At 64.0% G+C, this 56,790-nt stretch carries 46 protein-coding genes and 2 pseudogenes (2 of these 48 cut by a window edge); 20 read left to right on the top strand and 28 right to left on the bottom strand.

Annotated elements, in window-relative coordinates; translation table 11 throughout:
- The 3 genes in view from BMZ43_RS11415 to BMZ43_RS11405 are tightly spaced (at most 20 nt apart) and all read right to left on the bottom strand, a layout consistent with a single transcriptional unit that may run on beyond the window.
- Positions 1-1,126, bottom strand: partial view of an integrating conjugative element protein gene (locus BMZ43_RS11415; protein WP_371913871.1) — the 5' portion only. Its footprint begins 263 nt before the window's first position; 1,126 of the gene's 1,389 nt are visible here — the first part of the coding sequence; the start codon lies at positions 1,124-1,126; the stop codon falls past the left edge of the window.
- Between the two features lie 20 nt (positions 1,127-1,146).
- On the bottom strand, positions 1,147-2,082 hold the full coding sequence (locus tag BMZ43_RS11410; protein ID WP_093253500.1) for a TIGR03756 family integrating conjugative element protein: 936 nt from the start codon (positions 2,080-2,082) through the stop codon (positions 1,147-1,149).
- Complete coding sequence (locus BMZ43_RS11405) at positions 2,079-2,501, bottom strand: TIGR03757 family integrating conjugative element protein (protein ID WP_093253496.1); 423 nt, start codon at positions 2,499-2,501, stop codon at positions 2,079-2,081. The genes BMZ43_RS11410 and BMZ43_RS11405 overlap by 4 nt, the downstream gene beginning before the upstream one ends.
- A gap of 329 nt (positions 2,502-2,830) precedes the next feature.
- Here BMZ43_RS11405 and BMZ43_RS11400 point away from each other — a divergent pair, with 329 nt between their 5' ends.
- The 5 genes from BMZ43_RS11400 (at position 2,831) to BMZ43_RS11385 (ending at position 7,343) form a co-directional block, all read left to right on the top strand.
- Entirely contained in the window at positions 2,831-3,301 is a 471-nt protein-coding gene (locus BMZ43_RS11400; protein WP_160922219.1) for an antitoxin Xre/MbcA/ParS toxin-binding domain-containing protein, read from the top strand.
- Complete coding sequence (locus BMZ43_RS11395; protein WP_093253488.1) at positions 3,298-3,807, top strand: RES family NAD+ phosphorylase; 510 nt, start codon at positions 3,298-3,300, stop codon at positions 3,805-3,807. The genes BMZ43_RS11400 and BMZ43_RS11395 overlap by 4 nt, the downstream gene beginning before the upstream one ends.
- A 194-nt stretch (positions 3,808-4,001) precedes the next feature.
- A complete protein-coding gene (locus BMZ43_RS27355) occupies positions 4,002-4,556 on the top strand; it encodes an FAD-binding oxidoreductase/lyase (protein ID WP_371913870.1) in 555 nt (184 codons plus the stop codon).
- Complete coding sequence (locus BMZ43_RS27350; RefSeq protein WP_371913876.1) at positions 4,445-4,678, top strand: FAD-dependent oxidoreductase; 234 nt, start codon at positions 4,445-4,447, stop codon at positions 4,676-4,678. Before BMZ43_RS27355 ends, BMZ43_RS27350 begins: the two co-directional genes overlap by 112 nt.
- Positions 4,679-5,633: 955 nt before the next feature.
- Complete coding sequence (locus BMZ43_RS11385; RefSeq protein ID WP_093253484.1) at positions 5,634-7,343, top strand: sensor domain-containing diguanylate cyclase; 1,710 nt, start codon at positions 5,634-5,636, stop codon at positions 7,341-7,343.
- A 213-nt stretch (positions 7,344-7,556) separates the two neighbouring features.
- Here the strand turns inward: BMZ43_RS11385 and BMZ43_RS11380 are convergent, their stop codons facing one another.
- From BMZ43_RS11380 to BMZ43_RS11340, 10 genes and pseudogenes are all read right to left on the bottom strand, one after another.
- A complete protein-coding gene (locus BMZ43_RS11380; RefSeq protein WP_093253480.1) occupies positions 7,557-10,409 on the bottom strand; it encodes a conjugative transfer ATPase in 2,853 nt (950 codons plus the stop codon).
- Positions 10,409-10,837, bottom strand: a complete 429-nt coding sequence (locus tag BMZ43_RS11375; RefSeq protein WP_093253475.1) for a TIGR03751 family conjugal transfer lipoprotein — start codon at positions 10,835-10,837, stop codon at positions 10,409-10,411. The genes BMZ43_RS11380 and BMZ43_RS11375 overlap by 1 nt, the downstream gene beginning before the upstream one ends.
- The gene (locus BMZ43_RS11370; protein ID WP_093253470.1) at positions 10,818-12,209 is read right to left on the bottom strand and encodes a TIGR03752 family integrating conjugative element protein; all 1,392 of its coding nucleotides are present in this window, start codon (positions 12,207-12,209) and stop codon (positions 10,818-10,820) included. Before BMZ43_RS11370 ends, BMZ43_RS11375 begins: the two co-directional genes overlap by 20 nt.
- On the bottom strand, positions 12,196-13,086 hold the full coding sequence (locus BMZ43_RS11365; RefSeq protein WP_093253466.1) for a TIGR03749 family integrating conjugative element protein: 891 nt from the start codon (positions 13,084-13,086) through the stop codon (positions 12,196-12,198). Before BMZ43_RS11365 ends, BMZ43_RS11370 begins: the two co-directional genes overlap by 14 nt.
- Positions 13,083-13,751 carry a PFL_4703 family integrating conjugative element protein gene (locus tag BMZ43_RS11360; protein ID WP_093253463.1) on the bottom strand — a complete coding sequence of 223 codons (669 nt, stop codon included), beginning with the start codon at positions 13,749-13,751 and terminating at the stop codon, positions 13,083-13,085. The genes BMZ43_RS11365 and BMZ43_RS11360 overlap by 4 nt, the downstream gene beginning before the upstream one ends.
- Positions 13,748-14,086: a TIGR03750 family conjugal transfer protein gene (locus BMZ43_RS11355; protein WP_371913875.1), complete on the bottom strand. Its 339-nt coding sequence runs from the start codon at positions 14,084-14,086 to the stop codon at positions 13,748-13,750. Before BMZ43_RS11355 ends, BMZ43_RS11360 begins: the two co-directional genes overlap by 4 nt.
- A pseudogene (locus BMZ43_RS27345) lies at positions 14,059-14,167 on the bottom strand (DUF3487 family protein); the annotation flags it as partial. The pseudogene BMZ43_RS27345 and the gene BMZ43_RS11355, both read right to left, overlap by 28 nt.
- Before the next feature lie 19 nt (positions 14,168-14,186).
- The gene (locus BMZ43_RS11350) at positions 14,187-14,558 is read right to left on the bottom strand and encodes a TIGR03745 family integrating conjugative element membrane protein (RefSeq protein WP_093253764.1); all 372 of its coding nucleotides are present in this window, start codon (positions 14,556-14,558) and stop codon (positions 14,187-14,189) included.
- Between the two features lie 12 nt (positions 14,559-14,570).
- Positions 14,571-14,810, bottom strand: a complete 240-nt coding sequence (locus BMZ43_RS11345; RefSeq protein WP_007160000.1) for a TIGR03758 family integrating conjugative element protein — start codon at positions 14,808-14,810, stop codon at positions 14,571-14,573.
- Positions 14,807-15,166 carry an integrative conjugative element protein, RAQPRD family gene (locus BMZ43_RS11340; protein ID WP_093253456.1) on the bottom strand — a complete coding sequence of 120 codons (360 nt, stop codon included), beginning with the start codon at positions 15,164-15,166 and terminating at the stop codon, positions 14,807-14,809. Before BMZ43_RS11340 ends, BMZ43_RS11345 begins: the two co-directional genes overlap by 4 nt.
- Before the next feature lie 501 nt (positions 15,167-15,667).
- Between BMZ43_RS11340 and BMZ43_RS26060 the strand changes: the two genes are divergently transcribed.
- Complete coding sequence (locus BMZ43_RS26060) at positions 15,668-15,931, top strand: hypothetical protein (protein WP_143075253.1); 264 nt, start codon at positions 15,668-15,670, stop codon at positions 15,929-15,931.
- A gap of 870 nt (positions 15,932-16,801) precedes the next feature.
- On the opposite strand, the gene BMZ43_RS11335 is transcribed toward BMZ43_RS26060, so the two are convergent.
- The 4 genes from BMZ43_RS11335 to BMZ43_RS11320 are packed head-to-tail and all read right to left on the bottom strand — an operon-like array spanning position 16,802 to position 20,307.
- Positions 16,802-17,401 (bottom strand): PqiC family protein, encoded by a 600-nt coding sequence (locus BMZ43_RS11335; protein ID WP_093253451.1) that lies wholly within the window; start codon positions 17,399-17,401, stop codon positions 16,802-16,804.
- A complete protein-coding gene (locus tag BMZ43_RS11330; protein ID WP_093253447.1) occupies positions 17,398-19,044 on the bottom strand; it encodes a PqiB family protein in 1,647 nt (548 codons plus the stop codon). The genes BMZ43_RS11335 and BMZ43_RS11330 overlap by 4 nt, the downstream gene beginning before the upstream one ends.
- Positions 19,028-19,669, bottom strand: coding sequence for a paraquat-inducible protein A (locus tag BMZ43_RS11325; RefSeq protein ID WP_093253443.1), 642 nt, complete (start codon positions 19,667-19,669; stop codon positions 19,028-19,030). The genes BMZ43_RS11330 and BMZ43_RS11325 overlap by 17 nt, the downstream gene beginning before the upstream one ends.
- Positions 19,666-20,307, bottom strand: a complete 642-nt coding sequence (locus BMZ43_RS11320) for a paraquat-inducible protein A (protein ID WP_017639459.1) — start codon at positions 20,305-20,307, stop codon at positions 19,666-19,668. Before BMZ43_RS11320 ends, BMZ43_RS11325 begins: the two co-directional genes overlap by 4 nt.
- 215 nt (positions 20,308-20,522) lie before the next feature.
- On the opposite strand from BMZ43_RS11320, the gene BMZ43_RS11315 reads away from it, so the two are divergent.
- From BMZ43_RS11315 to BMZ43_RS11295, 5 genes are all read left to right on the top strand, one after another.
- The gene (locus BMZ43_RS11315) at positions 20,523-21,521 is read left to right on the top strand and encodes an ArsR/SmtB family transcription factor (protein WP_017639458.1); all 999 of its coding nucleotides are present in this window, start codon (positions 20,523-20,525) and stop codon (positions 21,519-21,521) included.
- A gap of 116 nt (positions 21,522-21,637) precedes the next feature.
- On the top strand, positions 21,638-22,828 hold the full coding sequence (gene metK / locus BMZ43_RS11310) for a methionine adenosyltransferase (protein ID WP_068384733.1): 1,191 nt from the start codon (positions 21,638-21,640) through the stop codon (positions 22,826-22,828).
- Positions 22,829-22,998: 170 nt separating this feature from the next.
- Complete coding sequence (locus BMZ43_RS11305) at positions 22,999-23,628, top strand: phosphatase PAP2 family protein (RefSeq protein ID WP_068384730.1); 630 nt, start codon at positions 22,999-23,001, stop codon at positions 23,626-23,628.
- Positions 23,629-23,781: 153 nt separating this feature from the next.
- Positions 23,782-24,828 carry a polyamine ABC transporter substrate-binding protein gene (locus BMZ43_RS11300; RefSeq protein WP_068384726.1) on the top strand — a complete coding sequence of 349 codons (1,047 nt, stop codon included), beginning with the start codon at positions 23,782-23,784 and terminating at the stop codon, positions 24,826-24,828.
- On the top strand, positions 24,815-27,139 hold the full coding sequence (locus BMZ43_RS11295) for a putative bifunctional diguanylate cyclase/phosphodiesterase (RefSeq protein WP_093253439.1): 2,325 nt from the start codon (positions 24,815-24,817) through the stop codon (positions 27,137-27,139). The genes BMZ43_RS11300 and BMZ43_RS11295 overlap by 14 nt, the downstream gene beginning before the upstream one ends.
- Before the next feature lie 51 nt (positions 27,140-27,190).
- On the opposite strand, the gene BMZ43_RS11290 is transcribed toward BMZ43_RS11295, so the two are convergent.
- The 4 genes from BMZ43_RS11290 to thiI form a co-directional block, all read right to left on the bottom strand.
- Positions 27,191-29,128 carry an autotransporter domain-containing SGNH/GDSL hydrolase family protein gene (locus BMZ43_RS11290; protein ID WP_093253434.1) on the bottom strand — a complete coding sequence of 646 codons (1,938 nt, stop codon included), beginning with the start codon at positions 29,126-29,128 and terminating at the stop codon, positions 27,191-27,193.
- A gap of 344 nt (positions 29,129-29,472) precedes the next feature.
- Positions 29,473-29,862 (bottom strand): lysozyme inhibitor LprI family protein, encoded by a 390-nt coding sequence (locus BMZ43_RS11285; RefSeq protein ID WP_064307816.1) that lies wholly within the window; start codon positions 29,860-29,862, stop codon positions 29,473-29,475.
- 146 nt (positions 29,863-30,008) lie between these two features.
- Positions 30,009-31,826, bottom strand: a complete 1,818-nt coding sequence (gene typA / locus BMZ43_RS11280) for a translational GTPase TypA (protein WP_017639451.1) — start codon at positions 31,824-31,826, stop codon at positions 30,009-30,011.
- Positions 31,827-31,983: 157 nt separating this feature from the next.
- Positions 31,984-33,438 carry a tRNA uracil 4-sulfurtransferase ThiI gene (thiI, locus tag BMZ43_RS11275; RefSeq protein ID WP_093253430.1) on the bottom strand — a complete coding sequence of 485 codons (1,455 nt, stop codon included), beginning with the start codon at positions 33,436-33,438 and terminating at the stop codon, positions 31,984-31,986.
- A 385-nt stretch (positions 33,439-33,823) separates the two neighbouring features.
- Between thiI and glnA the strand changes: the two genes are divergently transcribed.
- The 5 genes from glnA to ntrC all read left to right on the top strand — a co-directional run bounded on the left by glnA (position 33,824) and on the right by ntrC (position 39,243).
- Positions 33,824-35,230, top strand: coding sequence for a glutamate--ammonia ligase (gene glnA, locus BMZ43_RS11270; RefSeq protein ID WP_017639449.1), 1,407 nt, complete (start codon positions 33,824-33,826; stop codon positions 35,228-35,230).
- Between the two features lie 174 nt (positions 35,231-35,404).
- Entirely contained in the window at positions 35,405-35,926 is a 522-nt protein-coding gene (locus BMZ43_RS11265) for a DUF4124 domain-containing protein (RefSeq protein WP_093253425.1), read from the top strand.
- Positions 35,926-36,564: a DUF4124 domain-containing protein gene (locus BMZ43_RS11260; protein ID WP_027598209.1), complete on the top strand. Its 639-nt coding sequence runs from the start codon at positions 35,926-35,928 to the stop codon at positions 36,562-36,564. Before BMZ43_RS11265 ends, BMZ43_RS11260 begins: the two co-directional genes overlap by 1 nt.
- A 171-nt stretch (positions 36,565-36,735) precedes the next feature.
- Positions 36,736-37,800: a nitrogen regulation protein NR(II) gene (gene glnL / locus BMZ43_RS11255; protein WP_007161315.1), complete on the top strand. Its 1,065-nt coding sequence runs from the start codon at positions 36,736-36,738 to the stop codon at positions 37,798-37,800.
- 12 nt (positions 37,801-37,812) lie between these two features.
- On the top strand, positions 37,813-39,243 hold the full coding sequence (gene ntrC, locus BMZ43_RS11250) for a nitrogen regulation protein NR(I) (RefSeq protein ID WP_007161316.1): 1,431 nt from the start codon (positions 37,813-37,815) through the stop codon (positions 39,241-39,243).
- Between the two features lie 1,224 nt (positions 39,244-40,467).
- Here the strand turns inward: ntrC and BMZ43_RS11245 are convergent.
- Entirely contained in the window at positions 40,468-41,061 is a 594-nt protein-coding gene (locus BMZ43_RS11245; protein WP_218189454.1) for a hypothetical protein, read from the bottom strand.
- A gap of 28 nt (positions 41,062-41,089) precedes the next feature.
- Here BMZ43_RS11245 and BMZ43_RS11240 point away from each other — a divergent pair, with 28 nt between their 5' ends.
- Positions 41,090-41,557 (top strand): tRNA (cytidine(34)-2'-O)-methyltransferase, encoded by a 468-nt coding sequence (locus tag BMZ43_RS11240; protein WP_017639443.1) that lies wholly within the window; start codon positions 41,090-41,092, stop codon positions 41,555-41,557.
- Positions 41,558-41,633: 76 nt separating this feature from the next.
- Positions 41,634-43,982, top strand: coding sequence for an FdhF/YdeP family oxidoreductase (locus BMZ43_RS11235; protein ID WP_017639442.1), 2,349 nt, complete (start codon positions 41,634-41,636; stop codon positions 43,980-43,982).
- Positions 43,983-44,298: 316 nt separating this feature from the next.
- On the opposite strand, the gene putA is transcribed toward BMZ43_RS11235, so the two are convergent.
- Positions 44,299-48,267, bottom strand: a complete 3,969-nt coding sequence (putA, locus tag BMZ43_RS11230) for a trifunctional transcriptional regulator/proline dehydrogenase/L-glutamate gamma-semialdehyde dehydrogenase (protein WP_093253418.1) — start codon at positions 48,265-48,267, stop codon at positions 44,299-44,301.
- 269 nt (positions 48,268-48,536) lie between these two features.
- Positions 48,537-49,526 (bottom strand): LLM class oxidoreductase, encoded by a 990-nt coding sequence (locus BMZ43_RS11225; RefSeq protein ID WP_017639440.1) that lies wholly within the window; start codon positions 49,524-49,526, stop codon positions 48,537-48,539.
- Positions 49,527-50,067: 541 nt separating this feature from the next.
- Here BMZ43_RS11225 and BMZ43_RS27340 point away from each other — a divergent pair.
- A pseudogene (locus BMZ43_RS27340) lies at positions 50,068-51,102 on the top strand (methyl-accepting chemotaxis protein); the annotation flags it as partial.
- Entirely contained in the window at positions 51,085-51,957 is an 873-nt protein-coding gene (locus tag BMZ43_RS27335) for a methyl-accepting chemotaxis protein (protein WP_371913874.1), read from the top strand. The pseudogene BMZ43_RS27340 and the gene BMZ43_RS27335, both read left to right, overlap by 18 nt.
- 43 nt (positions 51,958-52,000) lie before the next feature.
- Here BMZ43_RS27335 and BMZ43_RS11215 read toward each other — a convergent pair whose 3' ends face one another.
- The 4 genes from BMZ43_RS11215 to BMZ43_RS11200 form a co-directional block, all read right to left on the bottom strand.
- Positions 52,001-52,561 carry a nucleotidyltransferase family protein gene (locus tag BMZ43_RS11215; protein ID WP_017639438.1) on the bottom strand — a complete coding sequence of 187 codons (561 nt, stop codon included), beginning with the start codon at positions 52,559-52,561 and terminating at the stop codon, positions 52,001-52,003.
- Positions 52,562-52,738: 177 nt separating this feature from the next.
- Positions 52,739-55,063: an FdhF/YdeP family oxidoreductase gene (locus BMZ43_RS11210; RefSeq protein WP_093253412.1), complete on the bottom strand. Its 2,325-nt coding sequence runs from the start codon at positions 55,061-55,063 to the stop codon at positions 52,739-52,741.
- Between the two features lie 16 nt (positions 55,064-55,079).
- On the bottom strand, positions 55,080-55,895 hold the full coding sequence (fdhD, locus tag BMZ43_RS11205) for a formate dehydrogenase accessory sulfurtransferase FdhD (RefSeq protein ID WP_093253409.1): 816 nt from the start codon (positions 55,893-55,895) through the stop codon (positions 55,080-55,082).
- A 94-nt stretch (positions 55,896-55,989) separates the two neighbouring features.
- Positions 55,990-56,790, bottom strand: the 3' portion of a protein-coding gene (locus tag BMZ43_RS11200) for a LysR family transcriptional regulator (protein WP_093253406.1). The gene runs 93 nt beyond the window's last position; 801 of the gene's 894 nt are visible here — the last part of the coding sequence; the start codon falls outside the window, past its right edge; its stop codon occupies positions 55,990-55,992.

Genomic DNA, 56,790 nt, shown 5'->3' with positions numbered 1-56,790 from the left:
GCAACCGCTGGAGCAACAGCGCTTGCTCCACGACGCGTGACAAGGCCACCTCGGAAGCGAGGCGCTCGCTCAGTACGTCTCGGTCCGGCTCATCGCGCAAGGCCTCGATGACGCCTCGGGTGACGGGCAGTGCGCGGCTACCGGCAGCGGTGAGCTGCTCGGAGGTGGTCGGCGTGGTGCCTGCGACGAGATCGCGCAGCGCGTGCAGGACCTTGTCGTACTCCTCCTGGATCAGCGGCGTTAGGCCTACGCCGGGTGTGGTTTGGGTCTTGGTGCACTGCGTACAGGTTCTGAGTTCGCGCTCTCCCAAGACTCGATTGGCCCAGGCGGTCGCGGTGTGGGGCGACGGCCAGACCTGACAGATCAACCGGTCGTGGCACTGCGCGGGGTCCAGGTCGGTGGTCTCTTGAGCATTTCGCCCGTTGAGCAGGTTGTAGCCTGCCCGGGTGACATCGCTGATCAGGCGGATCGGGGGCTGATCACGTCCTCCTGCTGGCGCTCCGGCCACCCAGGGCACGCCCTGCTGACCCCCGCGGGTTTCAGCCTGCTCAACCGCAGACACTCCGTCGCGACTGGCAAGGGTTTGTTTAAGCGCCATGCCTTCGGCCAGCTGATCCCATCCGGCGCTTCCGCCTGCAAGATCTGCCATGCGACCGGCCAGGGCGCGGCAACTGGCCTTGGAGCGATCGAAGTCCAGGCGCGCCTGCAGGATGCCGTTGGTGAGGAGGTTATACAGGGCAGGATCTGCCCGTTGGATGATGAGCGCGGGCAGTGAGGCCACCGCGCTGGTGGCGTTCTGGATGACGTTGTTCATCAGGCTGTGAAAACCGTTGGTGACGCCATTGAGCTGGTTTTGCACCGTGGTCGACAGGCTCATGTCGCCGCAGACCAGATTGCTGTTCCAGCCAACGCCCACACCCAGGCTCTCCATGTTGCCCGCCGGGCTCATGGACACCGCCCGGCCGCCGCCAATGCTGTAGAACACCTCGTCACTGAAGACCGGTCCGCTGAGGTTGATGCCTGTGTTATCCAGGCGAAGTGATTGCGCGCCACTGCTGGTGAGCAGCAGCATGCCTGCGGCGAGGTGCAGAGCCCGCCAAAGGCCCATTCGATGAGGAGGGGTCATGGAGATACCTACTGAGATCGCTACAGAAAGTCCTGGCTGCCCAGCAGCACCTGGCCCTGGCGCTCACAGCAGGCATAGGGGCGCCACAACGCCCAGGCGTAGTCGCCCTGCATGGCCTGTGGCCCTGCTTGGTCATGCGGGAACACCACGCAGGTGGACGAAAGCCGAGGCGCCAAGGGCTGCCACCTACCGGTTTGGGCATCGCCCTCTTTGAGCGGGCCGGCGGGCCAGTAGCCCGGTTGCGGCTGCGCCCGCAGCGGCTGGTAGACGTGGGGCTGCCCCTCGCGTGTGACGATATCGCCTGCGCGCTGGGCGATGACTGCAGCGCCCTTGTAGTCATCGGCTTGATGCACAAAGCCGGTCCGGGGATAGACGGTGCCCCAGAGGTTGGCCTGCGCGCGGGTGCCAATCTCCCGTAGGCCGGGTGACAGCGCTTCAGGATAGGCGCGCTCGGGTACGCCATATCGCCAGGCCAGGGTATCGAGGGTGCTGAGCAAATAGGGTTTGAACGGCGTCCCGGCGCCACCGCAGGTGTAGCCAAACTGGCCGGCATACTGACCCAAGGCCGCAGCGCCGGGATGACCGATCACATCCGCATTCTTGAACAGGGCGAGGTTGTTTTCATGAGCATCGGCGCTGGTTCCTGCGCTGCCTGAGCGCGCCATGGCAGTCGCCGGACTCAGTGCACGAAGGGCCTGCCACGGATTTTCACCCGTGTTCGAATAGCTGGTAACGACCGCGTCCGGAACGTAATGCCTGACCTTGAGCGAGGTGCGAACGCTACAGCCGCTTAAGGTGCAATAAAGCCAGTAGCAGATGCCGACAACGCGGTACTGCAGGCAGTCGGGTGAGGCCACCGAAGCCACGATCGCTGGGGTATCCAGCGCCAAAGCCGCGGTCGTGCAGACAAGGGTGCCGGCCAGCAGCAAAGGACGCAGGCGAGTAGAACGCTTCATGGCCGGCGGCCCTGCTGGCGTTCGATGCGTGTCACGGCCCGGGCCACGTTCATATCGCCATAGACGACGTAGCGGTGATCAACCACTACGGCCGGCAGGTGGGTAAGCCCCAGATGCCAGGCCTGTAGGAGGTCTTGGTAGGCATTGGCTAGTTGCTGGGCGAGGGCTGGCGTCTGTCCCAGACGATGGCGAACCCTTTGTTCAGCAGTCGCAAGGTCGGGTGGTAGGTCTCGAGAAAGCTCTCCTTGCAGTCGCGCGGCCTCGTCGAGCAGGACGACACGGGCACCTTGAGTCTGGGTGAGCGGATGGTGGCGGTCCGTATAGGCCACAACGTCCACAGCCTCTGCGCGAAGGCAGGCTAGCCCCAGGACCAAGGGGCCCAGATAGGCAGGGCGATACCGGGCATTACGAAGGGTCATGGCGGCAGTCGTCTCCAGGCGCGGGGATATGCCTAGTTCAAAAGACGACGAAGCCAAGTACCAGAAAGAATAGGGAAGCGGGCCTTACCGGATTTTTAGCGACGTTTTTGCTTGACCGCGCATGCGGTCAGCACCGGAGAACACCCTTTGTGAGCTGCAGTGATCGACGCTCAACACATACTCAACTGGCAGCGGGTCTGGACCACGCTGCCCCATGCTGCGTAAGGCTGGAATGAGCGCTAGGCCAGCGCGCAATTGCTCATAGGTGTAGTGCATCATGCGCCAAATGGCGGTACTGTATACGTCAAATGACGCCAGAGGGTTTTGTCATGACTACTGTCACCAGTCGGTCGACCAAAGACTACAACCTAGCTAAGCCGACATGGTTTCTCATCCACACTGATGCTGGCCAGCTTAGTGATTACGACATCTACAAACGCACTACAGAGGGCTTTCACCGTCACGATGTAGATGCATTGATTTCGGCATATCAGCCTTTGGCGCACAAAAAGATCACCAGCCGCATCATTGGCAAATCGATCCGTACGCTGCAACGCCAGAACAGCGCAGGCCGCTCCGAAAGGCTGGATGCTCTTCAAAGCGCTGTCGCGTTTCAGTATGCCAAGGTGCTGGAGGACGCAATCAATGTGTTCGGTGACCAGCAGCTTGCAGAGCAGTGGTTGAGTCGGCCCTGTAAGTATCTCGACGGAGACATTCCTTTAGATGTGATCCATAACCCGATGGGGTTTCAGGCGGTCGAAGACTATCTAGAGCGGATTAAGTACGGGGTCTATCAGTGAATGCTTTGCCTTGGTCGGGAGCGTGGCATGCCTGGCGCCTCGACCGTGCTGAGTTTGCGGACACATGGGACAAAGGAATCGGAGCTCATAAGGTGGGTGGCCGATGGAATCCGCCGGGCCGCCACGTTGTGTACGCGGCTGCGGATCCTGCTACCGCGATCTTGGAAGTCGCGGTCCACACCGGGTTTGACCTGCTGGACATCGTTCCGCATGTGCTGACTTGCTTCACCGTGCTTGATCCAGACCTGATCAAGGTCGTGCAACCCGAGGACATTCCTAACCCCAATTGGTTAACTGGTGCACGGCCCTCTCCAAATCAGTGTCAGTTCGGGGACAACCTGTTGGCTAGGTACCCCTTTGTGATGATCCCCTCTACAGTGTCTCGACACTCATGGAATTTACTCATGAGCTGCGATTTGGCAGAAGACGCTTACCAACTGGAGGGGCAGGAGCGTTTTGGCCTTGATACGAGACTGCTCGCTAAACAACGCGAGTGGAAAGCGTAACCAGACTTACAATTCTTGCGGCTATGTCGGTATCCGGCTTGCTGTTGCCAGTGGCATAGCGCTGAAACCTGCGTTTCGGCTTACCTGGACGGTTCGATCGGCTTTAATCCTCTCAGCGTAGGTGCTGAAACGCAGCGCCCGTCATTGCCAAAGGTGCTCAAGCGGTCGGCGCGTCTATTCATTAGCAGTGCACTGTGCGGGGCCTTGAACTCACCAATGGTCGCGTCACGGGCGTCTGGACAGAACATGGTTTGATCAAGGCTTCCACCGTGGTGTGCGCAGGAGGCGCCTGGAGTTCGCGACTGCTTCGCCAGCACGGCATCGAGCTGCCGGTTGCCAATATTGTGGGTACCGCGCTGCGGACGACAGCTGCGCCAGAAATCTTGTCTGGCTGCGTGAACACGCCGGACTTTGCACTGCGGCGTCGCCTTAATAGCGCTTATACCGTGGCCATTCACGGGTACGGTCGAATGGAGCTGGCGCCTCAAGGTATGCGCTACGCGGTCAAGTTTTATGAAATGTACCGTTCAAAGCTAGCCAAGAAGCTCAAGCTACGGATTGGACAGAGCTTTTTAGCGGTCTTGAGGCGCTTGAGAGCTGGAGGATGGATCAGGTATAGCCCTTCGAGAAGATCCGTATCCTTGATCCAACCCCTGACCGTGAATCTCTGGCTATGGCCATCACGCGGCTTACCAAAGAATTTCCCGCATTGGCTGGCATCCAGGTCGCGCACGCCTGGGCAGGCCTGATCGATACGACGCCAGACATCGTGCCCGTCATCTCTACTGTTGAGGGCTGTCCAGGATTAGTCATAGCGTCGGGCTTTAGTGGCCACGGCTTGGGATCGGGCCAGGCGGGGGGCGGCTGGTGAAAGAGCTGGTCATGAACGAGACGTCTTTCGTTGACCCTGCACCCTATCGGCTGTCGCGGTTTAGCGATGGCTCGAGCATTCGCCGGCCTGAGATGATGTAAGGGTTGCCCTAGGCCTGCGGACGGGATGGCGCTCAGGGCTAGGATGCCCATGATAGTTCGCTAGCCCGCGTCGTCGTCCGGTACGACAGCCGTTGGTGATAGGCGCAGCTGTACCGACGCGCAAGCTAATGAACGGCGAGGTGGCGCTGGCAGATGTCACTCGCTCGATCAGCGATATCAAGGAGCGCAATGTTCTGAGTGCCACAGTTTCGGACGAGCAGGCCCGAGTTGCCCGCTCTGTGGATCACAACCTTATGAGTTTCCGCAGTCTCTGCCTCTAGAGCGCCGCTGGCGTGCCTCAGCCTGCAGCGGCTGCTCTAGAGGTGTCGCGGTTAAGGATAGATATGAATGGTTTGGTTAGCTTCTTTGTGGGTAGTCAGCTGATAAGAGCAAAAATGGTGGCGTACCGGTTACCTCCAGCTTAGGCGAGCTGTTTTAAGAGAGCGGTATGGCATGTCGCAGACACCTTTTTTATCCTTACAGAGCGCTTCAATCCTTGGCGAGACGTCTCTCTCAGCGCAAGCTCATCGCCTTCTGCACCGTTCGTACGGAAATGCGTAGATCACATCCTTTTGTCAGCACACAGCGGTCACGTTCAGGGTAAAAACTGCATCGTTATTGATGTCACAGTCAGTCCATAAGACTTGATATGGAATCCGCTGCCGTTGGGCCCCCACGTTGACTGACCCGTATCTAGCATTTTGGAAAAGCCTATAGCGTTGAAGAGAGTGCATAACGCCTGTCTGCCGTTTTTCAAGTAGAAACCGTAGATTTTGACTAGTCTATATTGCGGAAGCCGATATCATTTAATTCAAATTACCAAAATCGGTAAATAGAAATTCCAGAGACTTGTAATGAAGAAGCTAAACGAGACACGTCGCCGGCTCAGAATTGTTCTTGCAAGCGCAGCGTTAGTTTTTATTGGTATTGGTGGCTCCGTTTATTACGGCGTTGGTCGCGTTCTAGAGGATTCCAAGCAGGTCGCACATACTCAGGAAGTTATAGTTAAAATCAATCAGGTGCATGTTGAATTGCTATCGGCAATGGCGGGTGCAAGAGCATACATGATAAATGGAAGTGTAGAGCAGCATAAAATCTATTTATTGTCATCCTCTATGCTTCAGGAGTATGAGAAAAAGCTGCTTGATTTGGTTAGCGACAACCCAGAGCAGATAAAAAACGTTGAGGCGCTATTTTCACTCATTGATGCAAGAATGAAGCAGCTTGAATACACAGTTGCTGGATATGAGGCTGGTGGAATAGAGGGGGCAAAGGCTGCAATATCCCCTAATAGTATGGAGACCCACAGGGCGATTGGCGATCATATAGCGAGCATGGTGAATTTGGAGCACCGGCTTCTAGATATTCGAATTGACGCTACCAACGAAAGTGCGTTTTTACTGTTGCTTTACGCGATAGCTGGAATACCTGTCGGGCTCTTGATGGTGGGGTGGGTATATTTCATACTCAATCGCGAGCTTACTAGGCGCACATTTGCAGAAAACGAAACTGCTAAATTGAATTGCGAACTAGGCAGTACCGTGAGCGCCCTCGAATCTAAAAGTTCTGACCTTAGTGCTATAGGTGAGTTCGCTGGATATTTACAGAGCTCTGAGTCGATTGAGGAAGTGTTAAAAATCACAAAAAGCCTTTTTGACAAGGTTATTCCAGGGGCCGCCGTAGAGGTATATCTCTCCAAGCCATCTCAAAATTATCTTGAGCTAAAAACGCAGTGGGGTAGTGTGAGCGATCAAAGCGCGCAGGTTATTTATCCTTCTGAGTGCTGGTGTCTTAGGAGAGGGAAAGATCATTATTCAACAAGAAGCGGCGGCTCTCCAATTTGCAAGCACATTATCAGGTCAGGCACTGACGCCACTGTGGCGTTATGTATGTCGCTATCGAGTACGGGAGGGCTGCTGGGTATAATATCCATTCAGGGTAATGAGGGTTTATTGCAGGCGCGGCACTCAATTTTGGGGCTGGCTACCGAGCAGCTGTCCGTTTCTATCAATGCTATGCAACTTCGAGAAACGCTTAAATATCACTCCACTCGTGACGAGCTCACTGGCCTCTACAATCGTAGGTACCTTGAGGAGGCCTTTGGTCAGCTACATGCTCGTAGCGTCAGACATGGCCAACCTTATTCGATCCTTATGATTGATATAGACCATTTCAAGAAACTCAATGACTCACTGGGCCATGCGGCTGGCGATGCAGCGTTGAAAGAGATAGGTGGAGTCCTGTCAACCATGAGAAGCGAGGATATCGTATGTCGATTTGGAGGTGAGGAGCTGATCATTGCAATGCCGGAAACTGATGCTAATGAGGCGGCAGTCGTTGCAGAGCGTATACGTCAAAAAATCGAGCGTTTAGAAATTGATTTTCAGGGCGTCTCACTGCCGCCTCTGACAGTATCAATAGGCATTGCCTCCTTCCCAAAAGATGGATCGGATAATCATGTAATTAGGCGGAATGCAGATTTGGCTCTATATCGTGCCAAGCGTGAGGGGCGTAACCGTACAGTACAGTACGAAGCGTCGACGGAAATGCCTCCTTCTGAATGAGCGTTCGACGACCAGATGGTAGGTGTCCGCATCTTGTCTGAAAAGGCGCATTCAGAAGAGCCCGCTGGTGGTTTTGGTGATCCATGTGGAACGGCTGTGGCTTGCAAAAGTGTAAGGCCTGCACATACCTCAACAGGCTGGCCAGCACCGTCAGGGCGATAAAGACGCTTGCCTGTATCGACCGCTGCTGGCGCATCAACTTTTTGGACAGCTTCAAGGAGGGGTCAAGGCAGCCGCTGTCAGACCGCGCTGCTGATCGAGCCTCTCTGTCATCCTGAACGCTGCGTCCAACTCACTAATGCCATCGAGTTGCATGTACCTAAAGCGTTCGGCCTTTTCTTCCGGGTCGGTCATGGCCAAGGCTAGAACCAGGCTAGGTGGTACCACGCGAAAGAGGGTTTCCATCGACTTGGACAGGATGACCCCTTCGCTGAACTTACCCGCTTCTTTGCGCGCCGAGCGCATCAAGGCCTTCTGCGCCGGCGTCAGCTCGCGGAAGCGGGCGATCTTCTCGACTTCGTCAGGCGGCATCGACAGGCAGATCCACCACTCGATCATGTTGAGCATGGGTTCGGCCGCTGCTGGCAAGTCGTCCAGGTTCTGAGTGGCCAGCCAGAACCAGGCGCCGAGCTTTCGCCACATCTTGGTGATCTTGACCACATAGGGTGCCAGCAGTGGGTTCTTGGTAATGATGTGTCCTTCGTCGGTGACGTTGATCAAGGGACGCCCCAGGAACTGATCGCGCTCAGCCAGGTTGTTCACGGTGTTGATGAGGCTGATGTAGGCCACGGCCAGCTGCGCGCCATAGCCCTCCCGGGCAAAGGTCGCCAGATCTACCAGGGTGATGTCAGCCTCAGGCCACGGCGTGCCAGGGCGATCAAAGAGTTCGCCGTCGCTGCCCTGACAAAACAGGCTCATGGCTTCGGCCATTTCCAAAAGGCGTGCGCGTCGAGGTTCGGGAAGAGTGGCGTCGCGCGCCTGCTCGCGTAACGTGGTGCAGAGATCGCGGGTCAGCACGGGCTGTCCCTGCGCGACACAACGTTCGGCGGTCGCCAATAGGCACTGACGCAGCAGGCTTCGGTCTGCGCGGGTCATGCGTGCGTCCTCGCGTGGATCTCCGCCGGTGATCATCAAGCGCGCGATGATCTCCAGTTCGCCCAGGACATCACGTTGCTCATCCGATGCCTCTGACTGCTCACCCTCTGTACGGTTTAGCGCTTTGGAGGAGGTCGGTGTGACCAGCCGCCAGGCATCAGCGAAGGGGGCCAGGCTGATGCCGCTGCCCGGTGTGAGCGTTACGCGGTGAACGGATAACCCCAGGCGGGCGGCGAAGTCGGCAAACAGCCCAAAGGAGTTGCCGGCCTCGACGATGAACAACCGGGGTCGGTACAGCGCGGTCACCTGCTGCAGCAGGTAATTCAAGGTTGCGCTCTTGCCCGATCCGGTCGGACCGAACAGAAACAGGTGGGCGTTCATCTGGCGATCAAGGCGGTTGAGTGGGTCGAAGGTCACCAGACCCCCACCTCGATTGAAGAAAGTGATGCCGGGCCGACCCGTTCCAGTGCTACGGCCCCAGATAGGGGCCAGATTCGCGGCGTGCTGCACGAACATCAATTGGGTATACCAATGCCGGCGGTCGGCCGCGGGATCAAAGACTGCGGGTAGCCAACGAAGGTAGCTGTTGAGCGGCGCCACTTCCGCGTCTTCGCGTACCACTTGCAGGCCCGCTGTCAGCAGCACGTTGGTCAGCGTGTGGCAGCGTTGGCGCAGGCTCTCCATCGCCGGTGCGCGCACATAGAACGCCAGCGCGCCTCGATACAACTTGTGCTGTCTACCGATCAGGGCTCGGGCCTGCTCGACATCCTGGCGAGTGTGCAGGGAGGCGAGGGTGTCGCCCACGGCCTTGCGTGCCAGCGTATTGAGCTGCGCTTCCAATCCATCCTGTGGCGTTGCGACCACCGTCATGCACATCACCGTGCCCTCCGGCAGTTGATCCATTACCGCGTTGAGGGCCTCACCATGGTGCATCTCGCCGCTCAGGTGGCCTGCTTCCGGAGGCTGACGCAGTCGATCAACCACCAGGACGCGATGAGGTTGATCGTCGAAGTACCACGCCCCGGTGGTTCGGTCTGAGCGAGGTGGCGTGAAGAAAAGCCGCTGCGCAAAATCGGTCCCGCTGGCCAACTCCAAGGCGTCGGGTGGTGTCGTGTCCGGATAGCGGGTCAGGGCGAAGAAACGTGCCTTGTCGGCATCGGTATGGCCCAGGTGAGTGGGATCGGGATTGAACCAGCGCAGCAGCCAATCGTGGATGGCGGCAGCGTCCAGGCGTGTGCTGGACACACCCGCGCTGGCAAGCGCTGCGGTAAGACGGTCGCAGGTTGCATTCAGATTCTGCTCAGGCGCTGAGATAGGGCTGCGGCGCGCGGTGGTAGGAATTCGCCGGTAGACGACCATCCGGGTACGGCGGTGCTGCCCACGCCAGGGCAAATGGGTCACGGTGGTGTCGTCGAACAGTCCGCCGGGCGTGCTGACCGCCTGCAGGTGGCGGGCGGTCAGCCGTAGGTAGTAGTCCGTGAAAACGCTGTGGCGGGCGTGAGGGCGGACGTAGTCGGACAGTGTGTCGAGGTAGGTCTCGAAGGCGGGTTCGTCCTGCGCATAGAACTGCACGACCCAGGGACTCTCGTCGTGCTCATCGAGTGTTTCCTGCAGGGCGGTTTCTACGGCGTCGCGCGCTTGCGCGAACCAGTCAGGCTCGCGTCCTTCTGTCGCCAGTGGTTGCAGCTCGAAGAAGGCTGCCACCGAGCGGCCATCGTCCATGAGCATGCACTGCGCGTCAGGCAGGTATTCCACCCACGGTAGGAGATCGACGAACGAGGGCGCCTGGACGTACTGCCTGTCCTGATCGACCTGGGTAGCAGGGCGGCGTCCGGCCTGGTCCAGGCAGGCGCCCGGGGCGGCCAGCCCGTGTTTGGCTAGCCGCATGATATGGGCCTGCCAGGCATCCGACGAGTGAGGGTCCGGTGTCGTCTGGCGCAGGCGCGGCCAGCGGAGCCAAGCGCGGCGCATCAGTAGTCCTCCAAGCGTTCACCGGGCAGGGCGTAGGGTGCGTGTCGATAGAGCGGAAACACTGTGCTGTAGCCTGGCACTGGAACCGACTCCTCGCCGGCCAAATGCGGGAAGACATACATCACCATGTCAGGATTGGGCAGACGGGGAAATTGCTGGTTGAGGGCCTGTGCGCGCTGGCGCAGATCCGCACGCATGCTGCTGGGGGATGGCTCATCCTCGACCGACAGCGGACGGCGCACCTGCTGCCGGGCCTCGTTCAGGCGAGCCTCGGCGCCCTGGACACTGCTCGTGTGGGTACGCCAGAGGTCGAGCATGGTGTGATCACCGGGCGGCAGTAGCGTGTCCTTACTGGCGCAGCCCGCCAGCGCAAGGGTTAGCAGCGGGGTGGCAAGCGCGAAAGTCACGTCAGTCCAAGGGCGCTGCATGGAAGCCTCCTGTCAGGTGATGAACGCGTCGCCCCTGGGGGGCGTAATCCAGCGTGACGGGCCGCTCCAGGTGCACCGCGACCTGGGCGCCGGGTTTGACGTACACCGCCGCGAAGGCTTGGCCATAGAACCGATTGACCCACTGCGACAGGTCCTGCATGCCACTGGCCAGGATCTGGTTGAGCGCCCCCTGTCCGGGCGTGCTGGTGGTGCCGAACGTGCCAGCGCCGCTGAAGACGGCACGGGTGCCGGTGTCGGCCGACAGGAGCGATGCCGCGCCAGCGCCGGCGGCTGTGATCAAGGCCTGCGAGCCCAGGTACTGGGCCGCATTGCTGCGCCGCTCACCCGCTACGCAAGGAATGCCCTGGCCATCGCTGATCCAGCCCAGGGCGTTTTCCGCCGACTCACCGCGTCGGGCCTGGCCGCTGGGCGGGTCATCGTCAGGTAAGGTGCGGATCGTGCCGTCGGTAAAGACAAAAGTCAGGCTGCGGATCTGTCCGCGGACGCAGGACAGAGTCCAGTCACCGGAGGCCGTTCCGCTAACCACGGCGCCGGCCACGTCGGGTAATTCGATGCCGTTGGCGGTCAGGTTTTCCGGGCCGATCAGCACCTTGAAGGGGTAGGGGTCATTCACCGTGCCGTCGACGGGGACCCGCCCGATCAGGGCCGTCATGGCGATCGAGCCCACCAGGGTGGCATTGGCCGGCAAGGTATAGACCGGTTTGGCCGGTGCATCAGGCGCGTGGCTCATTCGGTCGCTAGGGGCTGGGGCGGGTGGCGACTCAGGGGCTAAGCCCAGCTGCAGTGGCTGCGCCTGGCTCTTGCTGGGCGCAGCATCAGGCGGCACATCGCTTGGCTCAATCCAGCGCAGTGGCACTTCAGTCGCCGCCTCTTGGGTGGGCTCCAGGCCGAGTCCTACCGGCAGCTCCGTGGCATCGTCCTGTACGGGGGTGTGCAGGTGTTGCTTGACGTCGTTGAGCAGCCGTTCGGTCTGCTGCCGTTCACGCGCCAGCTGCTCCTGAGCCTGCTGCCGCTGCTCCCGCTCGGCCTGCAGGGCGTGTTCGATTCGCTGATCAACCAGCGCGGTTGCATCCTCAGGACGGCCGGTCGCATGACGTGAGTGCTGCACATCGCGCGTCGCAGTCTCCAGCTCCTGACGCAGCTGCTTGACCTGCGCCACCAGGGTCGCGACGGTATCCCGCGGGGAGTCGCCCTCAACCCCCAAGGCGGTGCGCTCCTCTTGGGTCAGTGCATTAGTGGTTTCGGACTCAACATCAGACGTACTGGAAGACCCGGTGCATCGCGTAAGGCCGACGGTCATCATTCCGGCCAGGGAAATGGCTGCCCATTTGAGTAGGCTACTGATCTTCATCGACATTACCGTGGCGCAGCGCGGGCAAGACAGGAGGGCGAGGTGCGACGTCAGGGAAGGGCGTGACCCTGGGGAGCAAGGCGCCCTGCAGTCCCTGGTGGCGAGTGACGAGATAGACCACTGTGGTATCGGAGGCCTGACCGGACGGGCCAAGGTCGGGGTGCTGGAAGGTGGCAGCCACAAAGTCGCCCTGTAGTGCCTCGGGCACCAACGCGATAGGACGTGCGCTTTGATTGCTCAGGCGAACTGCGGTGACCCGCAGGTGCTGCAGTTGCCAGGCGGCGAGGGCGCGTGCCCTAACCGGTAGCCCTGGCAACAGGCTGTCCAGGGGCAGCTCTTGCTCCACCGCGGCGGCGTGAATGCCCTCGACTGGCTCAAGGGTGCGTAAGGGTGCATAAAGACGCTGGGCGGCATAGCGGGTCAGGGCCATCGCCAGGGCCGCGTCCGGAACGCGCTGAGCAGTACTGGCTTCAGGCGTAGTCGGCGCGGGCGACGACTCTTCGCCTGGCGCATCGAAGACGATACGTATCGGCTCCGCTGCCGGTTGATCCGATTTGGCCGGCTCTGCGGCGACGTCGAGCAGGATGATCATGCCCGTCTGCACATCCTGTACCTGCAGCCGCGTGGGCGGAAGCACGGTGCTGGCGCGTAGATACAGCGCGCCGCCGGTACTTTGGATACGCAAGCGATCACTCAGGGCTGTAGGGACGCCAACGCGCACCTTGCGGTCAAGGAACACGACACGTTCCTGGCCTACCATGAGCGGCACCGCGAGGGGCAGGCGTTTCCAGTGCAGGATCTGTGTGGCCTGACCAGGTGCTGCCACACCGAGCCCAAGGAACAGCGCGGCGAGCAGGGATAGGGGCTGGCGAGTCATGTGGCGGCTCCTGGGGCCTGAGCAGGCGTCGGGTCCGGATGGGAGTCGATGCGTTGTGGCGGCTGGGCATAGCAGTCAAGCGCAAGGCCGAACGGGTTGTGCTCAGGGTCTTGATCCAGCCGTACGACCTTGAGCTGGTAGCGCACCAGCGCCCGCTTGATCTGCTCGCTGCTGTAGTACTCGTCCGCCGTCAGATCCAGCGTGACGAGCCAGTCGCGAGGTGAGATCACCTTGACCCGACGTGCTGGGTCCTCGCCGTAGCCGCGCCCTGGGATCTCGTAGACGCCCCGGACGCGTAGCCGCAGCTCGCCGTTGGCGCGTCGACGCTGATAGTCCTGCTCGAGGAAGGCTTGGCAGGCGGGCGTGAGGTAGGCCGAGAGAGTTTTGAGGTTGCGTGGGTAATCCGCCTCGCCATCGCTGGGCCAGCGCTGCAGCTGCTGCCAGATGTAGAAGGCGAAGGCATAGACGTTTTCGGGCGGTACATCCCACCAGCGTCGGGTGCTGCCTGAACGTAGGTCAGGCGGGATATGGATGGTCAGATCCCGCGGCGCGCTCCACCAGCCAAGGCCCAGTAGCAGCGCTAGTAGGGCCAGGGCACCGGCGGCCAGGCGAAGGGTGCGTATGTGCGCTTGCAGATGCACGATTTCGTGGCGAAAGCGACTCATGACCAGCGCTCCCCTTCACGCAGGACCGGACGGGAGCGTCGTGTGCTCCAGGTGCCTGAGCGCAGGATCAACGCCTGTCCGCCGACCCAGGCGGCCAGGAGGGGGAGGCGGGTTGCTACCTGCCATTGCAGGTGCCGATGCAGCCAGGTATCAGGTCGTCCACGCTTGAGGGTCTGCAGCAATCCGCTGCTCAGGTAGAGCCCAACCGCCAGGGTGATGAGGATGCCGGTGGGCAGCACCGCCAGCTGCCCAACCACAACCGCCAGCGGCAGACTCAGCCCTAGCCCGATCAACGCAAATAGTGTGGTGGCAAACCAGAGCTCGTCCGCGGTCAGCCCTCGAACAACGGCAGGTTGGCGATTGAGTCGGTGGGGCAGGAACAGAACCTGGCCGTCTTCGGCGCGTACGGTCTCCATGGTGAGGCAGCTCCGCGTTTCAGAGCACACCGATGGCGGTGGTCAGCAGCCAGATCCCCACGACCAACAGCATGGCGCCTACGGCCACGGTGAGACCAAATTGCCCCCAGGTCGCGCGGCCAGTGTGGATCTCGGAGTAGCGGGTATAGGCGTGGTAACACACGCCGATAAACATGGACGCCACGACCAGCAGCGCGACCAGCATGACGATGTCGTAGCCGTAGTTCTGCAGGGTTTGCAAGATGCCGCTGCCCTGGCCACGGGTGGGCGCTTCCATCTTGGGCAAGCCAGCGGCGCGGGCGCCTTCAATCAGCCCGATACCACTGACGGCCGTCAGGGATTGAGCAAGACGGCGAGGGCAGATGCGCAACAGCGATGTAGACACGTTCAGGTCCTCCACGATTCAGGAGAGCAGTAGAAAAATCAGGGCCAGGTACAGGAAGAAAAAACGCACCGCGACGCCTAGCAGCTGGCGTTGGGTCATGCGGTGTTCGGCCCAGCTCACGAAAGCCGTGCGCAGGGCCCAGACGCCCCAGAGCTGAAACACGGCAAAGACCAGGCTCAGCACCACCGTGGAGACGGCGGCAGGGGTGAAGCCACCGCTGGCCTGAAAGGCCGCGCTTTGTGCGGCGGAGAGGGTCATGGCGAGGCCGCCTCGTGCGGATCGACCTCGCGGGCGTAGTCACCTGCCAGCGGCTGCAGATCCCTGGGCTGGGCACGGGAAGGTGTCAGGTAGTGTTCGATACCCTGGCGGATGCGCTGCAGGTCTTGCTGCAAGCGGGCATAGTCGAAGTGGTAGCGGGTGCCTGCAGGGGCTGCGTGCACAGCGGTTTGGACGGCCAGGTGTTCGGTAATCGCTAGTTGCCGGATGACGGCAGCTAGCTGCTCACGTTCAGCGTCACTGTCGCCCGCCCGCGCATGGGGGGTACTTAGGGCAACTGAGAGCGATGTGAGGAGGAGTGGCCAGTGAAGTAGGGCAGGGCCTTTGCGCGTTGCCATCTTGCTCGCGTCCTGAGCGATTCGATGGCGCGAAGGTGCCGTTTACTGGAGCGTCATGCCGCAGAAAATCCGATTTAGGGCATGCCCACTTTTTTGTTGACGTCGACTTCCCCAGAAAGCGGAGCACATGCCAGCCGGTTTGTTGGTTGCAACCGATAACCACGGACGTTAGATTTTGGCTGTCGTGGTCAATCCCGCGACCGGGCGTCAGAACCCGTTAAACCAGGGCGCGGCAGCGTCATAGCCAGGCGAATATGGGTCATTTGATCCGTTCCGCTTTTCTATGGCAGGCCGTGCGGGGCAGGCTATTGCCTGGCCGGTTCCCTTGGTTTCCGGTTTCTGACCCCCGTACGGTCTGCCACCACTTCTGTGTCAGAACGGATGGTGGCAGCTCCTTAATCAAACCAGGGAGCATAAGTAGAATGCCTCGTCCTCCTTTTAAGCCCGGGCTCCGCCTGGCCTATCCGACTGTCTGTTTCACCTCCTGTACGGAGGTACGCCATGACTAGTCGTACTAGCACCATTGTTCCTTTTCCAACGTCTTCGCATCGAGCGCGCCAACCTGACTTCCAGCCAGATACGCCGGAAGCCGAAGCGGAGTTGCACGTGTCAGTGCTGAACGATCTGTTGGATCAGTTGGCGTCTGAGTCGGTAGAGAACGGAGAACTTCGCCAGCAATTGCTCGCGTCGATGATGCGCGAGCTGCTTGACGACGTTGTTGTGCTTTATCGACGAGCCCTGACGGAAGCTCGACAACCCTCTTAAGCGATGACGCTGCACCTGTCAGAGAGGGTAATGGCTGGCAGGTGCGGTAGCTTTGTCTCCCTAAAATAACGAATAGCACGTAGAGCGGTTCATACACATCAGCAAGAGATTGCCCTAATACGCCGCCTTTATCCCTGCGTGTAACCGGTATAGCTGAAGTAACTCGTGAGGCATGCTGTATCTGCGGTTAGATACGTTGTGAATGCTTGACGGGGCGGCGAAACGGCGACTCTGCAAATGTACTACCCTGTCCGAGTCGCTGGTCCGGGAGGTGGCAGGCGAAACCTTTCATAACCACCGCATTAGGTTGTTCCTCGCTGCCCCGTGGCGCACCGGCGTCGCCGTCACTGGCCGGGGATTAGGGCCATCTTCGCGCTGTTCCATCAGTGCCGCCCTAGGCACCGTATTACGGGCTTATTCCAAGAACATCGGGAGGTTGGCATCGTAGGGCACCAGGCCGCCGAGCAGGGCGACACCATTCATAATGTCGCCCCATGCCTAATGCATATACGCAAGTAGACGTAAATGCCGGCAGCGTCTTCCGTCGACGCACCTTCGACCCCTTCCAAGGGTTAGATTAGAGCAGTCCAGCAGCTCAAGCAGCAGCGGAGGATTCTGATTAGCAGTGCTGGCGATTAACCCCTTGTCGGCGGCTTCCTAATGAAAGCGGCAGCGCGCTCGCCGAAGTTAACGGACAGATCACTGGCCATGTGGCGTTTGATTTAGGCCTCCAGACGCGGATGGGCATCGACGTAGGAAGCAATGCCAACGTTCCTCGCGGCTACCCTTGGACCTTAGCGCTCCACTTGCTTCAAGCATCGGCCGTTTTCGCTCAATTAGGGCGCTTCCAGTGATTGGCGCTGTGTCGTCCTAGCTCGCCGGGCACTCCGTGTCATGCTCGGCCACGAAGGCGCGGGCGACCGGCTCGATGCGCTTGGCCAGGGCGCTCAGCGCCTGGCGATGCGCCGCGACGACCTCGGCATAGGAGCCGCCGGCAGGCTGGCTGATCCGGCTGCCGCAGGTGAGCACCCGCTCCCCTGCGGGCTCGGCCAGGCGCAGGGTCCAGAGCGCGTCCTGCTGGACGCCACGCCCGGGCTGCGAATCGAAGCGCTGCAGGTCCACCTTGATGCGCAGCACCGGTGCGCCGCTGCCACGGGGGGCATCGCCCAGGTCCAGGGTGCCCAGGTCCCGGGACAGGTCGGCGGACAGGGCACTGCGCACCTCGTCGGCCAGGGGGGCGATCCAGCGTTCGTTTTCCAGCAGGGCGATACCTTCGCCCTGGCGGATCACCAGCTGCGGCTGATCCACCTGCGGTGGCACCGAGACGCTCTGCAGGGCGAAGCGAAAGCTGGCCGCGCGACCAGTGGCCGCGGGCTCCGCGGCACTGGTCAGGGTGTGGTAGTTGAGCGGCGCCTTGGACGAACAGGCGGCCAGCAGCAGGGGCAGAGCCAGGCAGGTCAGGCGCTTCATTGCAATTTTCCTTTGGCGGGATCGCGGGAGCCCGGTTCGAACTTGGGCGGCGGATCGGTCACCAGACCGCGGATCAGGGATTCCGGATGGCGGCCGAGGTAGTCGCCGAACACGCGCAGGGAGCGCGCCATGCGCTGCATCTCTTCGAGGGTCTGGGTCAGATTCTGCTGCACCGGCGAGTCGGCGCCCAGACTCTGGCTGGCGCTGCCGGTGAGCTGCTGCACGCCCATCAGGGTGGTGGTCAGCTGCGGCAGGACGCCGGCGTTGAGCTGCTTGAGGGTGCCGCCGAGCTGCGCCAGGCTGGTATCGAGATTTTTGGCGATGGAATCGAAGGGGATCTTGTCGATCTTGTTGACGATGCCGGCCATCTGCTCCTGCAGGCGATCGAAGCTACCGGTAACGGTGGGGATCACCAGCGGCTTGGCCTGGGGATCGAAGGCCACCTTGGGCGCGTTGGGCACGAAGTCGACGGAAATGTAGAGCTGTCCGGTCAGCAGGTTGCCGGTACGGGCCTGGGCGCGCAGGCCACGGGCCACCCAGCCGGCGAACAGCTTGCCGTCGCGATTCTCGGCCTCAAAGTGCTTGCCAATATCGCCCAGCCGCTGGGGATAGATGACCGCGCCGACGATCAGTGAGAAGTCGTCCTTCTTCTCGTCGTAGTCCGGGGTCAGAGACACCACTCGGCCCACGTTCAGACCGAGGAATTCGACCGGTGCATCGGTGGCGAGGCCACGCAGCGACTGCTGGAATCTCATGCGCACATAGATGGGCTCGCCATCCGGCGGGGCCAGGGCGCTGGTCTGGTCGTCGAACAGGGTGAAACTCTGGTCTTCCTGGGCCTCCTGTGGATCCTTGGGCCACTCGGGGGTGACGAAGGCGATGCCGCCGGCGGCGACTGTGGCCAAGGATTGGGTCTTGAGCTTGAGACCACCGGCGCTGAGCGAGACATCGACCCCGCTGGCGTTCCAGAAGCGGCTGTTGGCGGTGACGAAGCGGTCGTAGGGCGAATCGACGAAGATCTGGGCGCTGACGCCCTTGCCGTCCTCGTTGAGGTGGAAGGACACCACCCGGCCGACTTGGATGCGCCGATAGTAGACGGGCGAGCCGACGTCCAGGGAACCGATGTCGTCGGCGGTTAGGATAAATCTTTTGCCCGAGGCGCCGTGGATCAGCGCCGGCGGCTGCTCCAGGCCGCGGAAGTCGCGCTTAGACTCAGTAGAGTCACCGATGTCGGCGCCGATAAAGGCACCTGACAGCAGTGTATCGACTCCAGAGACGCCGTTGACGCCGAAGCGCGGTCGCACCACCCAGAAGCGCGCGTCCTTGGTGGCGAAGCCCTCGGCGGACTTTTCCAGTTCGATGGTGGTGATCACCCGATTGCGATCCGGCGCCAGCTGGATGTCGCTGACGGTGCCGATCACCACGTTCTTGTACTTGACCTGGGTCTTGCCGGCTTCCAGCCCTTCGGCGGTGAGAAAGGTCACCGTGATGGTCGGTCCGCGCGAGGCCCAGCTGTGGATCACCATGGACAGCCCGATCAGGGCCGCCACGATGGGCACCAGCCAGATCAGCGATACGCTCCAGCGACTGCGGCGTACCTCGGGGGTAGGCGCCAGGGCGTCGGGTTCATGCCTGTCCGTCATCGTTCACCTCTGCATCCCAGATCAAGCGGGGATCGAAACTCATCGCGGCGAGCATCGTCAGCACCACCACGAAACCAAAGAACACGATACCCAGGCGCGGCGCCGCCGAACTCAGGGCACCGAAGTGCACCAGCGCCGAGACCAGGGCCACCACGATCACGTCGAGCATCGACCAGTAGCCGATCAGCTCGACGAAGCGATAGAGCCGGGCGCGCTGAGCCATCGCCCAGTCGCTGCGGCGCTGGCAACTCACCAGCAGGGTGCCGAGCACCAGAAACTTGATGGAGGGCACCGCCACGCTGGCGATGAAGATCACCAGGGCGACGCCCCAGGAGCCGCCTTCCCAGAATTCGATCACCCCTTCGAGAATGGTGCTCTCCACGCCGCGCCCCAGGGTACCGGTGAACATCACCGGCAGGGTATTGGCCGGGATATAGAGAATCAGCGCGGCGATCAGGTAGGCCCAGGTCTTGGCATAGACATTGGGCTTGCGGCGGTGCAGCGCCGAGCCGCAGCGCGGGCAGCCGGCCTTGTGGTGGCGCGGCGCGGTGCAGACCTTGCCGCAGACGTGGCACAGGCAGAGGCCGAGTTCGTCGGCGCGGGGTGGCAGCTGGGGCGCGGTCACGGCTCGCGCTCCCCGACGGCGTCCCACAGCGGATGCAGGTCGCGCTTGGCGATGATCAGCAGGACCACCATCAGCCCGACCATGCCGAACAGCCCCAGGCCCACCACCACGTGCAGCAGCCCGGCCAGCTTGATCACCGCCACCAGGGCGCCGAGCACGAAGACCTCGATCATGCTCCAGGGCCGCAGGTAATGCAGGGTGACCATGGCCGTGGCGAAGCCGGGCGCGCGGCGGCCGGCCTGGGCGAAGCCGAGGACCCAGAGCAGCAGCGCGATCTGCAGCAGCGGCACCACGAACAGGGTCATGGCCACCACCAGCGCCATGGGCCCGGCGAAGCCGCGACTCATGGCGATCACCGACTCCAGCAGGGTCGCCTCGCTGTGCAGGCCGCGAAAGCTGAGCTGCAGGATGGGCCCGACATTGGCGATCACGAACAGCACCGCCGCAGCGATCGCCAGGGCCAGCAGACCCTGGATGTCCAGGCGGCTGGCGCGATAGAGCAAGGCGCCACAGCGCAGGCAATGCGCCCGCTCGCCCGCCGCGAGGGGCTCGAGGCGATGCACCGAATCGCAGTGCTCGCAGATCACCAGGCGCGTGCCGGTGGCGGGCGCGGAAGGGGACGGTGGCTGGACGGACATGGGGCTACCCGGTGACGCTCCTGGAAGGGGGCTGCAGGTTGGACGCGCGAGTTTTGCGGTCGTTACCGCAAGGCCGCGACGACTGCCGGCCAAACGGCTCCGGCATCTTACCTACCTCGACGAAGGTATGCGCGGCCAGCCGCCCCCAGAAAAGCATCAAAACTTTTTGATGCTTTTCTTGCGAGGTCTGGGACGGGTCTCTAGACTAGCGCCCCATGACCCCGCTACGCGTGCCGGCGCTCGGCCAAGAACCAGGAGATACCCTCGCCGCCCTGTGCAAGGCTGGCGGCGATCCCCTGCGCCTGAACGTCCTGCGCGCCCTGCACAGCGCCTCCTTCGGCGTGCTGGAGCTGGCGCAGATCTTCGCCACCGGCCAGTCCGGCATCAGCCATCACCTCAAGGTGCTGGCCCAGGCGCAGCTGGTGGCCACCCGCCGCGAGGGCAATGCCATCTTCTATCGCCGTGCCCTGCCGCGTCCCGGCAGCCTGGGTGGCGCCCTGCACGCCGCCCTGCTCGAAGAAGTGGACGCCCTGGCCCTGCCCAGCGCGGTACAGACGCGGATCGGCGAGGTGCATGCCCAGCGCGCTGCGGTGAGTCGCGACTTCTTCGCGCGGGTGGCGGAAAAATTCCAGGCTCAGCAGGATCTCATCGCCGGTCTGCCGCAGTATCGCGACGGCCTGCTCAGCCTGCTGGACGCCCTGGCCCTGGATCCGCGCGGTTGCGCCCTGGAAGTGGGCCCCGGCGACGGCGCCTTCCTGCCGGATCTGGCGCGCCGCTTCGCCCGCGTGGTGGCGGTGGACAACAGCCCGGCCATGCTCGAACTGGCGCGCCAGCGCTGCCAGCGCGACGGCCTCGCCCAGGTCGAACTGCAGCTGGCCGACGCCCTCGCCGAGCCGCTGCCAGCGGCCGACTGCGTGATCCTCAACATGGTCCTGCATCATCTGGCCGCACCGGCGGAGGCCCTGCAGCAGCTGGCCCGCCGCGTGGCGCCGGGTGGCAGCCTGGTGATCACCGACCTCTGCCCCCACGACCAGACCTGGGCGCGCGCCGCCTGTGGCGATCTCTGGCTCGGCTTCGACCAGGACGAACTGGCCCGCTGGGCCCAGGCGGCCGGCCTGCAGGCGGGCGAAAGCCTCTACCTCGGCCTGCGCAACGGCTTTCAGATCCAGGTGCGCCAGTTCGCGCGCCCGGATCAGGGAAACACCCCGTCATGAGGCCACCTGGCCAGTGGCGGGCGGACCCGACGCTCAAGGGCGTCATGTCCAGCAAGGAAACTGCTGTCTCGACCGGCCTGCGGGCCCCTACCCCTTGGTAATTTAGGAACCATTCGATGAGCGAATATTCCCTGTTCACCTCCGAGTCCGTGTCCGAAGGCCATCCGGACAAGATCGCCGACCAGATCTCCGATGCCGTGCTCGACGCCATCATCACCCAGGACAAGCACGCCCGCGTGGCCTGCGAGACCCTGGTCAAGACCGGTGTGGCCATCGTCGCCGGTGAGGTCACTACCTCCGCCTGGGTCGACCTGGAGCAACTGGTGCGCGACGTCATCGTCGACATCGGCTACGACAGCTCGGACGTCGGCTTCGACGGCGCCACCTGCGGCATCGTCAACATCATCGGCAAGCAGTCGGTGGACATCGCCCAGGGCGTCGATCGCAGCAAGCCGGAAGACCAGGGCGCCGGTGACCAGGGCCTGATGTTCGGCTACGCCTGCAACGAGACCGATGTGCTGATGCCTGCACCCATCACCTTCTCCCACCGCCTGGTGGAGCGTCAGGCCGAGGCGCGCAAGTCGGGCCTGCTGCCCTGGCTGCGTCCGGACGCCAAGTCCCAGGTGACCTGCCGCTACGAAGGCGGCAAGGTGGTCGGCATCGACGCCATCGTGCTGTCCACCCAGCACAATCCCGAGGTCAAGTACGCCGACCTGCGCGAAGCCGTGATGGAGCTGATCGTCAAGCACGTCATCCCCGCCGAGCTGCTGCACAAGGACACCCAGTTCCACATCAACCCGACCGGCCAGTTCATCATTGGCGGGCCGGTGGGTGACTGCGGTCTGACCGGCCGCAAGATCATCGTCGACAGCTACGGCGGCATGGCCCGTCACGGCGGTGGCGCCTTCTCCGGCAAGGACCCGTCCAAGGTCGACCGCAGCGCCGCCTATGCCGGTCGCTACGTGGCCAAGAACATCGTCGCCGCCGGTCTGGCCGAGCGTTGCGAGATCCAGGTGTCCTACGCCATCGGCGTGGCCCAGCCCACCTCCATCTCGATCAACACCTTCGGCACCGCCAAGATTAGCGACGAGCGGATCGTGCAGCTGGTGCGCGAGCATTTCGACCTGCGCCCCTACGCCATCACCACCATGCTCGACCTGCTCCATCCGATGTACCGGGCCACCGCGGCCTACGGTCACTTCGGTCGCCATCCTCAGGAAATCACCGTGGGCGATGACACCTTCACCACCTTCACCTGGGAACGTACTGATCGCGCCGCCGCCCTGCGCGCCGCTGCCGGTCTGTAAGACGCTTCCCGGCAAACAGCCCCGCCACCGTCGGTGCCGGGGCTTTTTTCTGGGTCTGCAACCGGGATCCCAGCGCTTTCTTGCGCCAGTCCACAGGCTGGCACGCGCGATGCAACCTCTGGGCGTCCGGTGGTCAGAATGCCTCGTCTTCTCCAGGAGTCTGCTTATCCATGTGGCTGTTCATCACCAACTTCGGCGATTCCTCGGTGATGCTTCCCTGCGCCGTCCTGATCGCGCTCTGGCTGCTGGCCGGCCTGTCCGCGCGGGCGGCGCTGCTCTGGTTGCTGCTGTTTGGTGCTGCCAGCCTCAGCGTTGCCCTGTCCAAGATCGCCTTCTTCGGCTGGGGCCTGGGCATTCCGCGTCTGGATTTCACCGGATTCAGCGGCCACTCCATGCTGGTGGGCAGCGTGCTGCCAGTGCTGGGCTGGCTGCTGGCCAGTCGGGCGCGACCGTCGCTACGGCTGACCGCGGCCGCCCTGGGCGCGCTGTGCGCCCTGCTCATCGCCGTCTCGCGGGTGGTGCTGGGCTATCACTCGATCTCGGAAGTGGTAACCGGCCTGCCCATCGGCTATGCCGCCAGCGGCACGCTGCTCTGGCTGCTGCGTGGCCAGGAGGTCAATCTCAAGCCACGCCAGGCCGCCCTGGGCGCCAGCCTGCTGCTGTTGCCCTTGCTGTTGCTGCATGGCACCAACGCGCCGACGCAACGGGTGCTGGAACGGCTGGCGGTCAAGTTCGCCGACGAGCAGAAGCCCTGGACCCGCGCCCATCAGCGCGCCGGGGTGGCGCCCTTGCAGAATTGAGGAACATCGCCAAGCGCATGCAATAGACGACGCCGCGACTGGCGAATACGGGCAAGCCTCCTAGACTGGCAGAAGCCCTGAATTTCCTGGGGTGAACGTGCGGGCTCTTCGGCCCCTCCTATAGAAGTCAGCCCTTGCCGCCGAGTCGTCCGCATGCGCTACTGCCTTTTCCTCTGCAGCCTGGTGCTTACCGGTCTGCCCGCGTCACCCGTGGCGGCTGCCGAGCCCTTGCGGCTCTATACCTGGGAAGGCTATTTCAGCGACACCCTGCTGCAGCGCTGGGCCAAGGCCCATCCCCCCGTGCAGGAAATCCACTTCGACAGCAGCGACGTGCGCGACGCCACCCTGGCGCGCGGCGATGCCGATCTCGACCTGGTGGTGATCAACGAGGTCAGCGCCACGCGTCTCGGCCAGGACGGCCTGCTGACGCGCATCGATCCCCGGCGCCTGCCCCATCTGAACGAACTCGATCCACGCTGGCGCCACAGTTGTGGCGACTACGCGGTGCCCTATGTCTGGGGCACCCTGGGTCTGCTCTATCGCAGCGACCGCCTGGCCCAGGCGCCCACGTCCTGGCTGCCGCTGCTGCAGCCGGCGCCGGCGCTGCACGGCCGCATCGCCATGCTCGAAGACCATGACGACCTGCTGGTCGCGCCGCTGATCATCCTGGGTGCCGCCATCAACAGCGACGATCCCGAGTTGCTCAGACGCAGCTTCGCCCTGCTCAAGGCCCAGGCACCGGCGGTGCTGACCTATCAGTACGTGGTCAGCGCCCTGCGCAATCCGGCCTACAGCGACCGCATCGATCTGGCCCTGGGCTACAGTGGCGACCAGCACCTGCTCAATGCCGCGACGCCCGGGCAGCCCTGGCATTTCACCACGCCCCGCGAAGGCAGCCTGCTGTGGATGGACTGCGTGGCGGTGCTCAGCAGCTCCCCGCACCAGGCCGCCGCCTGGCGCTTCATCGACTTTCTCAACGAGCCGCGCAATGCCGTGCTGGCCACCGAGGAGTTGCACCTGGCGACCCCCAATGCCGGTGCCGTGCGCCTGCTGCCGGCCGACCTGCGCGAGGATCCCAGCCTGTTCCCCCCCGACGACGTCATCGCCCGCAGCCAGGTCTTCCGTGAAGGTCCGCCCGACGCCTTCCAGACCCGGCAGCGCATCGGCAGCGCTTTGGTAGGTCACCATGAATCTCAATAGGCGCGCCCTGCTGCTGATCCTGCCAGTCGCCCTGCTCTGCAGCCTGACCCTGGTCGGACTGGGCTACACGGTGCAGCGCGAGGCGGTGATCGGCCTCGAGCGCTCGCGGGTCAACCACGATCTGGCGGCGTTGGAGACCACCTATCGCGAGTACGATCACTTCAGCCGCAATCTGCTCTATGCCCTGTCCAACAGCGCGGCCCTGGGCAACTTCCTGCGGCAGACCGAGGTGCCCTATCGCAACGAGGCCCTGGGCACCCAGTTGCAACTGGCGGTGCGCCAGCTGGCTGGCGACGACGCTCCCACGCGCATCTCCCTGGCCATCGCCCGCCCCGATCTCAGCCTGGCCTACTATTACGAGCGTAGTGGCGATCCCTTCGCCCAGCTGAGCAGCGTCCAGCGCCAGCTACTCGAGCGCCTGGCGCGGGAAGCGAACGGGCCGCTGGAGCGGCGCGATTATCTGCTAGACGAACAGGGCCACTCGCTGCTGGTGGCGACCACCTCGTTGTTGCCGAGCACGGCCGGACCGCCCCTGCCAGGTCAACGCGGCCTGGCGATGACGCTGCAGCTGGCGGTCAGTCCGGACCGAATGGAGGCCATGCGCCGTACCCTGGAACAGAGCTATGGCGCGCCCCTGGAATTCAGCCGGACGCTGCCCGTACGCACCAGCGATTTCACCGCTGTCGTGCGCCTGTCACCCGATCTCTATGTGCGCCTGACCCCGAACCCAGAACATCTGCATGGGGAACTGCGCCGTCTGGCGATCGCCTATTTCAGTGGTGGCCTGCTGGTGACCCTGGCCTGCATCCTGGTGTTGATCGTGCTGATCCGGCGCTACATCACCCGGCCCATCGCCCGCCTGGACAGCCAGCTCACCGAGGTGCTGGAGGGTCAGCGCCAGGCCCTCGAAACCGGCGACGAGCCCGGCGAGATCGGTCATTTGGGCGCCAACATGAAACGCCTGCACGACAACAACCTGGCCATTCTGGCGCAACTGCGCACGGCCCTGCGCACCGACGTCCTCACCCAGATCGGCAACCGCCGCTACTTCCAGCTCATGGGCGAATCCTGGCTGGCGGGCAAGCCTGATGGCCGCCGCATCGCCCTGCTCTATTTCGGCCTCGACCATTTCAAGTCGGTCAACGACCGCTTCGGCCACGAGGTGGGCGATGAACTGCTGCAGGCCGTGGCGCGCCAGACCCAGCAGTTGCTGGAGGCCTATCAAGCAGGCAACGAACTGGTGTTCACGCGCCTGGCGGGCGATGAATTCGCCGTCCTGCTGCGCGGTCCGGCAGCAGCGACCGAGGCCCTCGCCCTGGGCCAGCGACTGCAGCAGAACTACGCCAACGGCACCCTGGTCGGCGAACGCCGCTATGCCGTGACCCTGAGCATCGGCCTGGCGACCCCCGAGGCGCCGCTGGACCTGGCCGACCTGCTGGCCCAGGCCGATCTGGCCATGGAACGAGCCAAGAACGAAGGCGGCAATCACCTGGTGCACTTCACCCCGGAACTGGCTGCGCGCCAGCGCCGCCAGGATCTCCTGGACGAGCACCTGCGGCGAATGAATCCGGACGAGGAATTCCACCTCGTCTACATGCCGGCGGTCGACAGCAGCGGCCAGGTACGCTCTGCCGAAACCCTGCTGCGCTGGAATTCACCGCGCCTGGGTTCGGTATCGCCGGCGGAATTCATCCCCATCGCCGAACGCCAGGGGCATTTCCGCTGGATCGATCGCTGGGTCGTGGACCAGGCCTGCCGCGAGTACCCGGCACTGCAGGAGGTACTGGGCAGCGACCTGGTGCTGTCCGTCAACCTGTCATCCGCGCAGCTGGATCAGGCCGACATCGTGCCCTATCTGCGCGAGCGGGTGCGCCACCACGGCGTCGATCCGGGCCATCTGGAACTGGAATTCACCGAGACCTTCGCCGCCGAGCTGAACGAGCGCACCCTGGGGCTGCTGCACGAATTGCGCGCCGAGGGCTTTCGCGTGGCCATCGACGACTTCGGCGTCGGCTACACCTCCATCCAGCAGGTCACCGACTATCCTGCCGACACCATCAAGTTCGACCGGCTCATCGTCGAGCGCCTCAGCCAGCCCGGTAACCAGGCCAGCCTGAATGCGCTCATCGCCTTCTGCCATGCCCGCGACGCCCAGGTCATCGCCGAGGGCGTGGATACCGAGCTCAAGCAACTGTGCCTGCAGCAGGCCGGTTGCGATCTGCTGCAGGGCTTTCTGGTCTGCCCGCCGCGGCGTCTGGACGAGTTGCGCGACTGGCAGCGCCAACGGCTGGGTGATCCCAGCCGGGTCTAGGGATAACGGGCGCTGACAAGGTCAGCGCCCGTTATCCAGGTCGAGCGACGCTTAGAAATCCAGCGACAGGCCCAGCCCCACGCCCTGCTGCTGGGTATCGCCCGCGCCAGCATAGCTGTAGCCGCCGCGCAGGGTCAGTTCCGGGGTCACCCGCTGGACCACGCCCAGACTCAGGCGGGTACGGTCGCGGTCGGGCTGGTAGCCGTCCAGGGTGTAATCCAGACCCGGCACGCTGTTCAGGCGCATGGTCAGATCGTGAGTGCCGTCGGCGAATTCCCGCTCGCGACCCAGGTCGGCGAACAGCGCCGTAGCCGGTGCCAGTTGCCAGCGGCCCTGCAGGCCCAGCCCCAGCCGTCGCGAGGTGCTCGGCTGGTCGTCGAACTCCAGCGCCGTGGCGTCGTTGCCGCGCTCCCGATAACCGTCCACCTGGACGCGGGCATAGTCGGCGCTGAGATAGGGACTCAGGTGCCAGGGGCTGCCAGCCACCGCCAGGTCATAGCCCAGGCGCGCCGAGAGGGCACGCAGATCACCATCGGTATCGCCCTGCTCGCTGCGCGTGGTCGGGCCGAGGGCGAAGCGCCGGCTCAGATCGTCATAGTCCAGGCGGCCACCGGTGGCGGTGAGATCGCCCCAGAGGCGCTCGCCCTGGTACTGGGCGAAGGCGCTGAGCAGATAGCTGTTGAGGCGATAGCTGGAATCGGCCGCACCGGGTTCCAGGTGTTGCCGCGCGACCCCGGCGGCGACGCCGAAGCGCCATTCCTCGCTGAGCCGATAGCTGCCGCCCAGGTCCAGGCTGTAGCCGTTGCCATCGCCGCCGGCGGTGCTGCGCTGGTCGTCGACGTCCAGGCGTCGCGCGCTGGTATCCACATAGCCCTGCCAGCGCCCCACCGGCTGCCAGGCATGCCAATCGCCCAGCCAGCGCTGGTGCAGGCCATCCTGATGGGCTCTGAGGGTGGACTGGGCCATCTCCGGCAGCAGGGTGACCTCCCAGGGCGCCGCCAGCAGCGAATAGGCGTAGTCGGCGATCAGTCGTTGACCGGTGATGGTCGGGTGGACGCGATCATTGAACAGCAACTGGCTGGGATCGGCCGCCGTCGCGCCCAGGCCGTAGGTAGCGTTGCGGGTGCAGTTGTCGCCACTGAAGCAGGTGCCGGTGAGATTCTGCCCGCTGGCCAGCCCATAGCGGCCCGGCTCGGCCACCACCTCGGCGAGCAGCTGGGGCACGTTGAGGCCGATGATCTCGGCGTCGATGCCGGCCAGGCGCGCCACCAGGGCCTGGTTGTAGACCCGACTCAGGGCCGAGCTGGCCGCCTGTTGCGGCGAACCGGCCAGGGCCGGGGTCTGGCCGATGTCCGGCAGCAGCCAGACCGCCATATAGCGCGCGCCGGCCTGCTGCAGGGCAGCGACACCGTCGCCCAGGCGATTGGCCGCGGCTGCCGCGGTGGCCGGCGAGGTGACCAGTCCTTGGAGGAAGTCGTTACCCCCGCCGCTGATGTAGAACAGGGTATTGGGATCCAGACTCAGGCCCTGGCTGGCAAGTCCCGGCAGGTAGCCGTCCCGGCTGCGCAGGGTCAGGCCACCCACCGCCACCACCGAGCCATTGCGGGCGATGATGGAGTCGCGAATCTGCGCCGTGGTGTAGCCGCCCGTGGCCCAGTTGTCGCCATCGCTCAGGCCGATCCGCTGATTGATCAGCGAGGTCGAGGCGTCCAGGGTCCGGACGTCGAAGCCCAGTTGCTGGCCGAGCAGGATCGAGGACACCGGTCCGGTCACCGCGCCGCTCGCCGGGCTGTAGCCGGGTCCGACGCGGTTGGTGAATCTGAGGCTGGCGCCGTTGATCCCGGTGTCGGGAAATTGCCCGGCATCGAGCAGGCTGTCGCCGAACACGGTGAAGCCACTGTAGGGATTGGGAGTCGCCTGGGCGGTTGCCGCGAGCGCCGTGGCCAGGGCGATGGCCAGCGGCAGGCATTGCCTGAGAAAAGATGTCATGCCTGCATCCTTGATTGTTGTTATCGGAGCACGCGTCAGGGCGTGTCGTCTCACGCTAGACGGTTTTTGTGTCCTTGTATCCGGATGTGAACAAAAAAGTACGAGACGTTCGTTGCAGTGCTGAAAGGCAGGGGCCAGAGCGGTCGCTCAGGTGATGGGCAGCGGGACGCTGATGCGGTTGCGCTCGCACCTCAAGCCCTGCCCAGGGCCGGAACACCTTTGGATGATAGGGGTGTTGGGCTTCGCTGCGCTCAGCCCAACCTACGCGGGGCCGCTTTTCCCCCTCTCCCTCCGGGAGAGGGTTGGGGAGAGGGAACCGCCGGATCACTCTCCCGCGGCTCACCTCACTGCCCCAGCTTGCCCGCCTCACAGCCGGTACTGGCGCACTCGCGCAGGCGCTCCTTGAGGGTCTCCAGACGGCTTTCGGTCAGGCTGACGGCGCAGTCCAGATTGACGAAGTAGCCATCGGCTTCCTCGCGGGCGCACTGGCTGTCACGCTGCTTGATCCAGGCCAGCTGGCGCTGCTTGAGCACTGCCTGCTGATCGGCCGGCAGCTGCTTGCGCAGTTCGCCATAGGTCTGGTTCAGCGACTTGTCGCTCTGGGCGAACAGGTTGCTGGCGCAGTAGACGGTATCGAAGGCGTTGCGTGGCGTGCCGCAACCGGCGGCCTGGGCCGTGGCGAGACCGAAGAGACCGGTCAGGGTCAGGGCGGCGGCGAGGGTGTTCTTGAGCATGGCAGCATCCTGCAGAAGGGGCCGTTCCGGGTGGCGCGACCGTGAGACAAACGCTAGCAGAGCCGCCAGTCCCGCGCGCGGCACCTGCTGAAAAACAGCCAACAAAAAAGCGCCCGAAGGCGCTTTCCTGTACTACCCGGGCGGGATCAGACCTTGGAACGCTCGAAGCGCTTGCGGTCGTTCTCGTTCAGGTACTTCTTGCGCAGACGGATGGACTTGGGCGTCACTTCCACCAGCTCGTCGTCGGCGATGAATTCCAGCGCCTGCTCGAGGGTGAACTTGATCGGCGGCACCAGGGCGATGACTTCGTCCTTGCCCGAGGCGCGCATGTTGTCCAGCTTCTTGCCCTTGGTGGGGTTGAGCACCAGGTCGTTGTCACGGCTGTTAATGCCGCACAGCTGGCCTTCGTAGATCTCGTCGCCCGGAGCCAGGAACAGCTTGCCGCGGCTCTGCAGGGTTTCCAGCGAGTAGGTCAGGGCGGTACCGGTGGCCATGGACACCAGCACGCCGTTCTGACGGTTGCTCACTTCGCCGGCCTTGATCGGGCCGTAGTGGCTGAAGGTCGAGGTCAGGATGCCGCTGCCCGAGGTCAGGGTCAGGAAGTTGTTACGGAAGCCGATCAGGCCACGCGCCGGGATGGTGTATTCCAGGCGGATACGGCCTTTGCCGTCGGGGATCATGTTGGTCAGATCGCCCTTGCGCAGACCCATCTGCTCCATCACCGAGCCCTGGTGCTGCTCTTCGATGTCGATGGTGACGTTCTCGTAGGGCTCCTGCTTCTCGCCGTCCTTCTCGATGATCACCACTTCCGGACGGCCCACGGCCATCTCGAAGCCTTCGCGGCGCATGTTCTCGATCAGTACCGACAGGTGCAGCTCGCCACGCCCGGAAACCTTGAACTTCTCGGCGGACTCGCCCGGCTCGACGCGCAGGGCCACGTTGTGCAGCAGTTCCTTCTCCAGACGGTCCTTGATGTTGCGGCTGGTGACGAACTTGCCTTCACGACCGGCGAACGGCGAGTCGTTGACCTGGAAGGTCATGCTCACGGTGGGCTGGTCGACGGTCAGCGGCGGGCGCGCTTCGACGTTCTGCGGATCGCACAGGGTGTCGGAGATGAACAGCTCGTCCATGCCCGAGACGCAGACGATGTCGCCGGCTTCGGCTTCGGCCACTTCCACGCGCTGCAGGCCGGAGTGGCCCATGATCTTGAGGATACGACCGTTGCGCTTGCTGCCGTCATCGCTGATGGCGACGACCGGAGTGTTGGCCTTGATGCGGCCACGGGCGATGCGGCCGATGCCGATCACGCCGAGGAAGCTGTTGTAGTCCAGCTGGGAGATCTGCATCTGGAAGGGGCCGTCCAGATCGACCTGGGGAGCCGGGACATGGTCGACGATGGCCTGGAACAGGGCATCCATGTTGTCGTCCATCTTCTCGTGGTCCAGACCGGCGATGCCGTTCAGGGCGCTGGCGTAGACGATCGGGAAGTCCAGCTGCTCATCGGTGGCGCCGAGGTTGTCGAACAGGTCGAAGATCTGGTCGATGACCCAGTCCGGACGCGCGCCGGGACGGTCGATCTTGTTGACCACCACGATCGGACGCAGACCGGCCTTGAAGGCCTTCTGGGTCACGAAGCGGGTCTGCGGCATGGGGCCGTCCTGGGCGTCGACCACCAGCAGCACGGAGTCGACCATGGACATCACGCGCTCCACCTCGCCACCGAAGTCGGCGTGGCCGGGGGTGTCGACGATGTTGATGTTGTAGTCGCCCCACTTCAGCGCGGTGTTCTTGGCCAGGATGGTGATGCCACGTTCCTTTTCCTGGTCGTTGCTGTCCATCACCCGCTCGTTTTCCGCTTCTTTGCGGTCCAGGGTGCCGGACAGGCGCAGCAGCTTGTCGACGAGGGTGGTCTTGCCATGGTCGACGTGCGCGATGATGGCGATGTTGCGTAGATTCTCGATCACAGTGGTGTTCTCGGTATAGAAATGAAGGAGCTTCAGCCAGCAGGCTGACAGCCGGAGATTGCAAAGGCGCGAAACGCGGCCGACCGGTATGTGGCCGGCGGGCTAGAAGAGGTCGGGAGGGCGGTGGCGGATACTGCCACCCAGTAGGCCCGGCTGCTTAGGCCGGACGATAAACGCGCACATTGGCGTGCCCTTCGGTGAGCAGGTGATGGGCGTGCAGCCGGCTCATCACCCCGCGGTCGCAATAGAGAAGGTACTGGCGATTCTCGTCCAGTTCCTTGAAACGGCTGTTGAGCGCGAAGAACGGCATGGTCTGCACCTCGATGCCAGGCAGCTCCAGCGGCAGGTCTTCCTGGGCGTCGGGATGGCGAATGTCCACCACGATCTGCCCGGGCAGCGGCTGGTCCACCTCTTCCACCTGCACGTCCTTGCCCAGCTCCTCGATCACCTTGTCGACGGTGATGAAGCGTGCGCGTTCCAGGGCGGCGTCGAGCACCGCCATGTCGAACTTGCCTTCCTCGTGCTCCACCCGCAGGGCCTTGGCCTTGGTGGTGGGATTCACCGAGATGATGCCGCAGTACTCGGGCATGTGCTTGGCGAAGTCGGCGGTGCCGATGCGCTGGGCGGTGTCGATGATGTCCTGCTTGTGGCTGGCCAGCAGCGGGCGCAGCACCAGGGTATCGGTGGCCTTGTCGATCACCGCCAGATTGGTCAGGGTCTGGCTGGAAACCTGGGAGACGGCTTCGCCGGTCACCAGCGCCTCGATCTGCAGCTGCTCGGCGATGCGACTGGCCGCGCGCAGCATCATGCGCTTGAGGATGACGCCCATGTGGCTGTCGTCGCACTGGGTGAGGATCTGCCCCACCACTTCCTCGAAGGGCACGCTGATGAACAGCACGCGCTGGGAGCGCCCGTACTTCTCCCAGAGATAGTGGGCCACTTCCATCACGCCCAGTTCGTGGGCCCGCCCGCCGAGATTGAAGAAGCAGAAATGGCTGACCATCCCGCGTCTCATCATCTGATAGGCGGCCACGGTGGAGTCGAAACCACCGGACATCAGCACCAGCACCTGCTCCAGGGCGCCCAGCGGATAACCGCCCAGCCCTTCGTGGTGCTCGTCGATGATGAACAGCCGCTGGTCACGGATCTCCAGGCGGACGTTCACCTCGGGATTCTTCAGGGCGATGCCGGCGCCGCCGCAGCGTTCGCGCAGGCCACCGCCGACATGGCGCTCCACGTCCATCGAGGAGAAGTCATGGCGACCGGCACGCTTGCAGCGCACCGAGAACACTTTGCCGCGTACCCGCTCGCCGAAGTGGCGTACGCAGAGTTCCAGGATGGTTTCGAAGTCACCCAGCGGATACTCGTGCACCTCGAGGAACTGGCCGATGCCCGGGGTGCAGGCCAGGCGCTGCTTCATGTCCGCCAGCAGCCGCGGCTCGCTTAGCGCGGTCTCCAGGGTGATGTTGTCCCAGACCCCTTCCACGCGGACATCCGGATCCAGATCGCGCAGCACGACACGAATGTTCTTCACCAGCTGGCGAATGAAATTCTTGCGCACCGGGCGACTCTTGATGGTGATTTCCGGAAAGACCTTGATGATGAGCTTCATGAGCGGGAAACGGGGGGCGGGTAACGCGAAAGAAAAGGGCCAATATCATACCTGAAAACCATCACGCACTCGAATCCAGCCGACAAAATCACTTGGGGCGCCATTTAGGTGCAGTTATGAATTATTAAGCACCAAATTGGTGCGCAGATGCGTCACTGATTGGCCTGAAAACGGCACGACAGGCGTCAGGAAGGGCCTCCAGCCCATTTGAGGGCACTGGCATACAACTTGCTCTCTTGTGAGGCAGCCGCCCCTGGGCCAGCATAGGGCGCTTTTCGTGGAACGCCGGTCGTGGACCAGGCAGTACGGAAGCGCCCCTCAAGGGCACAGCTGATACCGGGAGTACCGCCAACCGCTCCCGGCCGAAATTCCTCTGGAGGAAACCATGTCGAAGGCTGTTCAACTGATCAAAGAAAACGACGTGAAGTGGGTAGACCTGCGCTTCACCGACACCAAAGGCAAGCAGCAACACGTCACCATGCCGGCGCGTGACGCGCTGGACGAAGACTTCTTCGCCCACGGCAAGATGTTCGACGGCTCCTCCATCGCCGGCTGGAAAGGCATCGAAGCCTCCGACATGATCCTGCTGCCCGACGACAGCACCGCCGTTCTGGATCCCTTCACCGAAGAGCCGACCCTGATCCTGGTCTGCGACATCATCGAACCCTCCACCATGCAGCCCTACGAGCGCGACCCCCGCGGTATCGCCCGTGCTGCCGAGGAATACCTGAAGTCCACCGGTATCGGCGACACCGTGTTCGTCGGCCCGGAGCCCGAGTTCTTCATCTTCGACGAAGTGAAGTTCAAGTCGGACATCTCCGGCTCCATGTTCAAGATCTTCTCCGAGCAGGCCTCCTGGAACACCGATGCCGACTTCGAGTCCGGCAACAAGGGCCACCGTCCGGGCGTCAAGGGCGGCTACTTCCCGGTACCGCCGGTCGATCACGACCACGAAATCCGTACCGCCATGTGCAACGCCCTGGAAGAGATGGGCCTGGTCGTGGAAGTCCACCACCACGAAGTGGCGACCGCTGGCCAGAACGAGATCGGTGTGCAGTTCAACACCCTGGTCAAGAAGGCTGACGAAACCCAGACCCTGAAGTACGTCGTGCACAACGTGGCCGATGCCTACGGCAAGACCGCCACCTTCATGCCCAAGCCCCTGTACGGCGACAACGGCTCCGGCATGCACGTGCACATGTCCATCTCCAAGGATGGCAAGAACACCTTCGCTGGCGAAGGCTATGCCGGCCTGTCCGATACCGCCCTGTACTTCATCGGCGGCATCATCAAGCACGGCAAGGCACTGAACGGCTTCACCAACCCGTCCACCAACAGCTACAAGCGTCTGGTGCCCGGCTTCGAAGCCCCGGTCATGCTGGCCTACTCGGCCCGTAACCGCTCCGCCTCCATCCGTATCCCCTATGTGTCGAGCCCGAAAGCCCGCCGCATCGAAGCCCGCTTCCCGGATCCGGCTGCCAACCCCTACCTGTGCTTCGCCGCCCTGCTGATGGCCGGCCTGGACGGTATCCAGAACAAGATCCACCCCGGCGATGCCGCCGACAAGAACCTGTACGATCTGCCGCCGGAAGAAGGCAAGAAGATCCCGCAGGTCTGCGGCAGCCTGAAGGAAGCCCTGGAAGCCCTGGACGCCGGTCGTGCGTTCCTGACCAAGGGCGGCGTCTTCACCGACGAGTTCATCGATGCCTACATCGAGCTGAAGTCCGAGGAAGAGATCAAGGTGCGTACCTTCGTGCACCCGCTGGAATACGATCTGTACTACAGCGTCTGATCCCGCTGCAGTAACTGAAAGAGGCCTCCTTCGGGAGGCCTTTTCTTTGCGCGGGTTTTCTTTGCGTAGGAATAGCCGCCGCGACCGACGCCAGCGCGGAGCGGCCGAGCTGCCTACCTGACCACACGACGCGCCTGCTACCCTTGATCTCCATCGCCCGGCCGAGATTCCGCCATGCCTCGCCTGCTTGCCTGCTGTCTGCTCTGCCTCGCCTGCTCCGCCCAGGCCGCGATCTACAAGTCGGTGGATGCCGAAGGCAACACGGTGTTCAGCGACCAGCCCTCGGCCAATGCCAAGCCGGTGCAGGTGGCACCCACCAATACCGTGGACAATCCACGGCCGGCGCCGCCCATCCCCAGTGCGCCTGCGGCGACGGCAACGCCTGCCGGCCCGGCCTTCAGCCGCCTGGAGGTCAATGTGCCCGACGATGAGGCCATCCGCGCCAACAACGGCACCTTCTCGGTGGGCGTATCCCTGGAACCGGCCTTGGGCGCGGGGCAGTCGCTGCAATTGCTGGTGGACGGCGCCCCCTATGGCAGCCCCGGCCAGAGCACCCGCTTCGGCGTGGCCAATCTGGATCGCGGCGAGCACCGTTTCGCGGCCCAGGTGCTGTCCGGCAACGGCGAGGTGGTCCAGACCAGTGCCGAGAAGACCGTGACCGTGCAGCGCATCAGCGTCAACAGCCCGGCCCGCTGATGCGCGCGCTCCTGACCCTGCTGCTGCTCTGCCTGCTGCTGCCCGCCCAGGCGGCGGTCTACAGCTATGTCGACAAGGAAGGCAATCGGGTCTACACCGACCAGCCGCCCAAGGGCGTCAAGGCCACCCAGGTGCCGATCACGGTGCCCAACAACCTCAATCAGCAGGGCCAGCCGACCCGCAAGCTGAGTCCGACCCCCGCCGCGCCAGTGGCCAGGACGCCCAAGGCGGCGCCCTTCCGCTACCAGATGCTGCGCATCCTGGTGCCCGAACCCGATGCCACGGTGATCGATCAGGAAGGGCAGCTCATCGTCAGCCTGGTCAGCGAGCCGGAATTGCAGCCGGGTCACAGCTACCGCCTGCTGCTGGACGACCGGGAAGCCGGCGCCGGACGCAGCCCGGTGTTTCCCCTGGGCGGCCTGGACCGCGGCACCCACAGCCTGGTGGCGGAGATCCTCGCCGCCGATGGCAACGTGCTGGAGCGGACGCCGGCCCAGCCCTTCCATCTGCGGCGCCCCTCCCTGGAGCAGAAGCGCCGCGCCCATCCCTGCAGCGACAAGGACTGGGGCAAGCGGCCGGAATGTCCGCTGGACATGAAACCGCCCGAAGCCAGGAAATCCTGGCTACCCTTCCTATAACGCACCTCTTTGGTGCGCTTTTTGACTGTGCACCATCTTGATACAAATCCTGTGCAGCTTCGTCCGGCGTGCGACGGCTGTTAGTGCACGTTTCAGCCATCTGCCCTAACTCGGGGCGTGTTGGTTTGCTTCTTGCATTTTCCTATCGTCCCTATAGCGCTGTGGCCCCTCATGCCTACCGACGTCATCCACCGACTCCTGCTTGACAACCTCACCACTGCAGTCATCCTGCTCGATGCGGAGTTGCGTCTGGAGTACATGAATCCGGCGGCCGAGATGCTGCTGGCCATCAGCGGCCAGCGCAGCCATGGCCAATTCATCAGCGAGCTGTTCACCGAATCGCCCGAGGCCCTGCAGGCGCTGCGCCAGGCGGTGGACCACGCCCACCCCTTCACCAAGCGCGAGGCGCTGCTGATCTCCACCTCGGGCAACAGCCTCACGGTGGACTATGCGGTGACCCCGATCCTGGATCGCCACAACACCCTGCTGCTGCTGGAAGTCCATCCCCGCGACCGGCTGCTGCGCATCACCAAGGAAGAGGCCCAGCTCTCCAAGCAGGAGACCACCAAGCTGCTGGTGCGCGGCCTGGCCCACGAGATCAAGAATCCCCTCGGCGGCATCCGTGGCGCGGCCCAGCTGCTGGCCCGCGAGCTGCCGGAAGAGGCGCTCAAGGACTACACCAACGTCATCATCGAGGAAGCCGATCGACTGCGGAATCTGGTCGATCGCATGCTCGGCTCCAACAAGCTGCCGAAGCTGGCTATCACCAATGTGCACGAGGTGCTCGAACGCGTCTGCAGCCTGGTGGAAGCGGAAAGCCAGGGACTGATCAACCTGGTGCGCGACTACGATCCGAGCATCCCCGACCTGATGATCGACCGCGAGCAGATGATCCAGGCGGTGCTCAACATCGTGCGCAACGCCATGCAGGCCATCTCCCAGCAGAACGAATTGCGCCTGGGCCGGGTCACCCTGAGAACCCGCACCCTGCGCCAGTTCACCATCGGCCACCACCGCCATCGCCTGGTGTGCAAGGTGGAGATCACCGACAACGGTCCGGGCATCCCCCAGGACCTGCAGGAAACCATCTTCTATCCCATGGTCAGCGGTCGCCCCGACGGCACCGGCCTCGGGCTCGCCATCACCCAGAACATCATCACCCAGCACCAGGGGCTGATCGAGTGTGAAAGCCATCCTGGCCACACCGCCTTCAGCATCTTCCTGCCGCTGGAATAACGAGGAGTACGCATGAGCCGTCAGGAGACCGTCTGGATCGTCGACGACGACCGTTCCATCCGCTGGGTCCTGGAAAAAGCCCTGCAACAGGAGGGCATGACCACCGTCGCCTTCGACAGCGCCGACAGCGTCATGACCCGCCTCGGCCGCCAGCAGCCGGACGTGGTGATCTCGGACATCCGCATGCCGGGGACCAGTGGCCTGGACCTGCTGTCACGCATCCGCGAGATGCACCCGCGCCTGCCGGTCATCATCATGACCGCCCACTCCGACCTGGACAGCGCCGTGGCGTCCTACCAGGGCGGCGCCTTCGAATACCTGCCCAAGCCGTTCGACGTCGACGAGGCCGTGGCCCTGGTCAAGCGCGCCGGACAGCACGCCCAGGAGCAGCAGGGCTTCGCCGAACCGGCGCACCTGACCCGTACCCCCGAGATCATCGGCGAGGCGCCGGCGATGCAGGAGGTATTCCGCGCCATCGGCCGCCTCTCGCACTCCAACATCACCGTGCTGATCAACGGCGAATCCGGTACCGGCAAGGAACTGGTCGCCCACGCCCTGCACCGTCACAGTCCGCGCGCCGCGGCGCCCTTCATCGCCCTGAACATGGCGGCCATCCCCAAGGACCTGATGGAGTCCGAGCTGTTCGGCCACGAGAAAGGCGCCTTCACCGGCGCCGCCGCCCAGCGTCGCGGCCGCTTCGAGCAGGCCGATGGCGGCACCCTGTTCCTCGACGAGATCGGCGACATGCCGGCCGACACCCAGACCCGCCTGCTGCGGGTACTGGCCGATGGCGAATTCTATCGCGTCGGTGGCCACACCCCGGTGAAGGTGGACGTGCGCATCATCGCCGCTACCCACCAGAACCTGGAGGGCCTGGTGCGCGAGGGCAAGTTCCGCGAAGACCTCTTCCATCGCCTCAACGTCATCCGCATCCACATCCCGCGCCTGGCCGATCGCCGCGAGGACATCCCCGCCCTCGCCCGCCACTTCCTGGCGCGCGCGGCCCAGGAGCTGGCCGTCGAGCCCAAGACCCTGCGCGGCGAGACCGAGGAATACATGAAGGGCCTGCCCTGGCAGGGCAACGTGCGCCAGCTGGAGAACACCTGCCGCTGGATCACGGTGATGGCCTCCAGCCGCGAGGTGCTGATCGACGACCTGCCGCCGGAGCTGCTCAACCAGCCCCAGGACGCCGCCCCCGCCGCGAATTGGGAACAGGCCCTGCGCCAGTGGGCCGACCAGGCCCTCACCCGCGGCCAGTCCAGCCTGCTGGACAACGCCGTGCCGGCCTTCGAACGCATCATGATCGAGACCGCCCTCAAGCACACCGCCGGCCGCCGCCGCGACGCCGCCGTCCTGCTGGGCTGGGGCCGCAACACCCTGACCCGCAAGATCAAGGAGCTGGGCATGAAGGTGGACGGGCCGGATGAGGAGGGGGAGGACTGAGGGTTCTCTACGGTACCTCAGGTTGGGCTGAGCGTAAGCGAAGCCCAACGCTTTGGACTATTGGTGCCCTAGCCGGTTACCGAGTTTTGCCGGTACTTCTTGTTTCGCTCTCCCGAGCGACTCACTTTTGCCAGTCGCGGCTGCGCGCCCCGGACAAAAGTAACCAGAAACGCTTGCCCCGACCATCCGGCCTTCCGCTTCGCTCCAGGTGACTCGCGTTGCTCGCCCTTCGGGCCAGCCTACGGTTGTTACTTCGCTGCGCTACGTTTCGCTCACACCAGCGCCGTTCCGGGGTCGGTCCAGATGGGCCGTCCATGGCCCACTGGACCTCTCGCCGCATCCATGCGGCTCGACCCACTCCACGGCACTGGCGTTCGCCCTCCTGAACGGGGCGATTCGCTAGCCTGAAAGTGTTGGTTGAATAGCCACAAAAACCCGTAGCCCGTAGCGTGGACAACGGCGAAGCCTTGTCCACAGGGATCGGCGTTACGCGCCAGTGGAAAACGCTGCGCGGTTTTCCATGCTACGAATCCTATGAACAGCGAAGTCTCAGGCCTGCGCCCCGCCCCCGTCAGTGAGGCCGAGTGCAGATGTCGCGGAGGGGGATGCGAGGCAGGACGCCGAGCAAGGCGCGAGGGGCAGGAGGCCCCTTCGTGCCGTGCCCCCGGAGCGGCGCCGGAGTGAGGGGACCCGGAGCGCAGCGGAGGGCTGAACTGTCGGGGTGTGCTTTCTTTTGCTTACTTTTCTTTGCACCGGGCGGCGATCCGCAAGCAAAGAAAAGTGAGTCGCCGGCTAGGCGAAACCAGAGCCGTCCGCAACCGCGATAAGTAGCTAGAGCAGCTAGGGCAGCTAGGGCAGCAATAAGACTAGGCACCGCTAATAACGTTGGGCTTCGCTAGCGCTCAACCCAACCTACGACGCTCCCAAAAACCACCCAACTCAAAACTTGGCACACCTTCTGCAATAACCTAGGTAACTACCCTTTTGGGGACCTCGGTACAGGCAGGCTGGGGAATCCCCTCTTTTCTTCTCGAGGCCATCACTCACTGTGATGGCCTCTTTTTTCGTCCGTGAAAAGTCGCAAACCCCAGGCTAGAGCGCTTTTCACCCCACGGCCTAGCTCATGGGATTGGCAATGGCAGCCGAAGCACCAAGGCAACCCGGCACCCCACCCCGTTCCGCTCTGGTGCAAACAGCCAGCCTCTTGCCTGATAACGGGGCATTTCAGGGGGTCAGTGGGACCTCGACGTGGAGCACCCAGTTCTCGCCTTCCTCGACGATACGATCACTGGCCTGCAGGGCGCCACCGACGCCCACCAGCAAAATCTTCAAGTCCTGTCCGTCCTGGCGTACCGCCCAGGAAAAGCTGCCGCCCGGCCGTACCACTCGTCCCTGGCGTTCGCCACCGTCCCAGCGGGCCCGGGGCAGACGCAGGCTAAGGGCGCCTTCGGGGCGATAGCGTTCGTAGAACAGTGAGCGGTCGGCGGTGATCAGCAATTCGAAGCGGCCGGCCTCCTGGCGACTGTCCACCCCGAGGATGACCGGGCGGCGGGCCTCGGCCGACCAGGGATCGGGATGGGTGCGCTGGTACATCAGCTGGCCGATGATCATGCCGAACAGGCCGGCGCCCAGGGCCGCCGAGGCCAGCCAAAGGGTCAGGCGCTGGCGCTGGCCGCGCCATTCGGCCTTGAGCAGCTCGGGATCCTCCACCCGCGCCAATTCCTCCCGGCGGGCACGCTGTTCGCGCAACAGCCAGTCGACCAGCCGGCGCCAGAGGTTCATCGCCCTACCCCGCTCGCGACGGCGGCGCAGTACCATAGGCGCTTTGCCAGGCGCCCTGCCCTTCATGTTCGACATCATCCTCTACCAACCGGAAATTCCGCCCAATACCGGCAACGTCATTCGCCTGTGCGCCATCACCGGCTGCCGCCTGCATCTGATCGAGCCGCTGGGCTTCGCGCTGGACGACAAGAAATTGCGCCGCGCCGGCTTGGACTACCACGAGTGGTCCAGCGTGCGGACCCATGCCAGCCTCGCGGCCTGTATAGCAGATTTGCAGCCACCCCGACTGCTGGCCTTCACCACCAAGGCCAGCCGTCCCTTCACCGAGATCGCCTACGCGCCGGGCGATGCCCTGCTGTTCGGCCCGGAAAGTCGCGGTCTGCCGGCCGAGGTGCTGGAGTCCCTGCCACCCGAACAGCGGCTGCGCCTGCCCATGCTGCCCAATCGCCGCAGCCTCAATCTGTCCAACACCGTGGCCGTGGCCGTCTACGAAGGCTGGCGTCAGCTGGGCTTCGCCGCACCGCCTGGCTGACCGCCAGAACCTTACTGCCAGACGCGCCGTCCCATGACCTACAGGCACATCGCCAGACCGTCACACGAGGCGCACCATGAGCAAGATCGGCAAACCCAAGGTTGAACGCTACGACGCGCCCTCCGGTGGTTGGGGCTCGGCGCGCTCGGTGACCGAGATCGTCTTGCGCGAGCGGGTGCCGCTCAAATCCGGTGCCCTGCTGACCCGGCAGAACAAGCATGGCGGCTTCGCCTGCGTGAGTTGCGCCTGGGCCAAGCCGGGCAAGCCTCACCCACTGGAATTCTGCGAGAACGGCGCCAAGGCCACCGCCTGGGAGGTCACCAGCAAGAGGTGCGGACCGGAGTTCTTTGCCGGTCATTCCCTCACCGAACTGCGCGGCTGGCGCGACTACGATCTGGAAGAAGTCGGACGCCTCACCCACCCCCTGCGCTACGACGCCGCCAGTGATCGCTATCGGCCGGTAAGCTGGGCTGAAGCTTTCGCCGACATCGGCGCCGAGCTCAAGGCACTAGATCCGGATTCGGTAATCTTCTACGCCTCGGGTCGCGCGGCGCTGGAGACCTCCTACCTCTATCAGCTCTATGCCCGCCTGTACGGCACCAACAATCTGCCGGACAGTTCCAATATGTGCCACGAGAGCACTTCGGTGGCCCTGCCCAAGAGCATCGGCGTGACCGTGGGCACCGTGACCCTCAACGATTTCGATCAGGCCGACTGCCTGCTGTTCTTTGGCCAGAATCCCGGCAGCAACAGCCCGCGGATGCTGCATGACCTGCAGGAAGCACGCAAACGCGGCGCGCCCATCATCACCTTCAACCCCCTGCGCGAGCGTGGCCTGGAGACCTTCGTCAATCCGCAGTCGCCAGTGGAGATGCTGACCGATCACCCCACGCAGATCAGCACCCAGTACCATCAGCTCAAGCCGGGTGGCGACATCGCCGCCCTCACCGGTATGTGCAAGGCGCTGCTGACCGCCGATGACCTGGCTCGCGAGCAGGGCCAGCCCGCCGTGCTCGACCATGCCTTCATCGCCGAGCACTGCCATGGTTTCGCCGAGTTCTGCGAGTGGCTGCAGCGTCAGGAATGGCCGCAACTGGAGCGCCAGTCGGGTCTGACCCGCAGCGCGCTGGAAGCGGCTGCCGCCGTCTATGGCCGTCGCCAGAAGGTCATCGGCATCTATGGCATGGGGCTGACCCAGCATCGCCATGGTGTGGAAACCATCCAGATGCTGACCAACCTGCTGCTCATGCGCGGCAACATCGGCAAACCCGGTGCCGGCATCTGCCCGGTGCGCGGCCATTCCAATGTCCAGGGTCAGCGCACCGTGGGCATCACCGAGAAACCGGAACTGGCGCCGCTGGAGCAGCTCGGCGAGCGCTTCGGCTTCACCCCGCCGCAGGACAAGGGCCGCAACACCGTGGAGGCCTGCGAAGGCATCCTCGATGGTTCGGTAAAGGCCTTCATCGGCCTGGGTGGCAACTTCCTGCGCGCCATTCCCGAGACCAGTCTGATGGAACCGGCCTGGCGCACCCTGCGCCTGTCGGTACAGATCGCCACCAAGCTCAATCGCAATCACCTCGTCCCGGCGGACAAGGCCTATCTGCTGCCCTGCCTGGGTCGTACCGAAATCGATCGCCAGAATGGCGTGGAGCAGGCTCACAGCACCGAGGACAGCACCGGCTGCATTCACGGCTGGCGCGGCGTGGCCGAGCCGCCTGAAGGTGACCTGCTGTCCGAATCGGCCATCGTCGCTGGCCTGGCCAAGGCCACCCTGCCAGACAACCCCAAGGTCACCTGGGATGCCTGGGTGGCCGACTATGCGCTGATCCGCGACGAGATCGCCCTCTCCTTCCCGGAGATCTTCCACGACTTCAATGCCAGGATGTGGGAGGTGGGCGGCTTCCATCGACCGCTGCCGGCGGCCAAGCGCGAGTGGAAGACCGAGACCGGCAAGGCCAATCTCATCGTGCCGCGCAGCCTGGATGCAGACCCGGACATGCCCGCCAGCGGGCGTGACGTCCTCACCCTGATGACGTTGCGCAGCAACGATCAGTTCAACACCACCATCTATGGCTATCACGATCGTTTCCGCGGCGTGAAGGGCACCCGCGCGGTGCTCCTGATGAATCGCAACGACATCGAACGCCTGGGCCTGGCCGAGGGCGACAAGGTGCAGGTGTCGACGGTGGCCGACGACGGCGTGCGTCGTGAGGTCGGGCCGCTGCGGGTCACGCCCTACAACATCCCGGAAGGCGCCTGCGGCGGCTATTACCCGGAATGCAATGCCCTGATTCCGCTCTGGCACCACGCCGAAGGCAGCAAGGTACCGGCGGCCAAGGCCATCCCGGTGCGTTTGAACAAGCTGATCGCCGCCAACGACGGCGGCTTTCCGGTGGAGCCGGAGGGGTATGGGGCGCAGTACTGAAAGTGGATCAAACCAAGCTTAGAAAACGCTGAAGCCTGGTCCATACCACTGCCTTCCGGAAAACGAAAAGCCCAGCATTGAAGTGCTGGGCTTTTTTGCAACGCTCGATCCAATCTACGGGTAACCGAGCTGAGACAGCTTCACCGTCGAAGCCCAACGGCAAGGCTGACTGTTGGGCATCGCTGCGCTCAACCCAACCTACGAGCTGTCCGTGCTACGGACAAGGCTGCGACCGCCCGGAAGGTAAAAAGCCCAGCATTCACGTGCTGGGCTTTTCGTTGCGCTCAGGCTACGCGCTTTCGCAGCCCGATACTTCTTAGCCGATCGTCATCAGACTGGCATTGCCGCCGGCCGCTGCCGTATTCACGCTCAGGGCGCGCTCGATGAGCAGGCGCTCCAGCGGGATGGCGGTCTCGCCGCGGGCCAGGCCCTGGACGCCGACGATGGGGCCGTTGCGCTTGGCTACCAACTGGCAGACCTGGCGCAGCTGGTCGGAGTCACCGTGGTGCAGGACCGCCTCGAAGGCGACTTCATCCTTGCGCCAGTCGGCGGCTACCTGCACCCGCGACCGCACCGTTTGCGGCAAACGATTCAGGGTGACCTTGTGCGCCTCCTCGACCAGCGCGGTGCTGCCCACCGCCATGACCGCCGCCAGCTGTAGCAGCAGATCGCTTTCGTCTGCTGCCAGGCACAGTACTCGGCTGCGCGGCAGCAGGCTGTAGCTGTTGCGCTCGCCCGTCGGGCCGGGCAGCAGGCGGGTCAGGCCGCTCAGGGACTCCTCGGCGAATCTCAGGCAGGCCTGCTCCAACTCGCCCAAGCCCTGCTGCTTGGCCCAGTCATGCAGAGCGCCCAGCGGATTGCCGGCCTGTTGACGCAGGGCATCACGCACCTGCCATTCGGTCTCGCCAGTACTACCCTTGGCCAGGGCCACGGCCGGATCGCCATCCGGACGGGTGCTGAGCAGGCGATAGAGGTATAGCGGACCACCGGCCTTGGGACCGGTGCCCGAAAGGCCTTCGCCGCCAAAGGGCTGCACTCCGACCACCGCGCCGACCATGTTGCGGTTGACGTAGAGGTTGCCGGCATGGGCGCGCTCCACCACCTTGGCGATGGTCTCGTCGATGCGGGTGTGGACGCCAAAGGTCAGGCCGTAGCCGGTGGCGTTGATCTGGTCGATGACCTTGTCCAGGTCCTTGCGGCCATAGCGCACCACGTGCAGCACCGGCCCGAAGACCTCGCGACCCAGCTCGGCCAGGCTCTCCAGCTCGATCAGGGTGGGCATGACGAAGGTGCCGCGGTGGATGGCATCGCCTTCCACCCGTCCACCTTGGTGCACCCGGCGGCCTTTGCCGCGCAGGGCCTGGATGTGCTTGTCGATGGTGGCCTTGGCCTCGCCGTCGATCACCGGGCCGATGTCGATGGCCAGGTTCTCCGGGTTGCCCAGGCGGCATTCGGCCATGGCGCCCTTGAGCATTTCCAGTACGCGATCGGCCACGTCCTCCTGTACGCAGAGCACGCGCAGGGCCGAGCAGCGCTGACCGGCGCTGTCGAAGGCGGAGGCGACCACGTCGGCCACCACCTGCTCGGCCAGCGCCGAGGAATCGACGATCATGGCGTTCTGGCCACCGGTCTCGGCGATCAGCGGGATCGGCCGGCCCTGGGCGTCCAGGCGTCCGGCGATGTTGCGCGCCAGGATCTGGGCCACCTCGGTGGAGCCGGTGAACATCACGCCCTTGACCCGCACATCGTTGACCAGGGCGGCGCCGATGCTGGAGCCCTCACCCGGCAGCAGCTGCAGCACGCCTTCGGGGATGCCGGCTTCCAGCAGGAGGCGCACGGCCTGGGCCGCGATCAGCGGGGTCTGCTCGGCCGGCTTGGCCAGCACGGTGTTGCCAGCGGCCAGGGCCGCGGCGATCTGGCCGCTGAAGATGGCCAAGGGGAAGTTCCAGGGACTGATGCAGACCACCGGACCCAGCGGGCGGTGGCTGTCGTTGGCGAAGTCGCGACGCACCAGGGCAGCGTAGTAGCGCAGGAAGTCCACCGCCTCGCGCACCTCGGCGATGGCGTTGGCGTAGGTCTTGCCGGCTTCGCGCACCAGCAGGCCCATCAGCGGCTGGATCTGCGCCTCCATCAATTCGGCGGCGCGATCCAGGGCCGCGGCGCGCTGCTCGGGCGGGGTGGATTGCCAGATGGGCGCGGCGGCCAGGGCTTCTTCCAGGGCGATGTCGACATCGGCGCGGGTGGCGTTGCTGACCTGGCCGACGCGATCGCGGCGATCGGCCGGATTGAGCACCGGTTGCGCAATCGACGGCTCGCTGGCGCGACCCAGCAGCGGGCGGGCTTCCCAGGCGGTGTTGCCACTGGCCAGCAGCGCCGCGGACAGCGAACCCAGGCGGTGTTCGCTGGACAGGTCCAGACCGCTGGAATTGCAGCGCTCGGCGCCGTAGAGGGCGCTGGGGTGAGGAATGCGCGGATGCGGCAGGCCGATGGCGCCTTCGCTGGTGGACTGCTGCTCGATCTGCACCACCGGATCGGCCACCAGCTCGTCCAGGGAGATGGAGTGGTCGGCGATGCGGTTGACGAAGGAGGTGTTGGCGCCGTTTTCCAGCAGGCGGCGGACCAGGTAGGCCAGCAGCGTCTCGTGGGTGCCCACCGGGGCATAGATGCGGCACGGCCGCGCCAGCTTGCCGTCCTTGACGCTGCCCACCACCTGCTCGTACAGCGGCTCGCCCATGCCGTGCAGGCACTGGAATTCGTACTGGCCGGGGTAGTAGTTCTGCCCGCCAAGCTGGTAGATGGCGGCCAGGGTGTGGGCGTTGTGGGTGGCGAATTGCGGATAGATGGATTCCGGCGCCGCCAGGAGCTTGCGGGCGCAGGCCAGGTAGGCCACGTCGGTGTAGACCTTGCGGGTGTAGACCGGATAGCCCTCCAGGCCTTCCACCTGGGCGCGCTTGATCTCGCTGTCCCAGTAGGCGCCCTTGACCAGGCGGATCATCAGGCGGCGACGGCTGCGCCGGGCCAGGTCGATCAGATAGTCGATCACCAGCGGGCAGCGCTTCTGGTAGGCCTGGATGACGAAGCCGATACCGTTCCAGCCGGCCAGTTGCGGTTCGAAGGACAGGCGCTCCAAGAGATCCAGAGAGATCTCCAGGCGATCGGCTTCCTCGGCGTCGATGTTCAGGCCGATGTCGTAGCGCTTGGCCAGCAGAGTCAGCTCCAGCAGGCGCGGATAGAGCTCGCTCATCACCCGGTCGTACTGGGCGCGGCTGTAGCGCGGATGCAGCGCCGACAGCTTGATGGAGATGCCCGGGCCTTCGTAGATGCCACGGCCGTGGGAGGCCTTGCCGATGGAGTGGATGGCCTGCTCGTAGGAGGCCAGGTAGCGACGGGCGTCGGCCTCGGTCAGGGCCGCTTCGCCCAGCATGTCGTAGCTGTAGCGGAAGCCCTTCGCCTCGAACTTGCTGGCGTTGGCCAGGGCCTCGGCGATGGTCTCGCCGGTGACGAACTGCTCGCCCATCAGGCGCATGGCCATGTCCACGCCCTTGCGGATCACCGGCTCGCCGCTCTTGCCGATGAGGCGATTGAGCGAACTGGTGAGGCCGGCTTCGTTATGGGTCGAGACCAGGCGGCCGGTCAGCAGCAGGCCCCAGGTGGCAGCGTTGACGAACAACGAGGGGCTGTTGCCCAGGTGCGGCTGCCAGTTGCCGGTGCTGATCTTGTCGCGGATCAAGGCATCGCGGGTGCCCTTGTCGGGGATGCGCAGCAGGGCTTCGGCCAGGCACATCAGGGCCACGCCTTCCTGGGACGACAGTGAGAACTCACGGAGCAGACTCTGCACCATCCCGGAGCGCCCGGTTGCACCCTTGGCGTTGCGAAGCTTCTCGGCGATGCGGTGGGCCAGCTCGTGGGTGGCCTTGGCCTGGGCAGCGGGCAGGCGCGCCTGCTCCAGCAGCAGCGGCAGCAGCTCTTCTTCTGGGCGGCGATAGGCGGCGGTGATGGCCGAGCGCAGGACCGATTGCGGCAGGATGCTTTCAGCGAATTCCAGGAAGGGCTGATAGACCGGATCGGCCAGGGCTTCCACCGCCTCGTTGTCCCCCTCGGCCAGCCGCTGGGCGATACCCTGCAGATCGGCCAGGGTCGCACCGCTTTCCAGGGTTTCCAGATAGGTGAAGATAGCCTGCTTGATCAGCCAATGGGGCGTCCGATCGATACGGCGAGCCGCTTCCTTGAGGCGATCGCGAGTGGCTTCGTCGAGCTTTACGCCCAGGGTGGTAGTGGTGGCCATGCGCAGGTCCTCAAGCAAGAAGGCATCGAAATTCGGCGCAGCTTAGCGCCGCTCGAAAGAAAAGTGCAACCAAGTGCAACCCGGCAGGTTCTACCGTCGATCTGGTTGCACCAATGGCAAGGTAACAGATCGCAAAACTATGCAGAGATCAGGCCAAGGGTTGCGACCTGGTCGAACCCCCGCCACAGAGGAATCGCGCATTCGAATGACGACTTGGGAAAGTCGTTAGCCAGGCAAGTGTTACCTGGCTTCACACGGGGCCGGGCCTTTCACTGCAGGGACGGAAAGTACGGCAGCACGAACTCGCCCAGCTCCTGGACGACTTCGCTGGCCGGACGGCGCGAGGGACGCAGATTGAGCGCCAGGTGATTGACGCCCGCCTCCTGCAATTGGGTGAGATAGTCCACCAGCGCTCGCCGCCCACAGGACAGGCCGGCATGGATGGGCCGTGGGGGTTGGTCCGGATCACTGGCCAGCTCGAAGAACAGGCCCTGAGCGAAGGGCTTGAACAATTCGCGCCCGCCGATCTCGTTCAGCGCCTCGCGCCAGACCCGCGTCAGCGCCGGGACATGCTCGGCAGGCACGAAGTAATAGAACCAGCCATCGGCCTTGGCGGCGATCCAGTCCACCGTTTGCCGACTGCGCCCGGTCACCAACGCCGGGATGCGACCGTGCACCGGTTTGGGCACCAGATCGGCCAGCCCCTGCAGATCGCCGAAACGGCGGAATTCAGCCAGGGGAAAATTGGTTTCGCCGGCCAGCCGGAACATCTCGAAGGCATCGCGAAAGCGCTCGCCCCGTCGCTCGAACTCGCCTTCCAGGCCAAACGCCGGGTATTCCACCGGGCGATCGCCGGAGGCTACTCCCAACACTAGGCGACCATCGCTCAACTGATCGACCGAGGCCGCCATCTTGGCCAAGTGCAGGGGATGCCGCAGGGTGATGACGGCGCTGCCAGTGGCCAGGGTCAGGTGCTGGGTGATGCCGGCCAGATAGCCGAGATAGGTGAAGGGTTCGAATACCTGGCCGGCGTCGTTGAAACCAGGATCATAGAAGGGCACGTCGCGTGCCCAGAGCGCAGCGAAGCCCAATTGGTCGGCCAGCCGCGCCAGACGCGCATGGTCGCGCAGGGTCGGCATGGGATCATCGGGATAGCCCTCCAGCGGTAGCAGGAAGCCCAGGGTCAGGCGACCGGGTGCGAACAGCCGCGAAAAGCCCGGATGCTGAAGGAAGGCGCGGCGACGCTCCGTGGTGGACATGGGGATTCCTTGCCAGAGAGGGAAAGCGAATGACCTTTCTATGGAGTCTAGCGGCATTCCAGGGTTCGCCGAGTGCCGGCTCGCTCATCCTCGAGCCACCCCCTTGCGACCCAGCGCGCCACGGACTGCGCATTCTCCGCCGCCCCGGCAGCCTGCATCGACCTTGGCACTCTCCTTATGCGGTCTTTTTACACCCCACCCTGCAAGCCATTTTTTCAGAAAAATTATTTAACCTACTTTCTTCATATAAAGACAGACTAATAGCAAGGATAAACTTTTAGCTTTTTACTTCTATCAACTTCGCCAAATAATGCTCGAGTCTCGCTATAGCTGAAACAAAAAGGCTTTTCTTGCAAACGGTGGTCGGCCAAGCCTCCAGGCAGAGCTTGAAGGGACACTCCATAAATAGATTTACCAATTTGGCGCATCTTCTTCGAAGCGGAAAATGCTCATCCCAGAGCCTTTCCAGCTGGTTTAAGATCTTTCCCTTTTTCTTTCCCTTGGCTCCGGAACATTTTTCCGAACATCAGGAATAGCATCCATGCAGTTGCACAATATGAGTGTTCGTACAAAGCTTTTTTCCGGTTTCACCGCCTTGATCATCCTCACACTGGCCATTGCCTACGCAGGCTGGTCTGGCATCCAGGCCTTAGGCCGGCGCGGCAATCTCATCGAGCAGTTCACCCAGATCGGCCTGCTCACTCGCGACATGCGCAATGCCCGCGGGGCCTTCGCCCTACTGCCGGAAACGGAGCAGGCCAATCGCTGGAAGCTCTCCATCGACGCCCTCGAAAAGCAACTGCAGGAAGCTCGCCCGCTGTTTCGACGCCCCCAGAGCCAGGCGCTGCTCGCCCGCACCGAGCAAACCCTCCAGAAATATCGTGACCTCTATCAGCAGACGCTGAAGGTGACCCAGGACCGCGATGCCACCATCCAGAGCATAAGAGAGACTGGCGATACGCTAGACAAGCAGCTTCAAGACGCCTCCAGCGCGCTGGATAGCCAGATCGACCATGGCGGCGTGCAATTCTCGTCCCTGCTGGCGGCCCTGCAAAAACTGCGAATCGACTTCCGCGTCTATGTGCTTAAATCCGCCGGCCCGCAGCAGGAAGCCCTGCAGACCTCACTGGGCAAGGTCGGTGCCGTACTCAAGACTCTGCCGGCCAGCAGCGCCTCGACCACGAGCCTGCAGCGACTGCCAGAACTCTTCGACCAGTATCAGCGCCAGATACAGCAGCTGTTCACCATTCAGAAGCAGTTCGAACAAGCCGACGACGGCCTGGACCAGCGCATCCTGGCGCTGCTCAAGACCGCCGACGAGATGAAGCAGGTGCAGAACCAGTTCCGTCTCGGCGATATCCGCGATGCCAAGCTGATGCTCTTTGGCGGCCTGCTCCTGGCGGTGCTGCTGAGCCTGGTCGCCGCCTGGATCATCACCCGCTCCATCGTGACGCCACTGCGCCAGACCCTCGGCACCGTGGAACGGATCGCCGCGGGCGACCTGACCGTCGAGACCCAGGCCGACCGCAAGGACGAACTCGGCCTCCTGCAGGCGGCCATGCAACGCATGATCGTCAATCTGCGCGAGCTTATCCGCGAGCAGAAAGACGGCGTCGTCCAGGTCGCCAGCGCCGCTGAAGAGCTCTCCGCCATCACCCAGCAGACGCGGGCGGGCGCCACGGCGCAAAAGGTGGAGACCGAGCAGATCGCCACCGCCATGCAGCAGATGACCGCCACCATTGGCGAGGTGGCCCGCAATGCCGAGCAGGCCTCCATGACCGCCCGCGAGGCCACGCTCAAGACTCGCGAAGGCGATGAGATGGTCAACCAGGTCGCCACCCAGATCGAAACCCTGGCGCAGGAAGTGGACAGTACCCAGGTGACCATGGAGCTGCTCAAGCAGGACGCCGACCGCATCGGCGGCGTGCTGGACGTGATCAAGGCTGTCGCCGAACAGACCAATCTGCTGGCGCTCAATGCGGCCATCGAGGCGGCCCGTGCCGGCGAGGCAGGTCGTGGCTTTGCCGTGGTGGCCGACGAGGTACGCGGGCTGGCGCAGCGCACCCGCTCTTCCACTGATGAAATCGCCAGCCTGATCACCAGCCTGCATGGCAGCACCGACAAGATGAGCGAGGCGCTGGAGCGCAACATCCAGTTGACCGGCGACAGTGTCGGCCTGACCCGCCAAGCCGGCGTGGTACTGGCCAGTGTCAGTAGCGCGGTGGGCGAAATCGAGGCCATGAACGAGCAGATCGCGGCTGCCGTCGAGCAGCAGAGCGCGGCGGGTGAGAACATCAGTCGCAGCGTGGTCAAGGTTCATGAGGTCGCCGACCAGACCGCCGCCGCCACCGAGGAAACCGCCGGCTCCAGTACCGAGCTGGCCCGCCTGAGCCTGCAACTGCAGGAGCTAACCGCACGCTTCAAGGTCTGACGCCAGCGCCGAAGCAGTTCGCCACCCGCTTCGGCGTTTGCCATCAATCCCGCTCGGCAAACCCAGGCTTCTGCACGTGCAAGCGCGGCCAGCGCGTCAGCCAGCCTTTGCTCGACAGGCGCTGGCGAAAGGCGTCGAGCCGGGGCCGCCAGGGATTCGGCGTCAAGTGCAAGGCGAAGAGCCCATCCTGGACGAAGGGGCTGACCACCTCGAGTTCGCCCGTCTCGGTGAGGCGCGCGGCCAGCGCGGACTCCACCTCGACCCAGAAACGCATGGCATCCAGGCTATCGGCATAGGGTGCATCGTCGTTGCGTAGATGCATGGCAGCCTGGTTGCGCACCGACCAGGGCCACCCCGGCGCCCGCTCCGCCAGGGCCATCTCGATGGCCCTGTCCCGTTCGGGCCGGCAGTCGGTCACATCGAAATAGATGACATCCAGATCTACCAGCGGTGTCGGCACGGTATAGCCGTGCAGCCGATCCCAGACCAGATTGCGCACGAAGCCGGCCGCCAGCCAGGCATCGGGCAGTTGTAATCCCGCAAGAACGGCAAGCAGCTGGCAGCGGACCGGATCCTCGCCGAGCCAGGTGGCGATGCGTTGCATCGCTGTCCTTTCCTCGGAGCCTGTTGAAAAGCTGCTGTGCGTTGGCCAAACGGCGCTGGAAAGGCTTCGGATGCTCATTTACCAGTCGTAAATTCCGCGTCCTCAGCCCTTTTCGTCTCCTTTGGCTCCAGCTCGCGAGACTTTGTACAGACTTTCCGATAGGACAGCCTACCCCGGTCAGGCCACCGAGGCGATGCGGTTGCCGGCGCTGGCCTTTTCGACCTTGATGGCGACGAACTTGGAAGTGGGCGTGAAGCTGCCCTCGCCATAGCTTTCCAGGGGCACCAGCGGGTTGGTTTCCGGATAGTAGCCGGCAGCCTGGCCGACCGGGATGTCGAACGGCAGCGCGGTGAAGCCGCGGACCCGGCGCTCGAGGCCGTCGTCCCACAGGGCGACCAGATCCACCTTCTCGCCGGCCGCCACGCCCAGGCGATCCAGATCGGCCTGGTTGACGAAGACCACGTCGCGCTGGCCCTTCACGCCGCGATAGCGGTCATCCAGGCTGTAGATGGTGGTGTTGTACTGGTCATGGGATCTCATGGTCTGCAGGATCAGGTCCGGCTTCACGCCCTGGCGGCGGACCGCGTCCGGCAACAGGTCATGCAGCAGCGCATTGGCGGCGAAGTTGGCCTTGCCAGTGGCGGTGTTCCACTCCCGGCGACCGGCCTTGTTGCCCAGGTAGAAGCCACCGGGGGCGGCGAGACGCGCGTTGAAGTCCTGGAAACCGGGGATGACGTCGGCGATCAGGTCGCGGATGCGGTCGTAGTCCTCGATCAGCCAGTCCCAATCCACTGGATGGTTGCCCAGCACGGCCTTGGCCAGCCCGGCGACGATGGCCGGCTCGGACTTCATCTGCGCCGACAGTGGCCGCAGGATGCCGGCGGAGGCATGCACCATGCTGAAGCTGTCTTCCACGGTGATGGCCTGCTTGCCGCCCTTCTGCACATCCATCTCGGTGCGACCCAGGCAGGGCAGGATCAGCGCCTGCTGACCGGTCACCAGGTGGCTGCGGTTGAGCTTGGTGGCGATGTGCACGGTCAGCCGGCACTTGCGCAGCGCCTTGTGGGTGCGTGGGGTATCCGGGGTGGCCTGGGCGAAGTTGCCGCCCAGGGCGATGAAGACCTTGGCCTGGCCCTGTTCCATGGCGGCGATGGCCTCCACGGTGTTGTGACCGCGATTGCGCGGCGGCTCGAAGGCGAAGCGCTTGGCCAGGGCGTCGCTGAGCCAGGCCGGGGCCTTCTCGTCGATGCCCATGGTGCGGTCGCCCTGGACGTTGCTGTGGCCGCGCACCGGGCAGAGACCGGCACCAGGCTTGCCGATCTGGCCGCAGAGCAGCTGCAGGTTGGCGATTTCCTGCACCGTGGCCACCGAATGGCGGTGCTGGGTGATGCCCATGGCCCAGCAGATGATGACCTTCTCAGCGCGGGCATACATGCGCGCGGCCTGCTCGATCTCGTGCAGCGACAGCCCCGACTGGCGCTCGATCAGCTCCCAGGAGGTGGCGTCGACCTGAGCCAGGTAGTCGTCCATGCCCAGGGTGTGGGCGGCGATGAAGTCGTGGTCGAAGACGCGCTTGGCGCCCTTGGCAGCGGCTTCGCGCTCCCACTGCAGGAGGTACTTGGCGATGCCGCGCAGCGCCGCCATGTCACCGCCCAGGGCCGGACGGAAGTAGGCGGTGTTGGTCGGTCGCGAATCGTTGGTGAGCATCTCCAACGGATTCTGCGGATGCTGGAAGCGCTCCAGGCCACGCTCCTTGAGCGGGTTGAAGCAGACCACCTGGGCACCGCGCTTCACCGCGTTGCGCAGGGTCTCGATCATGCGCGGGTGGTTGGTGCCGGGATTCTGGCCGATGACGAAGATGGCATCGGCCTCGTCCAGGTCATGATAGGTCACGGTGCCCTTGCCGACGCCGATGCTGCGGCCCAGGCCCACGCCGCTGGCCTCGTGGCACATGTTCGAGCAGTCGGGGAAGTTGTTGGTGCCATAGGCGCGCACGAACAGCTGATAGAGGAAGGCCGCCTCGTTGCTGGCGCGACCCGAGGTATAGAACTCGGCTTCGTCGGGGCTGGCCAGGGCCTTGAGCTCCTTGGCGATCAGCGCGAAGGCGGCGTCCCAGGCGATGGGCACATAGCGATCGGTGGCCGCGTCATAGCGCAGCGGCTCGGTCAGCCGGCCCTGATATTCGAGCCAGTAGTCGCTCTGTTCCTGCAGCGAGGTCACGCTGTGGCGAGCGAAGAAGGCGGCGTCGACACGGCGCTTGGTGGCCTCCCAGTTGACCGCCTTGGCGCCGTTCTCGCAGAACTTCACCAGGCCGTTTTCCGGCGCCTCGCCCCAGGCACAGCCGGGGCAGTCGAAGCCGTGGTCCTGGTTGGTCTTGAGCAGCGTACGCAGATTCTTGAAGGCGTTGCCGCTGTCGAGCCAGAAGTGCACCACGCTCTTCAGGGCGCCCCAGCCGGCGGCGGGGCCTTGATAGGGTTTGAAGGACTGCTGAGGTTTGTTCATGGCGATACCTGTGGGATCAAGGGGCAACGGGCGCCGGGGCATAGACCCGCGGTGGCGACCGGTGCGGCAGGTGGATCAGATTGAGCCGATGGCGGCGCGCCCATTCCACGGCGAGCCCGGTGGGGGCCGACAGGGTGATGAGGGTAGCGAGTCCGGCACGCACCGCCTTGTGGATGAGTTCGAGACTGCAGCGACTGGTGACTACCACGCAGCCCTCGCGCACCGGCTGGCGCTGGCGCAGCAGAGCGCCGATGAGCTTGTCCAGGGCGTTGTGGCGGCCGATGTCTTCGCGGCACAGGGTCAGCTCGCCCTGAGCGTCGATGAACAGCGCGGCATGTACCGCCCCGCTGCGTTGCCCAAGATCCTGGGCGGCGTCGATACGCTGGCGCAGGTCATGCAGATGGGCGGCCGGGGGCAGCCGCACCTTGCGCAGTCGATCCAGCTGCGGCAGCGCCTGTTCCAGCGCCTCGACCCCGCACAGGCCGCAACCACTGGTCCCCGCCAGCTGGCGGCGCTGCTGCTTGAGCGCCCAGAAGGTGCGGCTGCTGATCTCGACGTCGACATTGAGCGCCTCGCCCACGCGCCGCACCTGAATGCCATAGATGTCGTCGATGGCATCGACGATGCCGGCGCTGAGGCTGAAACCGACCACGTAGTCTTCCACGTCGGCCGGGGTCGCCATCATCACCGCATGGCTGATGCCGTTGTAGGCGATGGCCAGCGCCACCTCTTCGGCCAGCGGCTGTTCGCCCCGTACGGCAGGCTGCTCCAGCTCGGCGAAGGCATAGCCGGCGGGGGGCGCGGCAACGAGGTCTGGCGATTGCTGGGACATGGGCGAAAACGACCTGCGGCGGTTTGACACAGATCAAAGATTAACCAGCACATCCCGAGGCGTCTAATCGCTATGACCGATGCCTTGATAAACGCTATCTATCGCTCTCGGCGTAGAGCACCTTGACCGCCTGGAAACAGGCATCGGCGACCGCCAGTCGGGGTTCGGTCCGACGAATGAGCAGGCCCAGGGGCGTCAGGGTGCGGGCCGTGTCGATGGGAATCAGCCGGGCATGGGGCGTAAGGCGATCGAAGCCGCCGGCCAGGGGCACCACGGCGCAGCAGAGTCCGGCATTGACCGCCTGCAAGAGCAGATAGACCGCATCGGTCTCCAGCACCGGCTGCGGCGTCAGGCCCAGGCTGCGAAAGCCGTGATCCACCGACTGGCGAAAATGCATGGCGCCGGTCAGCAGACCGAGCGGCAACCCGGCCACCGCCTGCCAGTCCAGCGCGGCCTGGTCGAAGCTGAAATGGCGCTCGTCATAGAGCAGGCCCATGCGCGTCTCGGTCAGGGTCAGGCTGTCGAAGCGCGCCGGATCCAGGTGCTCCAGGTAGGAGATGCCCAGCTCCAGCCGATTGCTGGCCACGGCTTCGAGGATGCGCTCGGTGCTCAGCACCTGCAGCTGAAAATGCAGCTTGGGGTGCAACAGGCGCAGGTGCTGCAGCAGCGGCATGGGATCGAAGCTGGCCAGGGGCACCAGGCCGACCCGCAAGGTGCCCACCAATTGCCCCTGGAAGGCCTGGGCTTCGGCATAGAGACCGTCATGGGCGGCCATCAGGGTACGTGCCCAGGCAAGGATGCGCTGACCGGCCTCGGTGAAGCCCTCGAAGCGCTGCCCGCGGCGTACCAGCTCCACCCCCAACTCGTCTTCCAGGCCGCGCAGGCGCATGGACAG

The organism is Pseudomonas sp. Snoq117.2 (genome assembly GCF_900110545.1).
In the GTDB taxonomy this organism is placed as follows: Bacteria; Pseudomonadota; Gammaproteobacteria; order Pseudomonadales; family Pseudomonadaceae; genus Chryseomonas; species Chryseomonas benzopyrenica.
The sequence above is the reverse complement of the archived record's forward strand: the minus strand, read 5'-3'. Positions and strand labels throughout refer to the sequence as shown.

What these genes read in the sequence shown, in the direction of transcription:
- BMZ43_RS11410 (WP_093253500.1), bottom strand. Translation starts at nt 2,082, where the DNA reads ATGAAGCGTTCTACTCGCCTGCGTCCTTTGCTGCTGGCCGGCACCCTT.
- BMZ43_RS11405 (WP_093253496.1), bottom strand. Translation starts at nt 2,501, where the DNA reads ATGACCCTTCGTAATGCCCGGTATCGCCCTGCCTATCTGGGCCCCTTG.
- BMZ43_RS11400 (WP_160922219.1), top strand. Translation starts at nt 2,831, where the DNA reads ATGACTACTGTCACCAGTCGGTCGACCAAAGACTACAACCTAGCTAAG.
- BMZ43_RS11385 (WP_093253484.1), top strand. Translation starts at nt 5,634, where the DNA reads ATGAAGAAGCTAAACGAGACACGTCGCCGGCTCAGAATTGTTCTTGCA.
- BMZ43_RS11380 (WP_093253480.1), bottom strand. Translation starts at nt 10,409, where the DNA reads ATGCGCCGCGCTTGGCTCCGCTGGCCGCGCCTGCGCCAGACGACACCG.
- BMZ43_RS11375 (WP_093253475.1), bottom strand. Translation starts at nt 10,837, where the DNA reads ATGCAGCGCCCTTGGACTGACGTGACTTTCGCGCTTGCCACCCCGCTG.
- BMZ43_RS11370 (WP_093253470.1), bottom strand. Translation starts at nt 12,209, where the DNA reads ATGAAGATCAGTAGCCTACTCAAATGGGCAGCCATTTCCCTGGCCGGA.
- BMZ43_RS11365 (WP_093253466.1), bottom strand. Translation starts at nt 13,086, where the DNA reads ATGACTCGCCAGCCCCTATCCCTGCTCGCCGCGCTGTTCCTTGGGCTC.
- BMZ43_RS11360 (WP_093253463.1), bottom strand. Translation starts at nt 13,751, where the DNA reads ATGAGTCGCTTTCGCCACGAAATCGTGCATCTGCAAGCGCACATACGC.
- BMZ43_RS11345 (WP_007160000.1), bottom strand. Translation starts at nt 14,810, where the DNA reads ATGACCCTCTCCGCCGCACAAAGCGCGGCCTTTCAGGCCAGCGGTGGC.
- BMZ43_RS11340 (WP_093253456.1), bottom strand. Translation starts at nt 15,166, where the DNA reads ATGGCAACGCGCAAAGGCCCTGCCCTACTTCACTGGCCACTCCTCCTC.
- BMZ43_RS26060 (WP_143075253.1), top strand. Translation starts at nt 15,668, where the DNA reads ATGACTAGTCGTACTAGCACCATTGTTCCTTTTCCAACGTCTTCGCAT.
- BMZ43_RS11335 (WP_093253451.1), bottom strand. Translation starts at nt 17,401, where the DNA reads ATGAAGCGCCTGACCTGCCTGGCTCTGCCCCTGCTGCTGGCCGCCTGT.
- BMZ43_RS11330 (WP_093253447.1), bottom strand. Translation starts at nt 19,044, where the DNA reads ATGACGGACAGGCATGAACCCGACGCCCTGGCGCCTACCCCCGAGGTA.
- BMZ43_RS11320 (WP_017639459.1), bottom strand. Translation starts at nt 20,307, where the DNA reads ATGTCCGTCCAGCCACCGTCCCCTTCCGCGCCCGCCACCGGCACGCGC.
- BMZ43_RS11315 (WP_017639458.1), top strand. Translation starts at nt 20,523, where the DNA reads ATGACCCCGCTACGCGTGCCGGCGCTCGGCCAAGAACCAGGAGATACC.
- metK (WP_068384733.1), top strand. Translation starts at nt 21,638, where the DNA reads ATGAGCGAATATTCCCTGTTCACCTCCGAGTCCGTGTCCGAAGGCCAT.
- BMZ43_RS11305 (WP_068384730.1), top strand. Translation starts at nt 22,999, where the DNA reads ATGTGGCTGTTCATCACCAACTTCGGCGATTCCTCGGTGATGCTTCCC.
- BMZ43_RS11300 (WP_068384726.1), top strand. Translation starts at nt 23,782, where the DNA reads ATGCGCTACTGCCTTTTCCTCTGCAGCCTGGTGCTTACCGGTCTGCCC.
- BMZ43_RS11295 (WP_093253439.1), top strand. Translation starts at nt 24,815, where the DNA reads ATGAATCTCAATAGGCGCGCCCTGCTGCTGATCCTGCCAGTCGCCCTG.
- BMZ43_RS11290 (WP_093253434.1), bottom strand. Translation starts at nt 29,128, where the DNA reads ATGACATCTTTTCTCAGGCAATGCCTGCCGCTGGCCATCGCCCTGGCC.
- BMZ43_RS11285 (WP_064307816.1), bottom strand. Translation starts at nt 29,862, where the DNA reads ATGCTCAAGAACACCCTCGCCGCCGCCCTGACCCTGACCGGTCTCTTC.
- thiI (WP_093253430.1), bottom strand. Translation starts at nt 33,438, where the DNA reads ATGAAGCTCATCATCAAGGTCTTTCCGGAAATCACCATCAAGAGTCGC.
- glnA (WP_017639449.1), top strand. Translation starts at nt 33,824, where the DNA reads ATGTCGAAGGCTGTTCAACTGATCAAAGAAAACGACGTGAAGTGGGTA.
- BMZ43_RS11265 (WP_093253425.1), top strand. Translation starts at nt 35,405, where the DNA reads ATGCCTCGCCTGCTTGCCTGCTGTCTGCTCTGCCTCGCCTGCTCCGCC.
- BMZ43_RS11260 (WP_027598209.1), top strand. Translation starts at nt 35,926, where the DNA reads ATGCGCGCGCTCCTGACCCTGCTGCTGCTCTGCCTGCTGCTGCCCGCC.
- glnL (WP_007161315.1), top strand. Translation starts at nt 36,736, where the DNA reads ATGCCTACCGACGTCATCCACCGACTCCTGCTTGACAACCTCACCACT.
- ntrC (WP_007161316.1), top strand. Translation starts at nt 37,813, where the DNA reads ATGAGCCGTCAGGAGACCGTCTGGATCGTCGACGACGACCGTTCCATC.
- BMZ43_RS11245 (WP_218189454.1), bottom strand. Translation starts at nt 41,061, where the DNA reads ATGGTACTGCGCCGCCGTCGCGAGCGGGGTAGGGCGATGAACCTCTGG.
- BMZ43_RS11240 (WP_017639443.1), top strand. Translation starts at nt 41,090, where the DNA reads ATGTTCGACATCATCCTCTACCAACCGGAAATTCCGCCCAATACCGGC.
- BMZ43_RS11235 (WP_017639442.1), top strand. Translation starts at nt 41,634, where the DNA reads ATGAGCAAGATCGGCAAACCCAAGGTTGAACGCTACGACGCGCCCTCC.
- putA (WP_093253418.1), bottom strand. Translation starts at nt 48,267, where the DNA reads ATGGCCACCACTACCACCCTGGGCGTAAAGCTCGACGAAGCCACTCGC.
- BMZ43_RS11225 (WP_017639440.1), bottom strand. Translation starts at nt 49,526, where the DNA reads ATGTCCACCACGGAGCGTCGCCGCGCCTTCCTTCAGCATCCGGGCTTT.
- BMZ43_RS27335 (WP_371913874.1), top strand. Translation starts at nt 51,085, where the DNA reads ATGCAACGCATGATCGTCAATCTGCGCGAGCTTATCCGCGAGCAGAAA.
- BMZ43_RS11215 (WP_017639438.1), bottom strand. Translation starts at nt 52,561, where the DNA reads ATGCAACGCATCGCCACCTGGCTCGGCGAGGATCCGGTCCGCTGCCAG.
- BMZ43_RS11210 (WP_093253412.1), bottom strand. Translation starts at nt 55,063, where the DNA reads ATGAACAAACCTCAGCAGTCCTTCAAACCCTATCAAGGCCCCGCCGCC.
- fdhD (WP_093253409.1), bottom strand. Translation starts at nt 55,895, where the DNA reads ATGTCCCAGCAATCGCCAGACCTCGTTGCCGCGCCCCCCGCCGGCTAT.